This is a genomic window from Streptomyces sp. NPDC127595, from assembly GCF_042671685.1.
GTDB lineage: Bacteria > Actinomycetota > Actinomycetes > Streptomycetales > Streptomycetaceae > Streptomyces.
Window position 1 is genome coordinate 1 of record NZ_JBHXWK010000017.1, and the last position, 57,671, is coordinate 57,671.

The 57,671-nt window shown below is 69.6% G+C and carries 50 protein-coding genes (1 of these 50 running past the window's edge); 20 read left to right on the top strand and 30 right to left on the bottom strand.

The annotated features are described in order from the left end of the window. Positions 1-211: 211 nt before the first annotated feature. From ACFVKT_RS36895 to ACFVKT_RS36975, 17 genes are all read right to left on the bottom strand, one after another. Positions 212-763 (bottom strand): GNAT family N-acetyltransferase, encoded by a 552-nt coding sequence (locus ACFVKT_RS36895; RefSeq protein ID WP_385740199.1) that lies wholly within the window; start codon positions 761-763, stop codon positions 212-214. 54 nt (positions 764-817) lie between these two features. Next, positions 818-2,590: a CocE/NonD family hydrolase gene (locus tag ACFVKT_RS36900; RefSeq protein WP_385740202.1), complete on the bottom strand. Its 1,773-nt coding sequence runs from the start codon at positions 2,588-2,590 to the stop codon at positions 818-820. Between the two features lie 418 nt (positions 2,591-3,008). Beyond that, a complete protein-coding gene (locus tag ACFVKT_RS36905; RefSeq protein WP_385740205.1) occupies positions 3,009-3,935 on the bottom strand; it encodes an LD-carboxypeptidase in 927 nt (308 codons plus the stop codon). Between the two features lie 347 nt (positions 3,936-4,282). Then, positions 4,283-6,244 carry a S9 family peptidase gene (locus ACFVKT_RS36910; protein WP_385740207.1) on the bottom strand — a complete coding sequence of 654 codons (1,962 nt, stop codon included), beginning with the start codon at positions 6,242-6,244 and terminating at the stop codon, positions 4,283-4,285. A gap of 29 nt (positions 6,245-6,273) precedes the next feature. Beyond that, positions 6,274-7,578 (bottom strand): M20/M25/M40 family metallo-hydrolase, encoded by a 1,305-nt coding sequence (locus ACFVKT_RS36915; protein WP_385740210.1) that lies wholly within the window; start codon positions 7,576-7,578, stop codon positions 6,274-6,276. After that, positions 7,571-8,404, bottom strand: a complete 834-nt coding sequence (locus ACFVKT_RS36920; RefSeq protein WP_385740213.1) for a M55 family metallopeptidase — start codon at positions 8,402-8,404, stop codon at positions 7,571-7,573. The genes ACFVKT_RS36915 and ACFVKT_RS36920 overlap by 8 nt, the downstream gene beginning before the upstream one ends. An 84-nt stretch (positions 8,405-8,488) precedes the next feature. Beyond that, entirely contained in the window at positions 8,489-8,950 is a 462-nt protein-coding gene (locus ACFVKT_RS36925) for a flavin reductase family protein (protein ID WP_385740216.1), read from the bottom strand. A gap of 71 nt (positions 8,951-9,021) precedes the next feature. Continuing rightward, a complete protein-coding gene (locus tag ACFVKT_RS36930; RefSeq protein WP_385740219.1) occupies positions 9,022-9,522 on the bottom strand; it encodes an NAD(P)H-dependent oxidoreductase in 501 nt (166 codons plus the stop codon). Next, a complete protein-coding gene (locus tag ACFVKT_RS36935) occupies positions 9,522-10,928 on the bottom strand; it encodes an MFS transporter (protein WP_385740222.1) in 1,407 nt (468 codons plus the stop codon). Before ACFVKT_RS36935 ends, ACFVKT_RS36930 begins: the two co-directional genes overlap by 1 nt. 1 nt (position 10,929) lies before the next feature. Continuing rightward, positions 10,930-12,267, bottom strand: a complete 1,338-nt coding sequence (locus ACFVKT_RS36940; RefSeq protein ID WP_385740225.1) for an NtaA/DmoA family FMN-dependent monooxygenase — start codon at positions 12,265-12,267, stop codon at positions 10,930-10,932. Further along, entirely contained in the window at positions 12,264-12,923 is a 660-nt protein-coding gene (locus ACFVKT_RS36945) for a cysteine hydrolase family protein (RefSeq protein ID WP_385740227.1), read from the bottom strand. The genes ACFVKT_RS36940 and ACFVKT_RS36945 overlap by 4 nt, the downstream gene beginning before the upstream one ends. Continuing rightward, positions 12,923-13,984 (bottom strand): LLM class flavin-dependent oxidoreductase, encoded by a 1,062-nt coding sequence (locus ACFVKT_RS36950; protein WP_385740230.1) that lies wholly within the window; start codon positions 13,982-13,984, stop codon positions 12,923-12,925. Before ACFVKT_RS36950 ends, ACFVKT_RS36945 begins: the two co-directional genes overlap by 1 nt. 39 nt (positions 13,985-14,023) lie before the next feature. Next, on the bottom strand, positions 14,024-15,139 hold the full coding sequence (locus ACFVKT_RS36955; RefSeq protein WP_385740233.1) for an ABC transporter substrate-binding protein: 1,116 nt from the start codon (positions 15,137-15,139) through the stop codon (positions 14,024-14,026). Between the two features lie 110 nt (positions 15,140-15,249). Next, positions 15,250-16,104, bottom strand: coding sequence for an ABC transporter permease (locus ACFVKT_RS36960; protein WP_385740236.1), 855 nt, complete (start codon positions 16,102-16,104; stop codon positions 15,250-15,252). Positions 16,105-16,118: 14 nt separating this feature from the next. Next, positions 16,119-16,949: an ABC transporter ATP-binding protein gene (locus ACFVKT_RS36965; protein WP_385740239.1), complete on the bottom strand. Its 831-nt coding sequence runs from the start codon at positions 16,947-16,949 to the stop codon at positions 16,119-16,121. Positions 16,950-17,110: 161 nt separating this feature from the next. Further along, positions 17,111-17,536, bottom strand: coding sequence for a hypothetical protein (locus ACFVKT_RS36970; protein ID WP_385740242.1), 426 nt, complete (start codon positions 17,534-17,536; stop codon positions 17,111-17,113). A gap of 95 nt (positions 17,537-17,631) precedes the next feature. Beyond that, positions 17,632-18,729: a hydroxyneurosporene dehydrogenase gene (locus ACFVKT_RS36975; protein WP_385740245.1), complete on the bottom strand. Its 1,098-nt coding sequence runs from the start codon at positions 18,727-18,729 to the stop codon at positions 17,632-17,634. Between the two features lie 114 nt (positions 18,730-18,843). Between ACFVKT_RS36975 and ACFVKT_RS36980 the strand changes: the two genes are divergently transcribed. After that, positions 18,844-19,515, top strand: a complete 672-nt coding sequence (locus ACFVKT_RS36980) for a TetR/AcrR family transcriptional regulator (protein ID WP_385740248.1) — start codon at positions 18,844-18,846, stop codon at positions 19,513-19,515. Between the two features lie 19 nt (positions 19,516-19,534). On the opposite strand, the gene ACFVKT_RS36985 is transcribed toward ACFVKT_RS36980, so the two are convergent. Beyond that, positions 19,535-20,170 carry a TetR/AcrR family transcriptional regulator gene (locus ACFVKT_RS36985; RefSeq protein WP_385740251.1) on the bottom strand — a complete coding sequence of 212 codons (636 nt, stop codon included), beginning with the start codon at positions 20,168-20,170 and terminating at the stop codon, positions 19,535-19,537. Positions 20,171-20,348: 178 nt separating this feature from the next. On the opposite strand from ACFVKT_RS36985, the gene ACFVKT_RS36990 reads away from it, so the two are divergent. Further along, complete coding sequence (locus ACFVKT_RS36990; RefSeq protein WP_385740254.1) at positions 20,349-21,260, top strand: enoyl-CoA hydratase-related protein; 912 nt, start codon at positions 20,349-20,351, stop codon at positions 21,258-21,260. Between the two features lie 69 nt (positions 21,261-21,329). Here the strand turns inward: ACFVKT_RS36990 and ACFVKT_RS36995 are convergent, their stop codons facing one another. Next, complete coding sequence (locus tag ACFVKT_RS36995) at positions 21,330-22,883, bottom strand: long-chain-fatty-acid--CoA ligase (RefSeq protein ID WP_385740257.1); 1,554 nt, start codon at positions 22,881-22,883, stop codon at positions 21,330-21,332. A 360-nt stretch (positions 22,884-23,243) separates the two neighbouring features. Between ACFVKT_RS36995 and ACFVKT_RS37000 the strand changes: the two genes are divergently transcribed. Then, complete coding sequence (locus ACFVKT_RS37000) at positions 23,244-23,777, top strand: PaaI family thioesterase (protein WP_385740260.1); 534 nt, start codon at positions 23,244-23,246, stop codon at positions 23,775-23,777. A gap of 63 nt (positions 23,778-23,840) precedes the next feature. Here ACFVKT_RS37000 and ACFVKT_RS37005 read toward each other — a convergent pair whose 3' ends face one another. Genes ACFVKT_RS37005 through ACFVKT_RS37015 form a run of 3 tightly spaced genes read right to left on the bottom strand, consistent with a single transcriptional unit; the run spans position 23,841 to position 27,029 of the window. Further along, positions 23,841-25,013, bottom strand: a complete 1,173-nt coding sequence (locus ACFVKT_RS37005) for a thiolase family protein (RefSeq protein ID WP_385740262.1) — start codon at positions 25,011-25,013, stop codon at positions 23,841-23,843. Positions 25,014-25,067: 54 nt separating this feature from the next. Next, on the bottom strand, positions 25,068-25,826 hold the full coding sequence (locus tag ACFVKT_RS37010; protein WP_385740265.1) for a 3-hydroxyacyl-CoA dehydrogenase: 759 nt from the start codon (positions 25,824-25,826) through the stop codon (positions 25,068-25,070). 45 nt (positions 25,827-25,871) lie between these two features. Then, positions 25,872-27,029: an acyl-CoA dehydrogenase family protein gene (locus ACFVKT_RS37015; RefSeq protein WP_385740268.1), complete on the bottom strand. Its 1,158-nt coding sequence runs from the start codon at positions 27,027-27,029 to the stop codon at positions 25,872-25,874. A 185-nt stretch (positions 27,030-27,214) separates the two neighbouring features. On the opposite strand from ACFVKT_RS37015, the gene ACFVKT_RS37020 reads away from it, so the two are divergent. Continuing rightward, the gene (locus ACFVKT_RS37020; protein WP_385740271.1) at positions 27,215-28,054 is read left to right on the top strand and encodes an SDR family oxidoreductase; all 840 of its coding nucleotides are present in this window, start codon (positions 27,215-27,217) and stop codon (positions 28,052-28,054) included. Positions 28,055-28,167: 113 nt separating this feature from the next. Here ACFVKT_RS37020 and ACFVKT_RS37025 read toward each other — a convergent pair whose 3' ends face one another. Both ACFVKT_RS37025 and ACFVKT_RS37030 read right to left on the bottom strand, forming a co-directional pair. Beyond that, positions 28,168-28,935 (bottom strand): crotonase/enoyl-CoA hydratase family protein, encoded by a 768-nt coding sequence (locus ACFVKT_RS37025; protein ID WP_385740273.1) that lies wholly within the window; start codon positions 28,933-28,935, stop codon positions 28,168-28,170. Between the two features lie 193 nt (positions 28,936-29,128). Next, a complete protein-coding gene (locus tag ACFVKT_RS37030; protein ID WP_385740276.1) occupies positions 29,129-29,800 on the bottom strand; it encodes a TetR/AcrR family transcriptional regulator in 672 nt (223 codons plus the stop codon). A gap of 201 nt (positions 29,801-30,001) precedes the next feature. On the opposite strand from ACFVKT_RS37030, the gene ACFVKT_RS37035 reads away from it, so the two are divergent. From ACFVKT_RS37035 to ACFVKT_RS37060, 6 genes are all read left to right on the top strand, one after another. After that, positions 30,002-31,198 (top strand): oxygenase MpaB family protein, encoded by a 1,197-nt coding sequence (locus ACFVKT_RS37035; protein WP_385740279.1) that lies wholly within the window; start codon positions 30,002-30,004, stop codon positions 31,196-31,198. Between the two features lie 113 nt (positions 31,199-31,311). Next, the gene (locus ACFVKT_RS37040) at positions 31,312-32,733 is read left to right on the top strand and encodes an aldehyde dehydrogenase family protein (RefSeq protein WP_385740281.1); all 1,422 of its coding nucleotides are present in this window, start codon (positions 31,312-31,314) and stop codon (positions 32,731-32,733) included. Positions 32,734-32,854: 121 nt separating this feature from the next. After that, on the top strand, positions 32,855-33,445 hold the full coding sequence (locus ACFVKT_RS37045) for a carboxymuconolactone decarboxylase family protein (protein WP_385740284.1): 591 nt from the start codon (positions 32,855-32,857) through the stop codon (positions 33,443-33,445). A 28-nt stretch (positions 33,446-33,473) separates the two neighbouring features. Next, on the top strand, positions 33,474-34,334 hold the full coding sequence (locus ACFVKT_RS37050; protein ID WP_385740287.1) for a fumarylacetoacetate hydrolase family protein: 861 nt from the start codon (positions 33,474-33,476) through the stop codon (positions 34,332-34,334). Positions 34,335-34,348: 14 nt separating this feature from the next. Beyond that, entirely contained in the window at positions 34,349-35,590 is a 1,242-nt protein-coding gene (locus tag ACFVKT_RS37055) for a VOC family protein (RefSeq protein ID WP_385740290.1), read from the top strand. 16 nt (positions 35,591-35,606) lie between these two features. Beyond that, on the top strand, positions 35,607-36,236 hold the full coding sequence (locus ACFVKT_RS37060) for a malonic semialdehyde reductase (protein WP_385740293.1): 630 nt from the start codon (positions 35,607-35,609) through the stop codon (positions 36,234-36,236). A 378-nt stretch (positions 36,237-36,614) separates the two neighbouring features. Here the strand turns inward: ACFVKT_RS37060 and ACFVKT_RS37065 are convergent, their stop codons facing one another. The 5 genes from ACFVKT_RS37065 to ACFVKT_RS37085 form a co-directional block, all read right to left on the bottom strand. Continuing rightward, positions 36,615-37,361, bottom strand: coding sequence for an IclR family transcriptional regulator (locus ACFVKT_RS37065; protein WP_385740296.1), 747 nt, complete (start codon positions 37,359-37,361; stop codon positions 36,615-36,617). 248 nt (positions 37,362-37,609) lie between these two features. Beyond that, positions 37,610-38,335: a class I SAM-dependent methyltransferase gene (locus tag ACFVKT_RS37070; RefSeq protein ID WP_385740299.1), complete on the bottom strand. Its 726-nt coding sequence runs from the start codon at positions 38,333-38,335 to the stop codon at positions 37,610-37,612. A 171-nt stretch (positions 38,336-38,506) separates the two neighbouring features. Continuing rightward, a complete protein-coding gene (locus ACFVKT_RS37075) occupies positions 38,507-40,972 on the bottom strand; it encodes a SpoIIE family protein phosphatase (RefSeq protein ID WP_385740302.1) in 2,466 nt (821 codons plus the stop codon). 139 nt (positions 40,973-41,111) lie between these two features. Next, positions 41,112-43,499 (bottom strand): MFS transporter, encoded by a 2,388-nt coding sequence (locus ACFVKT_RS37080; protein WP_385740305.1) that lies wholly within the window; start codon positions 43,497-43,499, stop codon positions 41,112-41,114. A 181-nt stretch (positions 43,500-43,680) separates the two neighbouring features. After that, entirely contained in the window at positions 43,681-44,124 is a 444-nt protein-coding gene (locus tag ACFVKT_RS37085; protein ID WP_384467180.1) for an SRPBCC family protein, read from the bottom strand. A gap of 172 nt (positions 44,125-44,296) precedes the next feature. On the opposite strand from ACFVKT_RS37085, the gene ACFVKT_RS37090 reads away from it, so the two are divergent. From ACFVKT_RS37090 to ACFVKT_RS37100, 3 genes are all read left to right on the top strand, one after another. After that, positions 44,297-45,328, top strand: a complete 1,032-nt coding sequence (locus tag ACFVKT_RS37090) for an Rv2578c family radical SAM protein (RefSeq protein ID WP_385740308.1) — start codon at positions 44,297-44,299, stop codon at positions 45,326-45,328. A gap of 150 nt (positions 45,329-45,478) precedes the next feature. After that, positions 45,479-47,062, top strand: coding sequence for an alpha/beta hydrolase (locus tag ACFVKT_RS37095; protein WP_385740311.1), 1,584 nt, complete (start codon positions 45,479-45,481; stop codon positions 47,060-47,062). 147 nt (positions 47,063-47,209) lie between these two features. Next, on the top strand, positions 47,210-47,722 hold the full coding sequence (locus ACFVKT_RS37100) for a GNAT family N-acetyltransferase (protein ID WP_385740585.1): 513 nt from the start codon (positions 47,210-47,212) through the stop codon (positions 47,720-47,722). Here the strand turns inward: ACFVKT_RS37100 and ACFVKT_RS37105 are convergent. After that, complete coding sequence (locus ACFVKT_RS37105) at positions 47,719-48,291, bottom strand: adenylosuccinate lyase (protein ID WP_385740314.1); 573 nt, start codon at positions 48,289-48,291, stop codon at positions 47,719-47,721. The genes ACFVKT_RS37100 and ACFVKT_RS37105 overlap by 4 nt on opposite strands. 371 nt (positions 48,292-48,662) lie before the next feature. Between ACFVKT_RS37105 and ACFVKT_RS37110 the strand changes: the two genes are divergently transcribed. The 7 genes from ACFVKT_RS37110 to ACFVKT_RS37140 form a co-directional block, all read left to right on the top strand. Next, positions 48,663-50,468: a 3-hydroxyacyl-CoA dehydrogenase family protein gene (locus ACFVKT_RS37110; RefSeq protein WP_385740317.1), complete on the top strand. Its 1,806-nt coding sequence runs from the start codon at positions 48,663-48,665 to the stop codon at positions 50,466-50,468. A 136-nt stretch (positions 50,469-50,604) separates the two neighbouring features. Continuing rightward, positions 50,605-51,420 (top strand): TetR family transcriptional regulator, encoded by an 816-nt coding sequence (locus ACFVKT_RS37115; protein WP_385740320.1) that lies wholly within the window; start codon positions 50,605-50,607, stop codon positions 51,418-51,420. A gap of 398 nt (positions 51,421-51,818) precedes the next feature. After that, a complete protein-coding gene (gene ccrA / locus ACFVKT_RS37120) occupies positions 51,819-53,156 on the top strand; it encodes a crotonyl-CoA carboxylase/reductase (RefSeq protein ID WP_385740323.1) in 1,338 nt (445 codons plus the stop codon). A gap of 10 nt (positions 53,157-53,166) precedes the next feature. After that, a complete protein-coding gene (locus tag ACFVKT_RS37125; protein ID WP_385740326.1) occupies positions 53,167-55,194 on the top strand; it encodes a protein meaA in 2,028 nt (675 codons plus the stop codon). Then, a complete protein-coding gene (locus ACFVKT_RS37130; RefSeq protein ID WP_385740328.1) occupies positions 55,191-56,150 on the top strand; it encodes an HpcH/HpaI aldolase/citrate lyase family protein in 960 nt (319 codons plus the stop codon). The genes ACFVKT_RS37125 and ACFVKT_RS37130 overlap by 4 nt, the downstream gene beginning before the upstream one ends. Positions 56,151-56,155: 5 nt before the next feature. Next, positions 56,156-56,668 (top strand): MaoC family dehydratase, encoded by a 513-nt coding sequence (locus ACFVKT_RS37135; protein ID WP_385740331.1) that lies wholly within the window; start codon positions 56,156-56,158, stop codon positions 56,666-56,668. Positions 56,669-56,670: 2 nt separating this feature from the next. After that, positions 56,671-57,671, top strand: partial view of an acyl-CoA dehydrogenase family protein gene (locus ACFVKT_RS37140; RefSeq protein ID WP_385740334.1) — the 5' portion only. Its footprint extends 205 nt past the window's final position; only the first 1,001 of its 1,206 coding nucleotides appear in the window; the start codon lies at positions 56,671-56,673; its stop codon lies off the right edge, out of view.

A 57,671-nucleotide genomic window follows, 5' to 3' on the forward strand; every position in this document is an offset into this window, starting at 1 on the left:
ACGCCGGAGGGGCTGAATCTTTCCCCGGCCGGGGCTAGAGATCTTTTAGCCCGTCCGGCGTTTGAGGACGAGCGCGTTCAGCGCGACAGCGGGGGTCTGGGGGCGGCAGTCCCCAGGTACGGGACGGGCAGGGGCGGAGGGGGCGAAAAACCACCCCTCCGCCCTCCCCCACGCGCATGACGCACATCCCCGCCGACGGAGTCCGGCGACGTCAGCGGGACCGGGTCATCTCCGCGGTGATCGCCCAGCGCTCGTGATCCCGCCAGGCCCCGTCCAGGTAGATGAAGTCCGGCGAGAACCCTTCCAGCCGGAACCCGCAGTGCCGGGCGAGCGCGATCGAGGCGGCGTTCCCGGGCTGCACATTGATCTCGAGCCGGTGCAGCCCCATCTTCCCGAAGGCGTGCCGCACGACGAGCCCGAGCCCCTCGCTCATCAGCCCCCGCCCGGCCGCGTGTGCGAAGGCGCCGTACCCCAGCGCCCCGCACAGGAAGCCGCCCTCGACGATGTTGTTGATGTTGATGAACCCGGCGATCGCCCCGCCGTCGAGCTCGCACACCAGGAACCCGGCCTTTGTCGGATCCTCGATCAGCCGCCCCGCGTACGCCGCGTAGGCACCGGCGCCGACGGGCGGAAACAGCCACGGCTGGTGGAGATCCTTGCTCTCCCGCGCCCTGGCGGTGAACTCCGCGCCGTCCTCATAGGTGAAGGGCCGAATGCCCACGCGAGGACCGGCGGCGAGATAGTCGGGGGCGTTCTCAGGCATCCGGCCAGCCTACGCGAACCCCCGTCCGCCCCTCCTCCGTTCGAGGCCGGCACCTCAGTCCCCGATCACCGGCAGCTCCAGCACCCCGGTGTGCCCGGGCGCACTCGTGATCGTCACCGGCTTCACCCCCTTGTTCCCGAAGTACGCGTCATCGCTCGCCGCGACGACGAACTGAAGCCGGTGCCCCGCCTCGTACCGGTGCACGATCCCCGGCAGCGAGACGGTGAAGGCCCGGGTCACGTCCGGCACCCGCACCGGCGCCACCAGCCGGTGCACCAGCGTCTTCGTGCCGTCGGGTGCGATGTCGTACAGCTTGGCGAAGAGGACCAGCTTGTCGGCGGCGTCACCGGAGTTCTGCACCAGCTCGGTCGCCGGCGAGCTCACCTTCAGCGTGGCCCTGGGCGCACCGACGACATCGACGGAGCGGGTCAGGGGCGCGCTCGTCCAGCCGAGGTAGGTCCCCTCCGTGTCGTACGGCGCGGGATCGGGCAGCCCGGCCGCCGCGGCGAGGGAGTTCTCGGAGTGGCTGGTGGGCACCAGCGCGTTGCGGTACTCGCGGCTGCCGGGCACGACCTTCCTGCGGCTGTCGACGAGCTTGCCGTCTCCCGAGAGGTAGAGCTTCTCGCTGAGCGCGGGCACTCGCGAGGCCGTGGCGTAGGTGCTGTTCGGGTCGGCGATCCAGTCGCGGTAGTACGCGAGGGAGGGGCCAGTGTCGACGCCCTTGCGGTGCTGGAGGTAGCGGTCGAACCAGGCGAGGATCCGCCTGCCGACGTAACTCGTCTCCAAGTTGCCCTGGCTCAGGTTGAGTTCACCGCTGGCCGGGTCGGTACGGCCGCCGCTGTGCCCCCACGACTGCCAGATCATCTTCGTCGGAGTGCCCTGCGCCTTGAGGGTCTTGTACGTCGCTGTCGCCTCGTTGAGGTTGAAGAGGCTGTCGGCCTGCCCCTGGACCAGGAGGGTGGGTGCTTCCACCCTGTTGAGGTAGGAGACGGGCGACACGCTGTCCGCGTAGCTGCGCAGTGGTCCCATCTTGTCCGCCGGGTAGCTCCCCGTGTTCAGGGTCCGCATGGTGTCGCAGGCGTTGCTCACGAAGTGCAGGCAGGGGATGGAGTTGATCCGGGAGGGGTCGAGGTTGGGCGCGGTCACCGGCTGGTGTTCGCCGATCAGGTAGAAGGCGTTGGTCCACTGCCATTTGAAGGCACCGGGCACGGTACGGGCGCGGGCGGCGTTGTTGGGGTCCAGTGAGTACGACAGGTTGTTCCAGGTGATCATCGGGACGAGTGCGTCGATACGGTGGTCCACGGCGGCGGTGGCGAGCTGGATGGCGCCCCCGTACGAGCCGCCGATCATGCCGACGCGGGGATCGCTCCGGCCGTCGCGGGTGACGTAGTCGGCCTTCGTTCCGTCGTCGGCGGCGCGGGTGCCGGCCAGGAAGTCGACGAGGCGGGACGCCGCCGCCCCGTCGACACGCGGATCGTCGAGGGAGATCAGACAGCCCGACGCGCCGAAGCCGAGCCCCGAGTAGACGAGCGCGACGAATCCGCGGGCCGCGAACGCCTTGCCGATGGCGTCCGTGGAGCCGTCCGACTTGCTCCCGCCGAAGCCGTTCGTGGCGAGTACCGCGGGAGCGGTGTGCCGGCGGTCCACGCCCGCGGGCCGGTACAGGTCGGCGTCGATCGTGCAGGTACTGCCACCGGCCCGGACGGTGAACTTCAGGGCCGAGACGCTGTATTGACCGGTGGCCGCGGCGCCGGGCGCGGTGAACGCGAGTGGCGCCGTGAGCGCGGCGCCGACTGCCAGAGCCAGCGCCGCACGGGATCCGGACACACGAGAACGACGGGACACGAGGACCTCCACACTGAGGACAACCCGACCACGGCAGCCATTACTTACCGACCAGTAATCATGTTGGGACGCCTGCCGGGCGGGGTCAATCACCGCGTCGGGTGTTTCCTGACGGATATTCAGCGAGGGGCTGCGCCGGGGCGAGACTCGGCCCGCTGCCGAGCGAGGCGACGTCCGCCGCCGGGCAAGGCGATACCGGCCGCCAAGCGAAAGAGATCCGCCGCCGGGCGAGGGCAAGGCCCGCCCCCACGCAAGACGAGCCCCGTCCCACGCGAGCACAAGGCCCGCCACCAGGCGATCGCAAAGCCCGTCCCCACCGGAGACGAGGCCGGCGGCCAAGCGGACGCGGCCCGCCACCGAGCGAGGCGACGTCGCCACCGGGCGTGGCCAAGCCCCGCCCCTAAGCGAGCGCAGGCTCGTCCAGCGTCAACGTCCCCGCGTCCGCGTCGAGTTCGGCCCCGACGCCGAAGGGAATCGTGAGTGCGCCCTCGCAGTGCCCGAAGCCGAAGTCCTCGACGACGGGTACGCCGAGGCCGCCCAGCCGGTCGGCGAAAACGGCGCGCAGAACCTCGTACGGGCCGCAGTCCTTCCACGATCCGAGGGCGATCCCGGCGACGGAGTCGAGCCAGCCGGCCCGCAGGAGCTGGGTGAGGATCCGGTCCAGCCGGTACGCCTCCTCACCGATGTCCTCGATCAGCAGCAGGCCGCCCGCGGCGCCGGCCCGGGCGTGCGGGGTACCCAGCTCGGCGGCCAGCAGGCTCACACAGCCGCCGAGGGTCACCCCTCGGGCCCGCCCCGGCACCAGTACGCCGCGCCCGGCGGACTCGATCGTCCGCACCGACTCCGGCTCGAACAGTGTCGCCCGCAGATGCTCCTGCGCCCGCGCGTTCTTGAGGAAGTCGACGGCGGACGCCATCGGCCCGTGCAGCGTGACCAGCCCCAGTCGGTTGGCGAACGCCTCATGCAGGGCGGTGATGTCGCTGAAGCCGAGGAGCACCTTGGGGCCCGCGGCCCGCAGCGCGTCCCAGTCGAGCAGGTCGACCATGCGCTGGGTCCCGTACCCGCCGCGCGCGCAGAGCACCGCGGACACGTCCGGGTCGCACCAGGCGGCCTGGAAGTCGGCGGCCCGGTCGGCGTCCGTGCCCGCCAGATAGTCGAACTCGGCGTGCCGGTCCAGGACATGGGGTGCCACGAAGGGGTCGAGGTCCCAGCCGCGCAGGATGTCGAGGCCGGCCTGGAGCCGCTCCTCGATCACGGGCCCACTGGGCGCGACGACGGCGACGCGGGCTCCGCGTACGAGACGCGCGGGACGGGTCAAGGGCTTCATTTGGCGGACTCCGTGGTGGGGACGGTCGGTTTCACGGGGCGGACCCCCGTGGTCGGGACGGTCAGTTTCACCGGGCCGACCCCCTGGTCGGGACGGTCAGTTTCACCGGAGGACCCCCTTGATCCGGACGATCGGCTTCACTGGGCGGACCCCCTTGGCCGGGACGATCAGTTTCACTGGGCGGACCCCCCTGGTCGGGACGATCAGCTTCACCGGAGGACCCCCTTGATCCGGACGATCGGCTTCACTGGGCGGACCCCTTGGCCGGGACGATCAGTTTCGGGCGGCCCCCCCTGGTCCGGACGATCGGCTCCACCGGGCGGACCCCGTGATAGCGAACGCCGGCTTCACTTGGCGAGCTCCAATGTCGGGATACCGGGCGGGGCCAGCCCCAGGACCTGTGCGTACAGCGAGAGTTCGGCCTCCAGTACCCGCACCGTCGTCTCGGCCCGCCGAAAACCGTGCCCCTCTCCCTCGAAGGCGATGTAGGCGTGCGGGATCCGGCGCCCCGCCTCCGCCAGCCGGGCGAGGAACCGCTCGCACTGCGCGGGCGGGCAGATGGCGTCGTCGAGGCCCTGGAGCAGCAGGAAAGGCACGCCGATCTGCTCGGGGTGCTCGGAGGGCGACCGTTGCGCGTACCTGGCCGGCACCTCGGCGAGGGGCCCGACCAGGCTCTCCAGGTAGCGCGACTCGAAGTCGTGGGTCTCCCCCGAGGCCCATTCGGCGAGGTCGAGGATCGGGTAGAGGATGGTGCCGCAGGCGTACACGTCGGTGCTGGTCAGGGACGCGGCGGTCGTCCAGCCGCCCGCGCTGCCCCCGCGAATGGCGAGCCGCAGCCGGTCGGCGGTGCCCTCGTCGGCGAGGGCGAGTGCGACGGCCGCGCAGTCCTCGACGTCGACAACACCCCACTGTTCACGCAGCCGGTTGCGGTACTCCCGTCCGTGCCCGGTCGATCCCCCGTAGTTGACCTCGGCGACGCCGATGCCGCGTGAGGTGAAGTAGGCGATCTCCAGGTCGAGTACGAGGGGCGCGCGGCTGGTGGGGCCGCCGTGCGCGTGGACGACGTACGGCGGCAGTTCGTCGTCGGGTGCGGTATGGCCGGGGTGGTGCGGTGGGTAGATGTGCGCGTGGATCTCGCGTCCGGCGGGCCCGGTGAAGGTGCGGATCTGCGGTTCCGGGTAGTACGCGGGGTCCACCGGGTCGACGTGCGCGGCGCCGGTCACACGAGTCCGCCCGATGCGGGCGTCGAGTTCGACGACCTCGTACGCGCTGCGCGGACTGGCGCCGACGCCCAGGACACGGCTGCCGTGCGCGGCGAGTGTCGGGGCGAACTCGGTCCAGGGGCCCGCCGCGTCGACGACCTCGCCGGTCTCCGGGTCCAGGATGCCGAGCGCGGTGGCGCCCCGGCCGTGGACGACGGCGATCAACCCGTCCTCAAGCGGCGCGAACCAGCGATAGCCGATCTTCCACAGCGGCCCGCCGAACTCCTCCTCCCGCGGGCACACGGGCACACCGTCCCGGTACAGGTTCCACCAGCCGGTGCGGTCCCCGGCGTACAACAGCGAGCCGTCGAAGGCCCATTCGGCCTGGGCGATCGACTCGTCGGGCCCGCCGGCGACCGTGCGGGCCCCCTGGAGCGTCCCGTCGTCGGCCACCTCGGCGACGATCAGTTCCGTGCCGTCCCAGGGCATCCGCGGATGGTCCCAGGCGAGCCAGGCCGCACGCCCGCCGTCGGGCGAGAGCCGGGGCCCGGTGACGAACCGGTGCCGCCCGTCGCTGAGTTCACGTACGGCGTTCCGGTCCTGCGCGGCCGAACCGTCCAGCGGAACGGCAACCACGACCCGCCGCACATCCGTCGGCCCGCTCCCCGTGAACTCCTCCAGTACGCACCACACTTCACCTCGCTCGACACGCAACTGCGGGTCCACCCAGCGCAGTCCACCGCCGACGTCCGAGACGGGAGTCAACGGGCTCGGCTCACCGCCGACTTCGTACCGGTAGAGCCGTTGGTCGGCGAAGTCGACGAACACCACCAGCGGTCCCTCGGGGCGCATCTCCCCGGCCCAGGCCTGTCCGCCGTACTCGATGACGCGGCTGCGTACGTTCCACGGGGCGGGCAGCACCGACTCCTCCGTGCCGTCGGCCCTCCGCCGCACGAGCGTGCGCCGCCCGCCCTCGGTGGGCCGGGGTTCGGTCCACCAGGTCTCGTCGCCGACGAAGCCGACGGACTCGGGGTGCCCGTCGTGCGCGGCGGCGAGCGCCGCGTCGATGGGCGAGGGCCACGATCCGTACGCCAGGGTCTGCACCATGTCCCCCACTATCCCCACCTCCCGGTGTTCTAGGCGCTGCGCAGGAAGCGGTCGAGGACGCGGACGCCGAAGTGGAGCGCCTCGACGGGGACGCGCTCGTCGACGCCGTGGAAGAGGGCCTGGTAGTCGAACCCTTCCGGGAGCTTCAGCGGGGTGAAGCCGTAGCCGGTGATGCCGAGGCGCGAGAACTGCTTGGCGTCCGTGCCGCCGGACATGCAGTACGGCACGACATGGCCCTCGGGCGCGAACTCCTCGACGGCGGCGCGCATCTTCGCGTACGTCGCCGACTCCAGCGGCGCCTGGAGCGCCACCTCGCGATGCTGGAACTCCCACTCCACGTCCGGTCCGGTGAGCCGGTCGAGGGTCGTGCGGAACTCGTCCTCGTGGCCGTACAGATACCTGCCGTCGACGTACCCGACGGCCTCCCCCGGAATCACGTTGATCTTGTAACCGGCGCTCAGCATCGTCGGGTTGGCGCTGTTGCGCACGGTCGACTCGACGAGCGTGGCGGCGGGCCCCAGCTTGGCCAGCAGCCCGTCGACATCCTCGAGGTCTGCCTCGACGCCGTACAGGGCGGCCATTTCGGTGAGCGCCGCGCGCACGGTCGGGGTGAGCCGCAGCGGCCACTCGTGCGCCCCGATCCGCGCGATGGCCTCGGCCAGGCGCGTCACCGCGTTGTTCCGGTTGACCTTGGAGCCGTGCCCCGCCCGGCCGCGCGCGGTGAGCTTGAGCCAGCCGGTGCCGCGCTCGCCCGCCGCGATCGGATAGAGCTCGCGCCCGCTCCCGTCGTGGAAGGTGAACGCCCCGGACTCGCTGACGCCTTCGGTGCACCCCTCGAAGAGGCCCGGGTGCTGGTCGGCCAGGAACCCCGAGCCGTCCTCGGCGCTCGCCTCCTCGTCGGCGGTGAACGCGATCACGAGGTCACGCCGGGGCCGTACGCCGTTGCGCGCCCAGTCCCGTACGACCGCCAGGATCATCGCGTCCATGTTCTTCATGTCGACCGCGCCGCGCCCCCAGACGACGCCGTCGCGGATCTCCCCCGAGAACGGGTGCACGCTCCAGTCCTCGGCCTGCGCGGGTACGACGTCCAGGTGACCGTGCACGAGCAGCGCGTCGGCGGAGGGGTCGGTGCCTTCGAGGCGGGCGACGACGTTCGTACGTCCCTTGGTGCGCTCAAGGAGGGCGGGTTCCAGGCCCGCCTCGGCGAGCTGCGCGGCGGCGTACTCCGCGGCCGGGCGCTCCTGGCAGTCCCCGCCACCGCGGTTGGTGGTGTCGATGCGGATGAGGTCGGAGGTGAACCGTACGACCTCGTCCAGCGCCTGCCCGTCAGCCATACTGTTCCTCCACCGCGGCCGACACGATCGTCGTGACCGCCTTGAACGTGCGAATTCCCTCGTACATGGTGCCGCTGGTGTACGCCACCTTCCGCTCCCCGACACGCTCGACGCCCGGCACCACGGTCGCCGCCATCGACAGGTGCTCGGCGTCGAACTCCAGCGCCACGGTGAACGGGCCGCCCGCCAACGGTTCCTGACGGACCGCCAGGGGCGCCGCCTGCTTCGCCGCCGCGCGGATGTCGGCGGCGGTCCTGGACGGCGTACGGCACACCGCCGCGTACCGCGACACATGGTCCTTGACGGCGACCTTCAGCGCCTCGGGCGCGTACCCGAGCGCGTCCTCGCAGGCCAGGTCGTCCCCGGTGACGAGCACGACGGGCACCCCGTACTCGGCGACCACATGGGAGTTGAGCAGCCCCTCGCTGGCCCGTACATCGTTGACCCACACCCCGGTGATGGAGTTCGCGAGGTAGGTGTGCGCGAGGACGCCCTCCATGCCGGCGCCGGCGTGATAGCCGACGAAGGCGATCCCGTCGACGTCGCCGTGCTGCACGCCCTCCACCATGGAGAGCGACTTGTGCCGCCCGGTGAGCATCTCCGCCCGCTCGTCGAGCTGCTCAAGCAGCAGGTTCCGCATGGTCCAGTGGGCCTCGTTGATCAGCACCTCGTCGGCGCCGCCGTCGAAGAAGCCGAGCACGGCCGCGTTCACGTCCGAGGTGAACATCGCGCGGCACCGCTCCCACTGCGGTGTCCCGGGCAGCACGTCGGCGGGCCAGGTCACCCCCGTGGCGCCTTCCATGTCGGCGCTGATAAGGATCTTCATGCCGCCTCACGTTACGTGCCCGAGGGGAAACCGGCCAGGAAGGACCATCCTCAGCTCGTCCACCGTCCAGGCTCCGGCGTCACCTCAGCCGGTCAGCATCTTGAGCGTCTGACGGTGCCAGACGAGCGGACTGCGATCGTCGTCGGTCATCATGGCGAGCACGCGCAGCACGATGATGTCGTGATCGCCGGCCGGATAGCTGTGCTCGACGGTGCACTCCAGCCAGACCGGTGCGCCCTCCAGGAAGATCGCGCCGGACGCCGCCTCCAGCGTTCCTATCCCGACGAACCGGCCCTCCTTGCTCCGGGACGCGAGCTGCCGGGCCTTGTCGGAGTGGGCCTCGCCCAGGACGGAGACCCCGATCACCCCCGCGCGGGACAGCGCCGGCCAGGTCGTGGAGCCGTGCTGTGCGGCGAAGGAGACCATGGGCGGGTTGTAGGAGACCCCGACTGCGAACGACGAGACGATCATGACGGTCGATTCGCCGTTGACGCGCGCCGAGAGGGCCGCGACCCCCGACGGGAACCCGGAGAACGCTCTCCGCATCTCGCCGGGATCCGAGGTGAAGCCTGTGGGGCCTACGGAGCCTGTGGGACCCGTGAAGCCTTCCCCCGCCGTCATCCCGCGGCCCTCGTCTTCGCCGCGCCGAGCACGATCCGGCCCCATCGCCGGACCCAGCGGGCGAGTGAGTCGTCTGTCGTGTAGGTGGAGTCGAGCTGGTAGAGGCCCTGCGCGGGGCAGGTCGCGCCGAGTTCGACGAGCACCGGTTTGAGGGTGAGTTCGGGGGCGAGCGCGTGGGCGGGTCCCGCACCGAGCATGAGGGGCAGTGCCACCTGGTCCGCGAGGCCCGTCGCCGTGGGGAACCGGTCGAGGAAGATCTTGAGCAGGCCGGTGTATGTGCCCTTGTAGGTGGGGGATGCCGCGATCACGATGTCGGCGGATCGCACCCTCTCGACGGCGGCGGTGACGTCGGGGTCGCCCCAACTGAGCAAGCCGGCCCCGAGGGTGGCTACTTCGAGGACTTCGCAGTCGAGCCCGAGGGCAGCGGCGAGGCGTTCGGCGGCATCACGTGTACGTGAGGCGGTCTTGGGGTTTCCGACCACGGCGACAGCCTTCATCAGGTGACTCCTGTGGGTAGTTGGGGCGCGGCGGCGGGCACCGCGGGTGAACCGGCCCCAGGATGGTCGATGCGGAGGAACGCGGACGCGAGGAGGCACAGTAGCCCGACGGCGGCGAGACCGCCGAGGGTGACCGCGTAGCCGTATCCCGCCAGCAGGACGGCACAGACCGCGCTGCCGAGCACGGCGCCGAGTTGCTTCATGGCGTTGAAGGTTCCGGACGCGGCACCGACGGCGTCAGCGGGGACCGCGGTCACCGCCGCGATCGACAGCGGTGACCAGACGAACGAATTGGCCACTCCGTACAGCCCGAAGACGGCGGTCAGCGCGGCGACCGGCCCGTCCGTGGCGACGAGCACGGCCGACGCTCCGACGGAGACGACGAGCGCGAGAGAGCCGATGGCGGCGACCGCGCGGGGCCCGATTCCGTTGTTGAGTCGGGCCGAGACCGGTGCACCGAGCAGGCACACCACACCCATCGGTACGAGGGTGAGCGCCGCCGCGCCCGGAGCGAGCCCGCGCTCCTGCTGGAGGTAGAGCATCAGGGGGATCATCGCCGAGCCGGAGCAGAAGGCCGCGGCGGCGGCACCCCAGGCCGCGGTGACGAACCCGCGGCTGTGGAGCAGGGCGACCGGTACGAGCGCGCGCTGCCCGTCGCGGCGCTGGAGCCGGACGACGGCTGCGACGGTCAACACGCCTGCGACGATGAGCAGCTGGCGTGGCACGCCGAAGGCGTTGGCGTTCGCGGCGTCCGTGCCCTGGATGCCGAGGACGAGGGCGCCGACACCGGTCGCGTTCGCGCAGATCGCCCACACCGGGATGCCCGCCTCCTGCCGGGGTAGGGCGGGCACGAACGCGTACACCGCGAACATCGCGGCGACGCCGACCGGGACGTTGACCCAGAACACCGCGGGCCAGCCGCCGACGGCGACGAGCAGGCCGCCGAGCAGTGGCCCGGCGGCCACCGCCGCTCCGCCGACCGCGCCCCAGGTGCCGAGCGCGACGGCGAGCCTCGGCGGCTGGAACATTGCCTTGATGAGGGTGAGGCACTGCGGCGTCATCAGCGCGGCGCCGATGCCCTGGGCAACCCGCCACCCGATGAGCGCCCCGACGGTGGGGGCCAGCGCGCACAGCAGCGACCCGAGCGTGAAGACTCCGAGTCCGAGCAGGTGGACGCGTCGGTGGCCGTAGCGGTCACCGAGCCGCCCCGCGATGATCAGAGGTACGGCGTAGGCGATGAGGTAGCCGCTGTTGACCCAGATCGCGAGGGTCTCGCCGGTGTGCAGGCCGGTGATCAGCGCGGGCAGCGCGACCGAGGTGACGGTGCTGTCGAGGAGCAGCATGAAGAACCCCGCGCACAGGCTGCCGAGGGCGAGCCACTGGCGTCGCTCGCCTGCTCCGGTCATCTCACACCGCCAGGTTCTCGCGCAGTGTGGTGGCACCCGTGTACGTCGGCGCGAGCGCACCGCGGCGGCGCAGTTCGGGCAGCAGCAGTTCGCTGATCCCGGCGAAGCCGGAGGGCATGCCCAGCGGGCTGGAGAACATGAAGCCGCCGCGCGATCCGGTCTCGGCGAAGTTCTCCTCCAGCGCGTCGGCGACGGTGCCGGGGTCGCCGACGATGCCATGGTCCAGGCCCGTCGCCCTCCGGCGTCCGTGCGCGAAGAACTCCCCGCGGCTCATGGTGTGTTCCTCGCCGAACTCCGCGATGAGCGACCCGACGAGCCCCGCGGGACTCGCGTTGGCCGCCGCGATCTCGTCGTGCAGCTCGCCCAGACGGAAGGACTCGGGAAGCGTCGAGAGGTCGTAACCGGCGTTGTGCGAAAGGTAGGTGGCTACGGCTTCCTCGCTCCAGAAGTCGAGCACCGAGTCGCGGTGCGCCAGCGCCTCGGTCTTCGTCCGGCCGACGATCACCTGGGTCGCCCAGAGGATGCCCACGTGCGCCGGGTCCCGGCCCTCGGCGAGGAGTGCCTCGTCGAGCAGCTTGCGGTGGCGCTGCTGGCCGGCGAGGTTGCCGCCGAACCCGAAGACGAGATCGGCGAACCGGGCCGAAGCGGCGATGCCCCGGGGCGAGTTGCCCGCCTGGACGATGAGCGGGTGGTACTGCGGCCCGGGTACGGACGCGAGCGGGCCCTTGACGGTGAAGAAGCGCCCGCGGTGATCGATGGGGTGCACCTTCGACGGGTCGGCGAACCGGCCCGTGCTCCGGTCACGGACGATGGCGTCCGGCGCCACGGAGTCCCACAGCGCCCGGCAGACCGCGACGAACTCCTCCATCCGCTCATAGCGCAGATCGTGGTCCATCAGCTCGGCGAACCCGTAGTTCGCCGCGTCCGCGCCGCGCGTCGAGGCGACGACGTTGAACGCGATCCGGCCGCCGGTCACATGGTCGAGCGAGTTCAGCAGCCGGGCGACGTAGAAGGGGTGCATGAAGGTCGAGGAGTACGTCAGTCCGAAGCCGATCCGCTCCGTCACCGTGGACATCGCCGCGATCACCGGCGACATGTCGTGGCGCGGCCACTGAATGCCCCACTCGACTGCAGGCGCGATGCTCCCCCGCCAGGTGCTGGGTATGCCGCTGCCGTCGCCGAAGAACAGCATGCCGACGCCCGCCCGTTCGGCGGTCTGCGCCAGTTCCATGTACATGCGTACGTCCGGGAAGTCCCGCCCGACCCATGAGCCCTGGCGCGCCCAGGCGCCCTCGGTGTGGGTGAAGGAGAGGTCGTAGCCGATGTGGATGCCGGTCACCGTGCGGCCTTCTTCCAGAGCTCGACTACCTCGTCGGCTTCGCTGAGCAGGGCCACGTTGAGTCCCAGCTGGAACAGGGCGGCGGCGTTGACGTGGTGGTCGTAGGCGGCCGTCGCGTCCTGCGGTACGACGACGGGCCAGTCCAGTTGGGCGGCGTCCTGGGCGGTCGCGTACACACAGCACTCGCTCGTCAGGCCCACGACGGTGAGCCAGTCGCAGCCCGTGGCACGCAACCGGGGTTCGAGATCGGTGCCGAGGAAGCCGCTGTAGCCGCGCTTGACCACACGCAACTCGCCTTCCGCGGGCTGCATTCCGTACCACTCGGCGCCGGGGGTTGCGATGAGGCACGGCTCGTCCGGGCTGGTGGGCGCGTCGTAGTCGCCGCCTCGCAGCCAGTTGCTCGACCGCCAGGGCCGCGCCGGGTCGCTGCCCAACTCGACCCAGACGACGGGTACTTCGGCCGAGCGTGCGGCGTCGACGAGCTCACCGATTCGGGTGACCACCCGGTCGAGTACGGCCAGTGCGGCAGCCGTCAGGCCGTATCCCGCCAGGCGCTCCGGATCGGCGAAGTCCCGCTGTACGTCGACCACGACGAGCGCGGGCCTGCTGCCGGGCCGGGCGAGGTGGGCGAGTTGTCTCTCGCGGAGGTCGGACATCAGACCGCCACCTCGTCGCGGGCGCGCAGCGCGGGCAGCACGGTCTCACCGAACAGCAGCATGTCCTTGTCGTACTCCGGGAAGATCAGCATGAGTCCGTCCAGGCCGGCCTCCCGCACGATGTACTCGATGTGCTCGGTGACCGTCCGGGCCGAACCGGCGACGTACGGGGTCTGGAAGGCCGCCTCCCCGGCGGCGCCTGCGGCCCACGCACGGGCCTGGTCCTCGGGCACGCCCCAGGTGTGCCGCATATGGGCGAGGGCCTCACGGTCGATGCCCGCGCTCCACTCCTTCACCTTCTTGACGGCCAGCTCGTCGGTGTCGTCCTGCACGACGGTGAGCATCGAATACGTCTTGCAGACACGGCCGTTGGCCGTCGCCCGCGCGTGCACGTCGGCGGAGAGCGTCCGCATCTCGTCGAGACTGTCGGCGGCGAGGAAGGCGCCGTCGGCGAATCTGGCCTGGAAGCGGCGGGCGTCCTCGGACCGGCCCGCGCTGATGAGGGTCGGCCGGGTGGCCGGATGCGGGCGGGACTCGCAGTCGACGAGGTCGAAGTAGGGGGTGCGCATGGTGACCGACTGCTCGGTCCACAGCCGGGTGACCGCCTCCGTCCACAGCTCGGTCATCCGGTAGCGGTCCTGGTGACTCAACTCCGGGTCCCAGTCACCGAATTGCTCGAACTCCCCGGCGTAGGAGCCATTGACGATGTTCAGGCCGGCGCGGCCGCCGGAGATGTCCTGGAGGGTGGTGAACATCTTCGCCGCGAGGGCGGGGTTGTGGATGTTCGCGTGCAGGGTCGCCCAGATCTTGACCCGGCTGGTGGCCTCCGCGAGCGCCGCCATCATCGTCATCGATTCGAGCGAGCGCCCCCAGTGGTCGGTGCTGCCGCCGAATCCGCGCCACTTCGCCATCGACATGATGAAGTCCAGGCCGATGGTCTCCGCGTGCACGGCGGCGCGTTTGTTGAACGCGTAGGTTGCCTCGGGATGCGGTGCGGTCGTGGACAGCATCCATCCGCCGTTCCCTATGGGGAGGAAGATTCCGTATTCTTTCGCGGGCACGATGCGGGCCTTTCTGCGGCTCTGCGGTCTCTTGCGTTCTTACGGCGCGGGCCAGACGAGCTTGTCGCCGCTGTAGATGTCCTTGATGAAGGAGCTGTCGAACCACCCCTTGGCCTTGGCTGCGGTCACACTGCTCGGCACGATCTCGAACTGGTGCAGCATGTCGACGAGTTCGGCGACGTTGTCGGGGTCGAGGCCGCCCAGCGGCTGTCCGGGCGTCGGGTTGTCCTTGACGACCTGCGTCTCGGTCTTCCAGATGGTCGCGTTCAGTTTCTTGTCGTACGTCGGGCCGGACAACTGGGCCGCGTAGCCGACGCATTCGCTGATGTGCGCCTCACTGGCGGAGCAGTAGTCGTAGGCGTGCAGGGCGGCGCGCAGGATGTCCTCGACGGCTTGCGGGTGCGCCTTGGCGAACGCCGGGTTCACCGCCATCGCGCCGAGCGAGCTGGGCACGTCGTAGTCGATCGGCTTCCACACGGTGATGTCGTCACCGGCCGCCTTGAGCTGGTTGGGCTCGTTCGAGATGAATCCGGTGAGCGCTTCGAGGCCGCCCTGTTTGCGCGGCAGTACAGAGGGGTCGTAGCCCTGCTTGACCAGCTTGAGCGAGTCCCACTTGACGCCGGCCTTGACCATCATTGCCTCGACGGCGGCGGGAACGTAGCCCTTGTGGCCGACGACCTTGCCGTCGAGCTGGGTCAGGTCGGTGATGTCCTTGTTCGTCATCAGGATGTCGAGGCCGGCGTCCGAGTACGAGGAGATGCCCGTGATGTCGATCCCGTTGGCCCGGGCCTGGATGACGTCCTGTTCGGAGACCGGGCCCACGGTCGCCTTGCCGCTGGCGAGCAGCTTGGTGTTCTGTGCCGTGTCGCCCGAGCCGGGTTGCAGGGTGACGTCGAGGCAGAGGTCCTTGAAGTAGCCGAGCTTGCTCGCGGCGATGTATTCGAGGATCGACGCGGACGACTGGTACTGATAGCCCGACAGGTAGGTGATCTTGCCGGCGGCCTTGTTCTCGGCGCAGCGCTCGGCGGAGATGGCGGAACCCTCCGAGCCCGTCGAGCTGCTGTCGCCGGAGTCCGCGCCGCATCCCGCGACACCGGCCCCCAGCGCGACGGCGGCGAGGGAAGCGAGCCCGGATCTGATGAGGCGGTGCCGCATGGGTGACTCCAAACTGGCGTTGGCCGCCGGGGATGATGGGTGGGGATGAGGGCGTAGGTAGCCGAGCGCCCCGCCTTCGCGGGTCACGGGCCGAGCGAGGTGAGGGTGAGTCAGTTGTGGGCGCTGTCGTGCCAATGGAGCACGCGGCGTTCGACCAGCGTCACGACGAGCAGCAGCAGTACGCCCATGACCGCGAGGACGAGGATCGAGGCGTATACGACCGGCAACTGGTTCATCGACGAGGCCACGCTGATCGCGGTGCCGAGACCGCCGGTCGCCCCGGCCGCCGACATCTCGGCCACCACGGCGCCGACGATCGACAGCGGGAAGACGATGCGCAGCGCCGCGAACAGGAACGGCAGCGCGTGGGGAATGCGCACGTGCCACAGCAGTTCGACGCGGCCGGCGCGCATCGTCTGGTACACCTGCAGCACCTGCTGCGGCACGGACAGCAGACCGGCCGCCGTGTTGATGAGGATCGGGAAGAAGCAGATCAGGCCGGCGATGATGAGCTTGGGCAGCGGACCGAAGCCGAAGGCCACGACCAGTGCCGGAGCGATCGCCACGAGCGGGGTGACGTTGAGGACGACCGCGATCGGCATGACCGCCCGGCGTACCAGGGGGAGTTCACTGGTCAGCACCGCGAGGACGAACGCGGCGGCGAAGCCCATCGCGAGGCCGGCCGCCGCCTCGCCCAGGGTGACCATGGCGTTGTCGACGTAGTAGCCGAACTCCGTGCCGAGCGAGCTGCCGATGTCCGACAACGGCGGCAGCAGGTAGGGCAGTTCCTCGGCTCCCCACTTCCAGAGCGCGGCGAGGACCACCAGCATCACCGGCAGTGGCAGCCAGACGGACGGGCGGATCCACGCGATCCGGGATCTCGGGTGGCTGAGGCTGAAGCGCGACGGCTCGACGCGCGGCTCCAACTCCCTTTCCAGGGTGGTGCGTTCCTCGGCTACGGTCATCTCCTCGCCCCCGCTCACGCGGCTTCGGCGTGCCAGGCATGGCGCAGCCGGTCTCTGACCAGGTCCTCGTACTCGTGGAAGCGGCGCTCCCCGAAGAGGCGTTCTCCGCGTGGCCGGGGCAGGTCGATGTCGATGCTCTCCACGATGCGGCCGGGGTTCGGAGCCATGACGACCACGGTGTCGGAGAGCCGGACCGCCTCGGAGACCGAGTGCGTGACGAACAGGACCGTCGTCTTCAACTCGTCCCAGAGGTCGAGTAGTTGGTCCTGAAGGCTCTCGCGAGTGAATTCGTCGAGCGCGGAGAAGGGCTCGTCCATGACGAGTACGTCCGGCCGCAGGCCGAAGGCGCGTACGATCGCGGCGCGCTGGCGCATACCGCCGGACAACTGTGCCGGGAGCTTGTGCATGGCCTCGCCGAGACCGGCCTTGACCAGGAGTTCCCGCATGTCGGGGGCGGGCGGCGCGGTCTTCCGCTCGACGAGGTCGGCGATGCGTTCGCGGCGTCTGGCGGCACCTTTGTTGATCTTCTGCGGGAGTGTGACATTGCGGAGCACGGACAGCCAGGGCAGCAACGCCGGGCTCTGCGGCACCAGCCCGATCATCTTGGCGGCGCAGGCATCCGCCGGCGGGACGCCATGGACCCGGACCTCACCGCTGTCGGGCTGCTCAAGACCGGCGACGAGGCGCAGCAGTGTCGACTTGCCGCAGCCGCTGGGGCCGATGAGGCTGACGAAACGGCCCGGCCGCACGGTCAGGCGGACATCGTCGAGGGCATTCGTCGCGGACGACCCGAATCCGTAGACCCGGTGCACCGACCGCAGTTCAAGCGCTGGCGTACCAGACACCTTCACGCTCCCATCCATGTCGCGAGCACGTGGGCCCGATCCTGGAAGTCGGAGAGCGTGCGTGGCGAGTGCGGGGGACTGTCACGCGGAAATCCGCTTTGGTGCCTTCGACCGTAGGAGCCTTCTGTTTCGACTCACTGCCGCTGCGTGTTTCGCGGACTTTACGTTCGGCGTCGCAGAGGGGCGACCGTACGGCCGTCGAAGACGTAGATCTCGATCCCGAGATCCGCCGCCGCGAGTGCCACCCAGCCGCCGAGGGCCCGCACGATCAGCTCGGTGACCAGGAGCACCGTACGCTCGGCCGTCGGTACGGAGTCGCGCAGCCAGAGCAGCTTGAACATGTCCGCCATGACCTTGTTGCGGTAGGCGGGTTTGTAGGCGCCCTGATTGCCGACGAGTTGGACGAGCAGGCGGCCCGCGGCGTCGATCCCCTCGACCTCGACGCGGTTGCCGTCGGGCAGCATGAGCGGCCTCGGACGGATCGGCGTGCCGAGCCTTTCGCCGAGGGCGAGCAGCATCCTGCGTTCGATGGAACCCTCGGCGAACCGGCTCCACTCGGTGGAGGCGTCAAGGACTGTCAGGTGCATGTGCCGGAGTCTAGGAAGCACCCGTTTCCCGCGTGTTTCCAGCGGTTGGAGCCGGGTCCGTCGGCACCGGCCGGGTGGGTCGGCACCGGCCTCCTTCAGGGGCGGGCCTTGCCGAAGTACATGAGCTCCCACAGCGCGTCGTCGCTGTGCACGTCCACGAGCTCCTCACCCCGGAAGTGCTCGATGCGGAGCTCTCCGGTGAAGCGCAGGTACGCGCCGTCGAAGCCGACCAGTTTCGCGGCGGCCTTCTTCGGCCCCTTGAGCTGGTCGACGAACTTCTCGCCGGCGATGTCGAAGTGGCGGCTGAAGGTGACGACATAGCGTTCGTCGTCGGCTGTGTAGGTGTAGCGGGTGACGTTGTCCACCGGCTTGCCGGTCTCGGTGTCGGTGTAGCGGCCGAATTGCTCGAAGGTGACCTTGGTGGCGTCGTCGGCGATGAGCTTCCCGTCGCGGGCCAGCATGAACACCGGCAGTTCGGTGTACCCGTAGTGCTCGTGTGCCGTGATGTACGAGGCGATCACCGAGTAGGGGCCCGCCGCGCCGCGCGCCCAGTACCAGTGGTGCATGAGGTCGAGCATGGAGGCGTTGCCCCAGTTGTGGTCGTGGTAGCCGACGCCTGTGGTGGTGTGACCGTCGCCGTCGACGCTGTAGGTCGCCTCGACGTGCCCCTGGGGAACCGAGGGGAGCCAGGCGAAGTAACGCTCGTCGTCGTCGCCGAAGAGCCAGTACCCGGTCTCCGGGCGCCAGGCGGGCACCTCTCCGGTCAGCGTGACCTCGACCGAGACCTCCTCGATACGGGCCTTGATCGTGTACGTGTGCAGGTCGCCGGCGAAGCGGTTCTCACCGATGCGCACATCGCAGGACGTGGAGGACGCCGAGAAGGTCTTCGGGTCGAGTTGGGCGACCTTGGCCGTCGTGGTGCCGTCGGGCAGCGTCAGGTCGATGCGGATCTGCGGAGCCAACTGTGTGCCGAGGCCGCTGACGGCGTCCTTGGTGTAGAAGACCACCACCAGTTTCGCTCCGTCCGCGAGGTGCGCGTCGAAGTACCACCACTCGAAGGATCCGGGCAGGCCGTCGGTACGCATACCGTCCTCGAACGGCTTGACCGCGTGGGGTTCGATACCCAGGCGCGCGTAGTCCTCGGGCGTGGCGGCCAGGCGGGTGGGCTGTACGGCGGAGTTGTGACGGAACACGAGATCACCGAATCCTTGGGTGGTGAGGGTGCCACCATGGCAGGAAATTACCAGACGGACATTTACCCCTCCGAGTATGCATCCACCACCAGAATCGGACAAACGAGGCAAGCCGTGACCCAGCCGAAGCTCTCCCGAAGGCGCGGCCGCCCCCACGCCGGCGACGAACCCGACCAGTCCACGCTGCTCCAGGGCGCCCTGGAGGCCTTCGCCGAGAAGGGCTACGACGGGACCTCCGTACGCGAGCTGGCCCGGCGCCTCGACGTGAGCCACGCCCTGCTCACCGCTCGTTTCGGCGCCAAGGAGAAGCTGTGGTTCGCGGCGATGGAGCATGCGCTGGCCAACACCCGGCGCACTTTGGGCGCGATCGGCGAATCGGGTGACGTGGACGATCTGGAAGCACTGCGTCATACCGTCGTCGAACTGGTGCTGTTCTCGGCCGCGTGCCCCGAGGTGGGACGGATCATGAACCACGAGGGCGCGACCGACAGCCCGCGCGTGCGGTTCGTCGTGGAGCATTTCGTCGATCCACTGCGCCCCGGCATCGAGCGCCGGCTCGCCAGGCTCGTCGAGGCGGGACGCATCCGCCCCGTGCCCTACACCACGCTGCACTACCTGGCGGCCCAGGGCGGCGGAGCGCCCTTCACCAACCCCGTGGAGGCCGCACTGCTCGGCGCACCCGAACATCCCGACCAGGAGACCGTCCGCCGCCACGCCGAAACCGTCGCCGACATCCTCATCACCGGCTTGACGGCGGGGACGCCCGACCCGGACACCGACCGATAGAAGTGCCTTCGCGTGTCGGTCAGCCCCGCGCCGGTCGCCTCGCCGTGCGCGGGCGGTACTCGACGACGACGAGCGCCAACGACACATAGCGCTCGACGAGTTCGTCCACATCCACCGGACCGTCCGCCCGGTACCACTGGGCGATGGCATTGCACATGGCGATCACGGCACGACGGGCGTCGTCGGGGTACGGCGTGAGGAAGATGCCCTCCGCGGCCCCGCGTTCGATGACCTCCCGGAACTGCTGCGAAGCACGCTCCTCGCCGTTCTTGCGGTAGCGCTCGAGGTGCTCGGGCTCCAGGCTGCGCCCCTCGGTCAGAACGATGGTGCTCTGGACGGGATGGTCCGTACGGAACCGTACGGTCGCGGAGACGAGCGCCTCCAGACGTTCCGCCGGGTCGTCCCCGACACCCGCCAGGGCGGCGTCACAAGCCTCGAAGTAGGTGTCGAGCCCCTCGTCGAGGATGGCGACGAGCAGTTCCTGTTTGCCCTTGTAGTAGTAGTACAGAGCGGAGAGGCTCACTCCGGCCCGCTGAGCGATGTCGCGGATCGACGTCGCGCCGTACCCCCGCTCGGAGAACTCCTGGCGAGCTGCCCCGATGATGGCTCTCTGGCCTGCGGGTCGAGCGGGCACGGGTTCCCCAATCTCCGTCATGGTTCCGGCTCCAGGTAACTGACCGATCATTCGAACAGTGGCGCCGATCTCTCCGAATGTTACAGCCGCCCCTTGTAGGCTCACCTCCACTTAGCTAACGTTCGTTCAATTCCTTCCGACCCCGTCCACTCCACCCTGCGCGCCGACGGCGTGCCCCGAACACGCTGAAGGTGCCCCCGTGAGCGAACAGCACAGCGAACCGAGCACACCGGTCCCCTACGAGCAGATCACTTATGCCGTGACAGACCGCGTCGCCACGGTCACTCTCAACCGGCCCGAGGCACGCAACGGCTACACCCTGCGGATGGCCGAGGAAATCGCTGCCGCACTCTGCGCCGCCGAGGCCGACCCTGCCGTACGCGTGGTCGTGCTGACGGGAGCGGGACGGAACTTCTGCGTGGGGGCGGATCTTGCGGCCGACGGGGGCACTGGAGGCTTCTCGACAAGCGACGACGAGCAGACGCTCGCCGAGATCGCGGCGGGGACGTACCAGGAGCCCGCCGGTCTCGTGACCCGTGTGCTGTACGCGATGAACAAGCCGGTGATCGCGGCGGTGCGTGGTGCGGCCGTGGGTGTCGGCTCGACGATGCTGCTGCCCGCCGACTACCGCCTCGCTTCCGTCGACTGCAAGTTCGGCTTCCCCTTCAGCCGCCGCGGCATCGTGCCGGAGGGTGCGTCGGTGTGGTTCCTGCCGAGGCTGGTGGGCACGGGCACGGCCTTGGACTGGCTGGTGTCGGGGCGCCTCATAACTGCGGACGAGGCATTGCGGACGGGCCTCGTCAACAGCCTCCATGACCCCGACAAGGTGCTCGCCGCGGCGTACGACCTCGCCGCCGAGCTGGTCGCGCACACCGCCCCGGTGTCCGTCGCGCTCATCCGGCAGATGGTGTACCGCATGGCGTGGGCCGATTCTCCCGAGGAGACCCACCGGCTCGACTCACGGCTGGTCTTCGACACCGTGCGCGGGCCGGACGCCGTGGAGGGCGTGCAGTCGTTCTTCGAACGGAGGGAGCCCCGCTTCCCGGGGCGAGTGCCGGAGGACCTGCCGGACTACTTGCCCTGGCGAGGTGGGGAGCCTGCCCGCGGCTGAGGCAGCGCGGGCGGGGTCGACTCGGTCCGGACCGCGCCTCGCCGGCGGCCCGGGCCGAGTCGACCGTGGTCAGCGGGTGACGGAGCCCCCGGCCGTCAGGCCCTCCTTCAGCACGCGCTTGAGGACCTTGCCGCTGGGGTTGCGCGGCAGTTCCTCCACGAAGTGGATGATGCGGGGGCTCTTGTACGAGGCGATCCTGGCCCGGGTGAACTCGATGAGCTCGTCCTCGCGGATGTCAGCGGCGTCGGCGTTCAGGACGATCGCCGCGGTGACCGCTTCGCCCCACTGCTCGTGGGGCGTGCCGAAGACGGCGACGTCGCAGACGGCCGGGTGCTCGGCGAGCGCCGACTCCACCTCGATGGGGTACACGTTCTCGCCGCCGGTGATCACCATGTCCTTGATCCGGTCGGTGATGAACAGATAGCCCTCGTCGTCTAGGTATCCGGCGTCCCCGGTGCGCAGCCAGCCCTCCTGCGTGAACAGCTTCTCGTTCTCGTCGGGCCGCTGCCAGTAGCCGGGGGTGACGTGGTGGGAACGGGTCAGGATCTCCCCCACCGTGCCCGTCGGGACCGGCTTTCCCGTGATCAGGTCGGCGATGACGACCTCGGCGTCGGGGCAGGCGTTGCCGGCCGAGCGCAGGAGATGCGCGCGCGGACCGTCGGGGTCGTGGTCGGCCGGCAGCAGCCGGGTGACGGAGCCGGTCGTCTCCGTCTGCCCGTACCGCTGACAGAAGTCGCAACCGAAGATCTCCATGGAGCGACGCAGCAGCGCAGGCGTGATGGGCGAGGCGCCGTACACGATCAACCGCAGTGCGGAGAAGTCCCGTTCGCGGATGCCGGGCACCTGTATGAGCAGTTGCAGCACGGCGGGGACGAACAGGACGTGCGTGACGCGCTCGCTCTCCAGGACTTCGACGACGCGTTGGGGTACGAACTCGGGCAGCGTCACGGTATGGGCGCCGGCGCTGAGCGCGGAGGTCAGCCAGCCGGTGCCCGCGATATGGAAGACGGGCAGCACGTTCAGCGAGACGCTCTCCTCGCTCCAGCGCGCGTCGGCGGTCTCGCGCTCCCCCGCGTACACGTTCGCGAGGGTCATCTGGACGCCCTTGGGCAGACCGGTGGTCCCTGAGGTGTAGAGCTGGAGGAAGACCGTGTCCGCGTCGGCCTGGCCGCCTCGCCCCGGGTCGTCGGCGGGTGCGGCGTCCAGCCAGGACTCGTACGCGTACTCACCGGGTCCGGCTTTCCCGGTGGTGACCAGCGGCAGTTCCGGCATCGCGGCACGCGCGCCGATCTCGAACTCCTCCTGCGTGATGACCATCCGGAGGTCCGCGTCGAGCGCGACGGCGACGAGCTCGGGTTCGGCCAGGCGCCAGTTCAGCGGGGTCGCGACCAGCCCGGCCTTGGCGCAGGCAAGCAGCAGTTCCGCCGACATCCGGCCCGGGCGCACCAGGTAGCCCACCCGCGACCCGGCCTCCAGGCCGGCGCCGAGCAGGGCCTGGGCGATCTTGTTGCTGCGGGCGTCCAAGGACGCGTAGGACAGGGTCTGCCCGGCCTCGGTGACGGCCGGTGCGTCCGGGCGCAGCACCGCGTGGCGGCGAACAGAATCGGGCAGGAACGGGCCCATGAGATCCCTCCAACATCCATCTTCGGCAAAGGTCTTGAGGTGGGGAGGTTCGGGTGCGGCGCTGGATGTACGCGGCGGCAGGCACCGGGTGGCGGCTCAGGACGGACATGAGAATCGTCGGCGTGGGTCCGGCTGTCAATGGATTGAACGAACGTTCTGAATGAGTTACGTGGACTGAACTGGAACTTCGGCCCCACCGCATGCTTCCAGAGCAGGGCGGGCGATCCCCCTACCTGACCTACGCACCTGGTGAAGGGCATGCATAGAGCCTCAACGGCACCATCCAGCCCCATCATCCCGAACCCACACCCACTCTCCTACTCGAACGATCGATAAGCTATATTCGCTGGATCAAGGCGCGTGCCCTCGCCCCGGCGGGGCGCCGACCTGCGGATGCGACTGTGTGAGGAGCCGGCCATCATCAGCGATTTCACTTGGGGGACGGGCACTGGGCTCGACCGGATCCGTGCCCTCGCCGACTCGCCTTCCCTCGCTCTCCACGCTCATCTCGGCCTGCGGTTCGCCGAGGTGGAGAAGGGGCGGGTCAAGCTCGCCTGGACGCCCTCCGAAGCGGTGCGCAACCCCGCGGGAGTCGTGCACGGCGGGTACATCGCCGCCGCGTTCGACGAGGTGTGCGGTGTCACGGCCATCAGCCTCAGCAACCCGGCCACTCCGTACCTCACGATGAGCCTGAACGTGGACTATCTGCGGCCCTTGCTGGCCGGCGAGACCTACACGGCCGTCGGCTCCGTGCAGCAGAGCGGCGCCACGCGCACGCTGGTCCGGGCGGAGATCACCGATGCGACGGGCCGGCTGTGCGCACAGGCGACCTGTGCGTTCACGCCCAACCGGAAGCTCCTGGAGCACGCCGCCGAGGTGAGAGGCGCCAGGTGACCCCCATGCGGTTGTCACGGTGGGGCGGATCCGATCGGGTCCGCCCCACCGTCACGGAGTGGGTCAGAGCAGTTCGAGGATGGTGGCGTTGGCCATGCCGCCGCCCTCGCACATCGCCTGCAGGCCGTAGCGGATGCCGTTGTCCCGCATGTGGTGCACGAGGGTCGTCATCAGCCGGGCGCCGGAGGCCCCGAGCGGGTGGCCGAGGGCCATCGCACCGCCGTTGGGGTTCAGACGCTCGTAGTCGGCGCCGGTCTGCCGCTGCCAGCCGAGCGAGACCGAGGCGAACGCCTCGTTGATCTCGTACGCGCCGATGTCAGCGATGGACAGGCCCGAGCGCTCGAAGACCTTCGCCGTCGCCGGAATCGGGCCCTTGAGCATCGTGATCGGGTCGACGCCCGTGACAACTCCCGTGTGGAAGCGGGCTATTGGTGTCCAGCCGTTGCGCGCGGCGATCTCGCTGGTGGTGACGAGCAATGCGGCGGCGCCGTCGGAGATCTGCGAGGCGTTGCCCGCGGAGATGACACCGTTCTCCTTGAACGGTGTCTTCAGGCCGGCCAGGGCCTCCAGGGAGCCGCCGCGGCGGACGCCCTCGTCCGTGTCGAGGACGCGCTCGACACCGTCCGCCCCGGTGACGGTGACCGGGGTGATCTGCTCCTTGAAGCGGCCCTCGTCGATGGCGCGGGCGGCGCGGGCGTGCGAGTCGAGGGCGTGCTGGTCCAGGTCCTCGCGGCTGAGCCCGAACTCCTCGGCGATCATCTCGGCGCCGATTCCCTGGTTGAACTGGTAGTTGTCGTAGCGCTCGGCGACCAGGGGGCCGTACGGCTTGCCGAACCGGCCGTCCGCGCCGGCGGCGCCCATCGGCACCCGGGACATCATCTCGACGCCGCCGGCGACGGCGATGTCGTACTGCCCGGCGATGATGCCGGCGGCAGCCTGGTGCACGGCCTGCTGCGAGGAGCCGCACTGGCGGTCGATGGTCAGGCCGGGCACGCTCTCCGGCCAGCCCGCGGCGAGGACCGCGTACCGGCCGACGCCGGCCGCCTGCTCCCCGGCCTGGGACACACAGCCCCAGATGACGTCGTCAACGGTGACCGGGGCGAGATCGTTGCGCTCGGCGAGGGCCTTGAGGACATGGGCGGACAGGTCCACGGGATGGATGCCGGACAGGGCGCCGCCCGGCCTGCCCTTGCCGACCGGGGTGCGAACGGCGTCGACGATGACTGCGTCACGCATCAGGGGAACTCCTGCTCGTACGAAGAGAGATGGCGAAGGAGAGCACGGTGGGGCCTACTTCGGGGCCATGCGGATGGCGCCGTCCAGCCGGATGGTGTCGCCGTTCAGCATGGGGTTGGTGACGATGGCCTCGACGAGCTGCGCGTACTCGGCCGGCAGGCCGAGGCGGCTGGGATGCGGGACCTGCGCGCCCAGCGAGTCCCGGGCCGCCTGCGGCAGTTGGCCCAGGAGCGGGGTCTCGAACAGGCCCGGCGCGATGGTCATCACGCGGATGTTCGCCTTCGCGAGGTCACGGGCGATCGGCAGGGTCATGCCGACGATGGCGGCCTTGGAGGCGGAGTACGAGCACTGCCCGATCTGGCCGTCGAAGGCTGCCACGGACGCGGTGTTGACGATGACGCCACGGTCGCCGTCGAGCGGCTCGTTGCCGCTCATCTCCTGGGCGGCGAGCCTGATCACGTTGAACGTGCCGATCAGGTTCACCTCGACGATCTTGCGGAACTTGTCCAGGGGGTACGGACCGTCCTTGCCGGCGGTGCGCTGGGCGTCGCCGATGCCCGCGCAGTTGACGGTGATGCGCAGCGGCCCACGTGCGACGGCGGCGGCCACGGCGGCGGAGGCGTCGGCCTCGCTGGTGACATCACCGGGGACGAAGGTGGCGCCGAGGTCCTTGGCGACGGCCTCGCCGTCGGAGGAGGGCAGGTCGAAGATGACGACGTGCGCGCCGCTCGCCGCGAGGAGTTCGGCGGTAGCCCGGCCGAGCCCCGAGGCACCGCCGGTGATCAGGGCGGAGGAGGAGTTGTCGATCCGCATGGAATTCCCTCTCTTGGGGTCAGGGGTCAGGGAGTTGACGGCGTCTCAGAGGCCGAGCGACTTGGCGATGACGATCTTCATGACTTCGCTGGTGCCGCCGTAGATACGGGAGACGCGGGCGTCCGCGTACAGGCGGGCGATCGGGTACTCGGTGATGTAGCCATAACCGCCGTGCAGCTGAAGGCACTTGTCGATCACGCGGTCCGCGACCTCGGTGCAGAACAGCTTCGCCTTCGCGGCGTCCGCGATGGTGAGTTCGCCGGCGTCGTGGAGGTCCAGCGCGCGGTCCGCGAACAGGCGGGCCGCCTCGGTCTCGGTGGCGCACTCGGCGAGAACGAACTTGCTGTTCTGGAAAGAGGCGACCGGCCGGCCGAAGACCGTGCGGTCCTTGACGTAGGCGGTGGCATGCATGAGCGCGGCCTCGGCCGCGGCGGCGCTGCCCAGGGCGATGGCCAGGCGTTCCTGGGGGAGGTTGTGGGAGAGGTAGGAGAAGGCCTTGCCCTCCTCGCCGAGCAGGTTCTCGGCGGGCACCTTGACGTCACTGAACGAGAGTTCAGCGGTGTCGGTCGTCTTCAGCCCGATCTTGTCGAGCTTGCGACCGACCGTGAAGCCCTCCGACGCGGTCTCCACGCACAGGATGGACAGCCCCGCCCGGCGGTCCTCCGGGTTGAACGGCGTGGTGCGTACGACGACCAGGATCAGATCGGCGAGGACGCCACCGGTGATGAAGGTCTTGGCGCCGTTGAGGACGTAGTGCTTCCCGTCCTCCGAGAGCATTGCGCGGGTGCTGATGTTCGCGAGGTCGGAGCCGGTGCTCGGCTCGGTCATCGCGATGGCGGTCATGATGTCGCCGGTCACGAAACCGGGCAGCCAGCGCTTCTTCTGCTCCTCGGTGGCGTACGCCATCAGGTACGGAAGGATCAGGTTGGCGTGTACCGAGTAGCTGCCGAACGAGACGCCGGCGCGGGTCAACTCCTCTGTCACGACCGCCTGGAACTTGAAACTGGTCTCTCCCGCGCCGCCGAACTCCTGCGGCACCTCGATACCGAGCACGCCGAGTTCGCCGAGCCTGCGGTAGAAATCGCGTGGCGGATGCCCTTCCTTCTCCCACTCATGGTGGACGGGCACGACTTCCTTCTCGATGAAGTCGCGAAGCGTCGCGCGGAATGCCTCGTGATCGTCGTTGAACACCGTACGGCGCACGGCAGCCTCTTCTCGTTCTTGCCTCGATCTGCTCCGCCGGGTGTGGCCGGTGTGGCCTGCGTCGCAGAAATCTTGTCGAACGATCGTTAAGGTAATCCGCAGCGCAGGACCTGTCCACGTCCCGGACGGGTGACCTGCTTCACGCGGGCCCGCTGACGGTCCGCCGCCGAAAGGACCTCCTCCCCATGACCGGAGCACACTCCCGCCTCGCCGGGCGCACCGTGCTGATGTCGGGCGGCAGCCGCGGTATCGGGCTGGCCATCGCCCTGCGGGCCGCCCGCGACGGCGCGAACATCGCCCTGCTCGCCAAGACAGACGCACCCGACCCCAGACTGCCCGGCACCGTGCATACGGCTGCCGCGGAGATCGAGGCGGCAGGGGGCAAGGCCCTGGGGATCGTCGGCGACGTACGCAAGGCGGAGGATGTACAACGCGCCGTACAGGCCACGGCCGAACGGTTCGGCGGCATAGACGTGGTCGTCAACAACGCGTCCGCCATCGCGCTGCTCGGCATAGGAGAACTACCGCTCAAGCGCTACGACTTGATGATGGACATCAACGTCCGCGGCACCTTCCTGCTCAGCTCCCTCGCCCTGCCCCACCTGCACGAGTCCTCGCACGCGCAGATCCTCACCCTGTCGCCGCCGCTCAACCCGGACCGTCACTGGCTGCGCGACCACGCTCCGTACACCGTCAGCAAGTACGGCATGACGATGCTGACCCTGGGCCTCGCCGAACAGCACCGGGACAGCGCCTTCTCCGCCAACTGCCTGTGGCCGGCCACCACGATCGTCACCGCCGCGACCGTCAACATGGACGGCGGGGAAGAGACCGCCAGGTGCAGCCGCACGCCGGGCATCATGGCGGACGCCGCGTACGAGATCCTCACCCGTCCCGCAGGGCAGACGACCGGGCAGACCTTCGTCGACGAGGAGGTGCTGCGCGAGTCCGGGGTCACCGGGTTCGACGGATACCGGGCGAGCACGGCGAGCACGGAACCGCTGCGCAGGGACATCTTTCTCTGACAGAGGCGGGAGCCGGGCTGCTCCGCGCGAAACGCCGTAAGGGCGACCGGACCTACGAGTCCGGTCGCCCTTACGGCATGTGACGCAGGGTCAGTCGTTACACCCATCGAGCCTCAGCGGCCGGTCCAGCGTGGTGCGCGCTTCTCCGCGAAGGCACGCGGGCCCTCCTTGGCGTCCTCGGAGGCGAAGACAGGGCGCGTGATCTCCCGCATGCGCTCCCAGGCCTGGTCGGCGGGCCAGTTCGGCGCCTCGGACATGACCTGCTTGGTCGCCCGCACGGCGAGCGGTCCGTTCACGGCGATCGCCCGAGCCAGCGTCAGGGCGCCTTCAAGTGCGCCGCCCTTCTCCGTGATGCGGTTGACGAGGCCGTAGGTGTGGGCACGTTGCGCGTCGAGGAAGTCACCGGTGAGGGCCAGCTCCAGGGCCACCGCATGCGGGATGCGCTGCGGAAGCCGGAGCAGACCGCCGGCCGCCGCCACCAGGCCGCGCTTGACCTCGGGGATGCCGAATCGGGCGTCGTGAGCGGCGACGACCATGTCGCAGGCCAGCATGATCTCGCAACCGCCCGCGAGTGCGTAGCCCTCCACCGCCGCGATCATCGGCTTGCGTGGCGGGGCCTCGGTCATCCCGGCGAGGCCCCGGCCCTCGATCGACGGATCCTCGCCCGCGAGAAACGCCTTGAGGTCCATACCCGAGCAGAAGGTGCCGCCCGCGCCCGTGATGACGCCGACGACCTGTTCGTCCCTGCGGTCCAGTTCGTCGAGCGCCGCCGCGACGCCCTCGGCCACCGCACGGTTGATGGCGTTGCGTGCCTCGGGACGGTTGATGGTGATGACGGTCGTGCCGTCCTCACGGAATTCGGCGAGTACTGCGTCGGCCATGTCGGACTCCCGGCTCTGGAGGGTGTGTTGTCGATGACGTGACGGAGGCCGACCGCAAAGGTCCGCCACCCAGTCCGCGATCGAACATTCGTTAAGCTAAGAGGGGCGGTCGCCTCCTGTCCAGCCTCCGCGGTTCACAGCCGCACACTCCGGGCACCGGGGCCGCGTACGAACCCGCTCCTGATCGCGGGGTTCAGCGCTGGGGTTCGGTCCGCGATCCCGGACGGCCGAGCAGCCCGTTGAGGGCCAGGCGCGCCAAGTCCTCGGCGATGACGGTCAGTTCCGCCTCATCCGGATGCGACGGCCACCCGAGCCGCTCCACCATGGGGCGGCGGGTCAGGGCGGCGGCGGGGCCGATCACGGCCGAGTACAGCAGGTACATCGGAATGTCGGGCAGCCGGCCCGCCGCGACCATGCGCCGCACGCTGGGCTCGATACTGGCGATGAGAGGTGCGACGTACCGCTCGAAAACGTAGTCCAGGCGTTCGCTGCGGAGGTGGGACTCCTCAAGCATGAGCTGGTTGAGCTGGGGCATGCGGACGGCCACCTGGTAGAAGCGTCGGACGATCGCGGTCAGCCGCTCTTCGTCGTCGTCGCTCGAATCCAGCGCCGCCGTGAGGACATCGGTCGCCCCTTCGAGCGCGTAGTCCGCGACCGCACGCCAGAACGCCTGCTTGGAGCCGTAGCGGTCATTGATGAAGTTGTGGCTGACGCCGAGCCTGCCGGCGAGCTCACGCATGGACGCACCGTCGTAGCCGAGTTCCACGAAGGCCTCGAGCCCCTGCCGCAGGATCTGATCCCCCGAGGGTGGCGTGGGCCCGGAGGCGGAAGGGCGACCCGGCCCACGAGTCTGCCGAACCGTCATTCCGTACTCCTTCAGATGCTCGCGCGGCCCTCGTGCGACGCGTTTCAGAGTCTAGACGCAGCCCCTCCACCCCTTCTGCGCAAATACTTGACGCCCGTCAGATTATGGCTAATCTGACGGGCGTCAGATATTTCACGCCGGGCAGAAGGGCATCCTCAGATGAGGAACCAGGAAGCCGGATCCGGATCCGCGTCCAGGTCAGTGGCATGTCACGACGGCCCCCGTTGGCCCACCGAGCGCGCCGGCCGCGACGTGATCGTCGCCCAGTTCGGGCAGGGGCGCGCCGACCTGATGGGCTGGGCGCTCACCACGGGCGACCCGCTGGCCGATGCCGTCGTAGAAGAGATGCACGCGCTCGGCCGGCCGGTGCGCGCGGCGCTGCACAAGGGCCTCACCTCGGGGCTCGCCTCGTTGACCGATTCCCCGCCGGCGGTCGCCGCCCTGCTGGCGCAGTGCGAGAGCGTGCCCGGCTACGTCGATGACGAGTTGCTGGACCGCGGGTCGCTGCCGTTCTTCAGCTCGCCGGCACCCGCACACGCGATCTCACTCAGCGCAGGCGCGCTCGTCCGAATCTACGAATCACCCTCGATAGCCAAGGTCCTCGCCATCACGGGCCAGCTGCTCGACGGCGTCCCGCGCCGCCTGCAGGAGACCGGCAAGTGGGTGGTCACCGCGATGCTGCCCGGATCGCTGCGGCGGGGCGAGCCCGGCTACGTGGCCACCGTGCAGGTGCGGATGCTGCACGCGCACATACGGCGGCTGGCGCTCAGCAAGGGCTACGACCCCGAGGTGTACGGTGCGCCGATCAACCAGGTCGATCTGGCCCGCACCTGGATGGACTTCACCCTCACCTCCTACCGCGCCGAGGCGAGGATGGGCTGGGACCGGACGTCCGCCGAGACCGCCTCGCTGTACCGGTACTGGTGGTACATCGCCCACCTGCTGGGCATCGACGCGAGCCTGGTCCAGGGCATCACGTCCCACCTCGCCGCCGAACGGGTCGACGAACTGCTGCAGGCCGTCACAGGACCGGCCATCCCGGAATCGTCCCGTCTCGCCTCCGCCACGCTGGAGGCCATCGCGGGTGACCTGCAGCGACTGGCCCGCATCCCGACCCGGGTGGGGCTGCCGGTGCTGTACGCGCTCACCCGCCGTTTTCATGGCCGCCTGGCCGCGGAAGAGCTGGAGCTGCCCCGGGCCGCCGCGGCCGATGCGGCACTTGGGCCCGTCATCCGCGTCATCGGCCGGCGGCGAGTCCGGCTGCGCCGCGAGCCCGCCGCATGGCACCAACGGCAGGAACGAGCCCTGGCATCGGCCAGAGAGGCGGTCGGCGGGCCGGCCGAACCGACCGCTTACCAGGACCCGGACCAGAGCCCGCCCGCGGCGTCGGGGGCGTGACCAGGGGGCTGTCGGCAGCCCACCTTCACCGACCGGCTCCCCGCAGACGGTCTGCAAGATCCGTCCCCACGAGTCCAGCTCACGCACGTCAACACCGCCCTGGAGGGGTGACCATGCCCGACTACAGCAAGATCTTCATCGACGGACGCTGGGTGGCACCGGACGCGACCTCGTCCGCCGAGGTGGTCAACCCGGCCACCGAGGAGGTCATCGCCCACGTGCCGATGGGCAGCCGCCGTGATGTCGACCAGGCCGTCACCGCGGCCCGTGACGCAGCTGAAGGGTGGGCCCGTACTCCCGCCAAGGAACGTGCCGCGGCGATGGCTCGTATCGTCGCGGGGCTCCAGGAGCGCGCCGGGGAACTGGCCGCCCTCGCCACCGACGACGTCGGCACGCCGATCGGCCTGTCACGTCTGGCGCACGTCGGACTGCCCCTCAACAACTTCGCGTTCGTGGCACAGGCCGTCGCGGAGAGCGCCGAGGCCTTCGAACAGATCGGCAGCTCCCGCGTCGTGCGCGAGCCCTTCGGAGTGGTCGGCGCGATCTCGCCGTGGAACTACCCGCTGCACCAGAGCACGGCCAAGGTCGCACCGGCGCTGGCCGCGGGCAACACCGTCGTGCTCAAACCCAGCGAGGTCGCGCCGCTGACCATCTGGGCGCTGACCGAGGTCATCGAGGCGGCCGGGCTGCCGCCCGGCGTATTCAACCTGGTCAGCGGCGACGGACCGGTCGTCGGACAGGCGATCGCCGCGCACCCCCAGGTGGACATGGTGTCCTTCACCGGATCCACCGCCGCGGGCGTCAAGGTCAGCCAGGCCGCGGCCCCCACGATCAAGAAGGTCTCCCTGGAACTCGGCGGCAAGAGCCCGGCGATCGTCCTGCCGGGCACCGACCTGCCCACCACCCTCTCCCAGGTACTTCCGGCCGCCTTCCTCAACTCGGGGCAGACCTGCTTCGCGCTGACACGGCTGCTGGTCCACGCCGATGAGATCGACCAGGTGGAAGAGCTGCTCGCGGCCGAGGTCGCGGCCATGCGGCTCGGTGACCCGCGAGATGAGTCCACCCAGTACGGGCCGCTCGCCTCCAAGGCACAGCGCGACCGGGTTCTGGCGTACGTCTCCTCGGCCGTCGACGAGGGACAACGCCTGCTGGTGGGCGGGGCGCAGTCACCGGCCGGGCTGGAGCGCGGCTTCTACGTGCGGCCCACCGTCTTCACCCGGGTACCGCGCAACGCGCCCATCGCCAGGGAGGAGATCTTCGGGCCGGTCCTGGTGGTGCAGGTCTACCGAACCCTGGAGGAGGCCGTCGCACTGGCCAACGACACCCCGTTCGGCCTGGCCGCCGGCGTATGGGCCCCCGAACAGGCCCTCGCGCTGGCCGTCGGTGGGCGCGTCCGCGCGGGACAGGTGCAGATCAACGGCGGTGGCTTCAACCCCAACGCGCCCTTCGGCGGCTACAAGCAGTCCGGCAACGGCCGCGAGTACGGCCGGTACGGGCTGGAGGAGTTCCAGGAGATCAAGTCCTTCCAGCTGTGATCGCGACAAGTCCGCTTCTTCCAGCTGTGATCGACACAAGTCCGTTTCCCGACAGCAGGAGCCCCGGCAGCAAGGGCCGACGACTCCGCCGCACCCCGTCGACGATTTCGGAGATCGCGCCATGTCCGATCCACATCCGGCCGCGCCCCACCCCCTGGCGACCGCCGAGCCCCGGCTCGCGCCACTCGGCCCCGCCCATCACTCGGAGGAGCAGCGGCAGCTCCTCTCGGTGGTCCGGGGCGATCAGGTCCCGCATCTGTTCAGCACGCTGGTGCAGCACCCGGCGCTCTTCCGCGCCTGGCTGCCGTTGTGCATACAGCTCCTGCGGGACTCGGTCTTCCCGCCCCGCGAAAGGGAGTTGCTCATCATCAGGGTGTCCTGGCGGTGCGGGAGCGCCTACGAGCTGGAGAACCACCGTGCCATCGGCGCCAGGGCGGGACTCACCGACCACGACTTCGCCGCGCTGACCGGTGGCGGACCCGCACGGGCGTGGACGCCTCGCGAGCGGCTGCTCGTCGCCGCCGTGGACGAACTCCACGACGACCACACGATCGGGGACGCCACCTGGCGCGAGCTGAGTGCGCGCCTGACCACGGAGCAGCTGATCGAGCTTCCGATGCTGGTGGGCCACTACATCATGCTGGCCGACACGCTTCGGACGCTCCGTGTACCCCTCGACGAGGCGCTGCCCGGCCTGCGCCTCAACCAGTAGACGATCAACACGCAAGGAGAGCGCCCGCATGCGCATCGGAATCATCGACAACCGGCTGGTCCTGGTCGACGGCGAGTCGGCCGTCGACATCGAACGGGCCGGCAACGGCCGGATCCCCGCCGATCCGGCAGGTCTCTTCGACGTATGGGACACCCTCGTCGAGTGGGCGGCCACGGCGGAGCCGAGCGGGGAGCAACTCTCCCTGGACCGCCTCCAGTTCCCGGTCCCGCCACCGCGCCAGGTCTTCGCCATCGGCGCCAACTACCGTGAGCACGTGGAGGAGGCCAAAGTCGCCCTTCCCGAGGCTCCGTTGATCTTCACCAAGTTTCCGAGCTGCCTCTCGGGACCGGGCGACCCCATCCCCTTGCCCAGCCGGCACGTCGACTGGGAGGTCGAACTCGTCGTCGTGATGGGACGCCGCGCCGAGCGAGTGGCCGAGCGGGACGCGTGGCGCCACGTGGCGGGCCTCACCGTGGGGCAGGACATCTCCGAACGGGCCGTACAAATGGCGGGGCCCGCACCGCAGTTCTGCATGGGCAAGTCCTTCCCGGGGTTCGGGCCGATGGGTCCGGTCCTCGTCACGCCGGACGCGCTCGACGACCCCGACGACCTGGAGATCGGCTGCACCCTCAACGGCCGGGTGATGCAGAAGAGCCGTACCTCCACCATGGTCTACTCCGTCGCCGAACTCATCGCGCGCATCTCCGCGGTGTGCCCGCTGCTGCCCGGCGACGTCATCTTCACCGGCACGCCCGGAGGCGTCGGCGCGCTGCGGAGTCCGAGCGTCTTCCTCAAGCCCGGCGACACGCTGGTCAGTTGGGCGACAGGCATCGGTGAGCTGAGAAGCCCGGTCACGGCGGGCCCCGACTACTCCGACGAGGACAAGTAGCAAGGAGACCGGTCATGGCGACCGCAGTACACAACGAGCAGTTCGACGTCGGCGGAGTCCTGCTGCCCCGCCCCTTCAAGATCAGGCGTTTCGGCCACTTCGGTTTCAACCTGGACCGGCTCGACGAGGCGATCACCTTCTACGTCGACAAGCTCGGGTTCCGCGTCACCGACGAAGTGGACATGTTCAAGGATGCACCCCCGCAGGCACTCCCTGCCCTGCAGAAGGTCATCACCGACCCCCGGCTGATCTTCACCAGCAACTCGGCCGACCACCACGCCCTGTTGCTGGCGCACCGGACCTTCGGCACCTTCTTCGGCAACGACCTGCACGCGAAGGACAACACGCTCAGCCAGATCACCTGGCAGGTGGGCACCCTGAAGGAGGTCGTCGACGCCGAGGCGTTCCTGCGCGCCCGCGGCGTGGAGATCGGACGCGTCGGACGTGACATGCCAGGCGGCAACTGGCATGTCTACTTCCTCGATCCGGACGGGAACACGGTCGAGCTCTACTACGGCATGGAGCAGATCGGCTGGTCACGGAAGTCCCGGCCGGCCGCGATGCACTACCGGGGATTCAACACGGTGCCCTCGCTGCCGCAGATGTCGGAGGCCGCCGAGCTTCAGGAGGCGCTGGACCGCGACATCGACACCGACTCCGGCTGGAGTCCCTCCGAGGCGCATCTGAAGGAGACGTACGACGTCGGTGGCGTGCTGCTGCCGCGGCCCTTCAAGATCACCCGGCTCGGTCCGGTCTCGATGTTCACCGAGCGGATGGAGGAGATGCTCGCGTTCTACACCGAGCTGCTCGGCTTCGAGATCGCCGAAGAGGCGCAGTACCTCGGCAAGCGCGTAGTGCACCTGCGCAGTGCGAGCGAGCACCACACCTTCGTCCTGGCGGACAAGGCGCTGCGCGGCCTGCTCGGGCTGAGCGAGCACACCTCGTGTCTGAGCATCGGCATGGAAGTGGGCAGCTACAGCCAACTGCGGGCCGCCGTGCGCTACTTGGTGCAGGAGGGCTACACCCTCGTCGACGACGTCCCGGCCGAGCTGTATCTGGGCATCGACTACGCGGCCCACCTGCGCGACCCCGACGGTCACCTGGTCTGCCTCTACTCCTATATGGAGCAGATCGGGTGGGACGGGAAGCCCAGGCCGCAGAGCGAGCGCCGGACGGTCACCGACCCGTGGCCCGAGGTGCTGCCGCCGCTGTCGGACACCTACGCCGATCAGACCTTCATGGGCCCGCTGGGCTGACCTGAGAAAGCGAGCGATGATGTCCGCACCCTTGGCAGAGACCCTGCCGCAGCCCCTCTCCCGGCTCGACGAGGCCGGACTTGCCACCCTCTTCACCCGGGCACGTACGGCGAACAGCTTCGCCGGCACCCCGGTGAGCGACGAGGAGCTGCGCAGGATCTGGGAGCTGGCCCGATGGGCGCCCACGGAGACCAACAGCCAGCCCCTGCGCGTGCTTTACGTCCGCACTCCGGAGGGCCGCGCCCGGGTGCTGAAGCACTTGGCCGAGAGCAACCGGCCCAAGAGTGCCTCGGCACCCGTCATCGCGGTGCTGGCCGCGGACACCCGGTTTCACGAGCATCTCCCGGAGCTGCTGCCTTACCGGCCCGAGGCGCGGGAGATCTTCGAGACCGCCACCGAAAAGCGGGAGTCGGTCGCCGGCTACAACAGCGCCCTCCAGGCGGGCTACTTCATTCTCGCCGTGCGTGCACTCGGTCTGGCGGCCGGGCCGATGAAGGGTTTCGACTCCTCAGGGCTGGATGCGGAGTTCTTCCCCGACGGACGTCTGCGGTCGACCTTGGTGGTCAACCTCGGGCATCCCAGCGAGCGCCCTTGGTTCCAGCGCCTCCCCCGGCTGGAACACGAGCAGGTCATCTCGTGGGCCTGAGCCGGTGACCCACTGGGGGGCTTCCGGCTCCGGTTCCCCGTCCGGAGCCAGACCCACCGAGCCGTCCGGCCTGCACCTCAAAGGTCTCCGAAGCCTTGGTGAGGACGTCCTCGTAGGCCCCCCCGGGCGGCGGCACCTGCACGGACCGAACCGCCGAGGACCGGGGGTCAAGGGGAGCAGGCCGGCGCGGTGGTGAGTGTGGCCGGTGGGAATGGGAGTGTCCGGCGTCCAGGTGCCGGCCGTGGGGTCGTAGCGCTCGGCCGAGGACCGCATGGGGCCGCAGGCCGGGCGCGCCAGGTCGGCCGCCGGCGACCAGTGCCGTCGCCATGGCATCGGGTCGGCTCGGCTTCCGGTAAGTTCCCGGCACCCCCGAAACCCTCAGCGCACCCGAGGGAGCGACGCCCCCCGCGTGAGCGGCCGCGCGGCCTGACGCGGAACACGGCGCAAACCATCTTCGATCACGCGGGACGCCAGCGTCAGGGTCTCCGCCAACGTCTCCAGCTTCCGGCCGGCCGGCACCATCGACACCAGCGACGCGATCAGCTCGCCGCGCTGCCCGTGCAGCGGAACGGCCACACAGGCCACCCCCGGGACCAACTCCTCACGGTCGAAGGCCGCGCCGCGCTCCCGGATCTCCTGGGCGGTCCGCCGCCAGGACCCCGGCAACGGGTCGAGCGGCAGCCCCGCAGGCGCGTTCGCCAGCAGCACCTTGCCCGCGGCGGTCATCGCCGGCCAGGTCTCGCCCGGCCGCATGGGCGCCAGTTCGGCGACCTCACCCGGCAGTCCGGCGGCCGCCATCGTGCGCCCCTCGTGCAGCACACAGATCGCCACGGTCGCGCCGGTGGTCTCCGCCAGCCACCGTACGGTCCCGGCCGAGGCCGCCTGCAGACCTGGATACGGCTGCCAGGCGCGGCCCAGCCGGAAGATCCGCGGGCCGATCCGGTAGGCGCCCCACGAGCGCTCCACCGCGCCCAGCGCGACCAGTTGGTCAAGCAGCCGATGGGCACTGCTCTTCGGTAACCCGCTGCGGGAAGCGAGCGCGGTCAGTCTCGCCTCACCCGCCTCTTCGAGCGCGCTCAACAGAGCGAACGCGCCTTCGAGTACCCCTCGTCCGGTATTCGTCACCGGTTGGACCCCCGTCCTGGCCCGGGTGGTCAGCCACGGGACCAAGTACCAATATACGTAGCAGAGTCTGCCGTTTTCGGGTGGTTCCTACCCCACCCGAATCAGGGCCAGACGTCGCCCCGGAGCCAACCGGACGGCGCAGCGCGACAGCAGAAGAGTCTCTCGCCCGGTGGGCCCGTGCACGTCGGCGCGCGGAACCCACAGAATCCACACACGCCCGCACACGTCGGCCCGCGAAGGTGGCCTCCTCAGCCCGCACGTCCCACCACATGCCATGTCGACGGCAGTTCGATCCGTGTTCCGTCGGGCGTGTACTCCGTGGTGATGAGCGGGAGTTCACCGCTCCCGAGGACCGTCAGACCGGCCGCGCCCAGGTACACCGGCACCGCCGCGTCGGCCACCTCGCCGGGGACGATCCCGTGCGCCAGGACCGGCCGCAGCTTGGGCGGTGGCCCCTCGGCGCCCTGGGCGAGCCCCATCAGGACGGGGCGCGCGGTCTCCGACAGCTCGACCATGAAGGCCCGTCCGCGTTCGCCGATGAGTGTCGCGATGCCGTCGACCAGGTTCTGCCGGTCCTCGGCCTCGCACTGGTGGAGTACGCCCCTCATATAGATGTTGGCATCGCCCAGTTCCGCGTGGAGCACCTCGACCTCGCTCTTCTCCGCGAAGTCGACTTGCCGGTACTCGGCTGCGCCCTGCGGATCGGCGCGGCGGGCGTGGTCGAGGGCAGCGGCAGAGATGTCGGCGCCGACGACCTGGGTGAACCGTTCGGCGAAGAAGCGGGTCTGGGTGCCGTTGCCGCAGCCGAGGTCCACGAGGGGCAACTCGAAGTCCACCATGCGTGGTTCGAAGCGGGCGAGATGGATGCCGGCGGTCAGCACGGGTTCCGCGTCCCAGAAGACCGCCCCCTGTTCGTCGGGGGCCTCGCGCCAGAAGCCTTCCCAGGCCTCTCTGTACCGACTCGTCACACTCATGCCCAACTCCCCAGGTGGTGACGCCGACCGTCAAGGAGACGGGGCCAGATCGGTCTATCGCGCCCCGGTCACGGCCACAAGCGCGTGGCACATTCCTTCACGCTCACTCGACAACTGCGCGCCGCCGCACGCCCCGCGGACCGCCCCGCACGCCCCGAACCGCCCGGGCGGCTAACGGCGCCGCGGCAGGGTCAGTTCGAACCACACGGTCTTGCCCGCGGTCGTACGGCTCGTCCCCCACTCACGCGCCAGCGTGCTCACCACGCGCAGACCGCGCCCGAACTCGTCCTCGGGACCGGCGCTGAGCAGGGTCGGCAACGTGTGGTCGTCGTCGTCCACCTCGCACAGCAGGGTCTCGCCGCGCACCAGGCGCAGCGCGATATGGCGGCTGCGGGTATGCCGTACGGCATTGGTGACCAGTTCACTGACCATCAGCTCGGCGGGGTCGGTGAGCGCGGCCAGCCCCCACTCATGGAGCTGCTCGCGGACCACCGCGCGTGCCCGCCCCGCCTCGACCGGGTCGAGGGCGAGCCGCCATTCGGCGACGTCCTCGGGTTCGATGCCGTTGAGGCGGGCCATCAGCAGTGCCACGTCGTCCTTGCGGCCGCCGCGGGTGTTGAGCGCGCGGATGATGGTGTCGCAGGCGTCGTCCATGGACGCGGCCGGGTGGGCGGCGGACTCGCAGAGCGTGGCGAGGCCGACGCCGATGTCCTCGCCGCGCACCTCGACGAGTCCGTCGGTGCACATCACGAGCCGGTCGCCGGGCTCCACGCGCACGCGTACCGCCTCGAAGGGCACCCCGCCGACTCCGATGGGCGCGCCCGTCGGCAGGTCGAGCAGCTCGCTGCGGCCGTCCGCGGCGCGCACGACGACGGGTGGGATGTGGCCGGCGTTACCCATGTGCAGTTCGCCGGCGATGGGGTCGTAGACGGCGTACAGGCAGGTCGCGAGGTAGTTGTCGCCGAGCCGCTGGGCGAGGTCGTCGAGGTTGCGCAGGAGCTGGGCGGGCGGCAGGTCGAGCGCTGCCATGGTCTGCACGGCGGTGCGCAACTGGCCCATCATCGCAGCGGAGTTGAGACCGTGCCCCATCACGTCGCCGACGACCAGGGCGGTCCGCGAGCCGGGCAGCTTCACGGAGTCGAACCAGTCTCCGCCGACCCGGCCGAGGAGGGTGCCGGGCAGGTAGCGGGTGGCGATGTCACAGCCGGCCATGCGGGGCGCGATGTGCGGCAGCATGCTGTCCTGGAGGGTCTCGGCGACACTCTCCTGGTACGTGTACATGCGCGCGTTGTCGAGTACGAGCCCGGCACGGGCGGCCAGTTCGGCGCCGGTCACACGGTCCATGTCGTTGAACTCGACCCGCTCGGGGTGGCGCAGCAGGATCATGAAGCCGAGCACCACATTGCGGGCCTTCAGAGGGACGACCAGCATGGAACGGTGGGTGATGAGCGGCCTGATGTCGCGCTTCTCGAACTGCGCGGCGATCATGTGCCCCATCTGCTCGCTGATGCGCGGCACAAGGACGGGCTCGCCGGTGGTCATGCACTGGAAGAAGGGTGTGTGCGCCGGGAAGGGCATGGCCTCGCCGACCGGCACGACGTCGTCCCAGCGGCCCGGCTCGTCCGTGTGTTCCAGCGCGACGCGGTGCCACATGGTGGTCGTGTCGGGCACGCCTTCGGGGAACCCCTCACCTGCGACGACCTGTTCGCGGAGGTAGGTGCCCGCGACATCGGTGAAGCGCGGTACCACGGCACGGCTGACCTCGAGGATGGTCTGCGCCAGGTCGAGCGAGGTGCCGATGCGCCCGCTGACCTCGTTCAGGAACTCCAGGCGCTCGCGTACGGCGACGTATTCGAGGTCCTCGCCCTCGTCCTGCACCTCTCCTGGCAGGGGTTCACCGCTGGCCGCCGCCCGGGCGGCCCGCTCGCGGCGCGCCTTGCGCTCGGCGCGCCGGGGCACGCCCCAGTCGGGGGTGACGGGCACCCGGTCGTTCTGGCTGAACTCCAGTACGGGATAGCCCAGTTCGAGGACCTGCGCGACGATCCGGGCGCCCTCGCCGACGCTCATGCTGGGCAGGATCTCGGGGAGTCCGCGAGCCAGCTCCTCGGCGCCGGGGAAGTCGGTGTGCAGGGCGAAGCCGGGCGCGATGCGCTCGACGGCGGCTCCCTCGGCCTCGTGGCCCTCCTGCCGCATCGCGCCCGCGTCGGCGGCCAGCACCAGCAGTCGCTCGGGGCCGGGGCCCACCAGGGGGTACGCCCACCACAGCACGTCGACCCGGTCGCGGCCGCTCACCGTGAGCCGGGCGCGCCCGGCGGCCGGGTAGGAGAGCCGCCCGTCGAGGGAGGACTCCAGGTCGGGACCGAGTCCGTCGTACGCCGCGTACGCCCCGTAGGGCGCGATGTCCTCGTCCTCGGGGAGTGCGCCGGAGACCGGGAGCAGATCGACGGCGGGGCGGCCCACCGCGTCCTCCTTGGAGGCGCCGAACAGGCGCTTGGCGCCGGTGCTCCAGTGCGAGACCAGGCCCTCACGGTCCACGGCCACCACGGCCAGGGGGATCCGGCCCACGGCGGCGTGCTCCACCGCGCCGTCCCCAGCTCCGCGGCTGGGAGCTGCGCCCGTATCCGTGCCACGGTCCATGGCCCAGGCCCTCTCTCCCCACGGCTCCGCAAGATCTGTGCCGCCACTACTACCGTACGGCGGTGGCCCGTCGCGATGTGTGGCAATACCGGAATTGAACTCGCGAGTAAGGTCCGGCACCCCGGGGACTTCGCAATATCTAGTCCTCGTGGCCCAGTTGCAGGTCGCGTTCGGTCCTGCCGCCCCCGGCGACCTGGAGCACGGTGGCCACCGGCGGATAGCCCGCCGCGATGACGGTGTACTCACCGGAGGACAGATCGACGAACCGGAACGTTCCGTCGGCGCCAGTGGTGAGCGTGTCCACCACGTTGCCCGCGGCGTCCAGGAGCGTCACGCGCGCGTCCTCCACGGGGCGTCCGCCGCCGGCGCGCACAGTGCCACGCAGCACGGCGCCCCCGGCGAGTTCGACATCCTGGCGGGTCTCGCGGGCGGCCTGCACGCTGACCGGTAGCGCTGCCGGACGGAAGGCGGGCGCACTGGCGGCGAGGGTGTACTCGCCCGCCACCAACTCCGTGATGACATAGCCCCCTTCACGCCCGCTGCGGGTGGTGGCGACCACCTCGCCGTGGACGTTGGTGAGGGTGACGATGGCCTCGCGCACCGGGGTGCCGTCCGCGGTCAGCACACTTCCGGCGAGACGTCCCGCCCCGCCGAGCACGACGTCCAGCTCCACGGGACGCTCGCCGACGGTCACCGAGACGGCCTGCGGCTGGTGGCCTCCCGCCGCGGCGATCAGGACGTACGACCCCGATCCGGGCGTGGAGAGCGCGTACCGCCCGTCCTCGCCGCTGGCGCCCCGGCCGATCTGCTGCCCGGCGATGTCGATGAGGGTGAGCGCGGCGCGCGGTACGACGGTGCCGTCGGGGTGCTGGACCGTGCCGCAGACGGGGATCCCGGCGGCGTACGAGGTGCGGGCGTGCGGGATCTGGGTGAGCGGTGCGGACTCGGCGTCGGTGGCGGGGGCGTTGTAGGACACCAGCGGTTTCTCCTTGAGGAAGAAGGCGATCAGCAGGCCGATGACGAGCACCGGCACGAGGTAGAGGAAGATCCGCGGCATGGCTTCCGCGTACGCCCCGATGTAGGTGTCGCGCAGGGCGGCCGGCATCGTGTGGACGAGCTGCGGGGTGAGGGACTCCGCGTCCGGAACACCGGTCGCCCCGCCCGCGGGGAGGCGGTGGGCGAGTTCGTCGGCCAGCCGGTTGGCGAAGAGGGTGCCGAAGACGGCCGCGCCGACACTGCCGCCGATCTGCCGGAAGTAGTTGTTGGCGCTGGTCGCGGTGCCGAGGTCGGCCGGGCGTACGGAGTTCTGCACGGCGAGGACGAGTACCGGCATCACCATGCCGATTCCGGCGCCCAGCACCGCCATCCAGACGCTGTAGTGCAGCCGGGGTGTGTCGACTTCGAGCCGGGACAGCAGCCACATGCCGAGGACCGAGAGGGCACCGCCGAGGATCGGATAGACCTTGTAGCGCCCGGTCTTGCTGATCAGCTGCCCGGAGATGACCGACGCGCCGACGATGCCGCCCATCATGGGGAGCATCAGGAGCCCGGACTCGGTCGCCGAGGCTCCGTCGACCATCTGCAGGAACGTCGGCAGATAGCTGGCCGCGCCGAACAGGGCGACGCCGACGATCAGACCCACCAGGGCGGTGATGTTGAAGACGCCGTCCCTGAACAGCCGCAGGGGGATGAGGGGTTCGGCGGCGAAGTGCTCGGCGACCAGGAAGAGGACCGTCGTGGCGAGCGCGCCCGCGCCGAGCCCCAGGATGACCCGCGAGTCCCACGCGTACTCGGTGCCGCCCCAACTGGTCAGCAGGACGAGGCAGGTGGACGCGGCGGCGAGCAGCAAAGCGCCCAGCACGTCGAGGCGCGCTCTGGTGCGGGGCTTGGGCAGTTTCAGTACGACGGTGACGACGGCCAGGGTGAGCAGGCCGAAGGGCACGTTGATGTAGAAGCACCACCGCCAGGAGAGGTGATCGGTGAAATAGCCGCCGAGGAGCGGTCCTGCCACGGAGGCGAGGCCGAACGCGGCGCCGATCAGGCCCATGAAGCGGCCGCGTTCACGCGGCGGCACGATGTCCGCGATGATCGCCTGCACGCCGATCATCAGGCCGCCCGCACCGACGCCCTGGAGTGCGCGGAAGGCGATCAGCTCGTCCATCGTGCGCGACCAGCCGGCCAGCGCGGAGCCGATCACGAAGACGACGATCGCGAACTGGAAGACGCCCTTGCGGCCGAAGAGGTCGCCGAGCTTGCCGTAGATCGGGAGTCCGACGGTGGAGGTGAGCAGATAGGCGGTGATCGCCCAGGACATCTTGTCCAGGCCGTGCAGCTCACCGACGATCTTCGGCAGCGCGGTGGCCACGATCATCTGCTCAAGGGCCGCGAGGAGCAGCGCGAGCATGAGCCCGAGGAAGACCAACCGGATCTGGCGCGGACCCAGTTGGCCGGTCTCGGCAGCCGGTGGCGTGCGGTCCTGCGGGGGTGCGGCAGCCGGTTCGTCCTTCACCAGAGTGATCCCGCCCACGTACCGCTCCCCTCGTCGCGCCTACCCGCACAATTCCCGCTTACGCGACAACTGCTGGCAAGCGCGACGAGTTACGGCGTAACGCCCCGCGACGAAGAGATCCACTCGAACCGGTGAGGACGGCAACGCGCCCTGGAGAGCCACCCCTTGGACGACGCACTCCGTGAAGTCGCCCTGGGGGCTACTTCTCCACCTCGGTGGCGAGCTTGGCGAGCACCAGGTCGTAGATGCGGCCGAGGCCCTTGGGCGCGAAGGTCTTCTCGAAGAAGCCGCCGATGCCGCCCGCGCCGTTCCAGACGGTGGTGACGACGGCGCGCGACTTGCCCTCGCCCGCGGGGGTGACGCGCCAGGTGGTGACCATCGAGGAGTTGCGGTCCTTCTCGACGAGTTCGCCGTCGGTGGGCTCGCTCACCTCGAGCAGGCAGTCACGGATGCGCTTGCTGGTGGCCTGGAGCTTCCAGTGGACGAGGGTGCCCTCGCCGTCGCCGCCCTCGCGCACCTCGTACTCGCTGAAGTGCTCGGGCAGCAGCTTCGCGCGCGTGCCGGTGTAGTCGGCCAGAGCGTCGAACACCGCCTCCGCGTCCGCCGCGATGACCCGTTCAGTCGTGGCCTCGACCTGCGCCATTGCACTTCCTCCAGCACTTGGTTTCTCGGGGTGTGCGGCCAGCCAACCACCCCCCGGCCGGGCCGCCCAAATCGGGGTGCCCACAGGGTGCCGCCCGGGTCGCCGAATACCAGGTCGCACGATCAAGGGAACATGTGTTCTATTCTGTAGTCAGTGCTACCGAGGAGGCCTCATGCGCTGGGAGAACCTCACAGCGGACCCCACAGGGAATCCCGCCAGGGACGCCGCGCTGTTCGGCGCGGACGCGGTGACCACCCGTACCTTCGACACCCCGGAGTTCCGGGGCATCACCTTCCACGAGATCCGGGCCAAGTCGATCGTGAACCGGGTGCCGGGGGCCTCCCGCATGCCCTTCGAGTGGACGGTGAACCCCTATCGGGGCTGCACGCACGCGTGTGTCTACTGTTTCGCCCGCAAGACCCACAGTTATCTGGACCTCGACTCGGGGCTCGACTTCGACTCCCAGATCGTGGTGAAGGTCAACGCACCGGACCTGCTGCGCCGCCAGCTCGGCTCGCGCCGCTGGCACGGCGAGCACATCGCGATGGGCACCAATGTCGACTGCTACCAGCGGGCGGAGGGCCGCTACCGGCTGATGCCCGGCATCATCGCCGCCCTGCGCGACCACGCGAACCCCTTCTCGATCCTCACCAAGGGCACGCTGATCCTGCGCGACCTCGACCTCCTGAAGCAGGCCTGCGAGGTCACCGACGTCGGGATCTCCGTCTCCGTCGGCTTCACCGACCCCGAGCTGTGGCGCACCGTGGAGCCGGGCACACCCGCCCCCGAGCGCCGCCTGGACGTCGTACGCACCCTGACGGACCACGGCATCGGCTGCGGCGTCCTGATGGCCCCGGTGATCCCCTTCCTGGGCGACGACCCGGCCCAACTGCGCGCCACCGTACGGGCGATCGCGGCCTCGGGCGCCACTTCTGTGACCCCACTCGTGCTGCATCTGCGGCCGGGCGCCCGCGAGTGGTTCATGGCCTGGCTGGAGCACCACCACCCGCATCTCGTACGCCGTTACGAGCGGCTGTACGCGGAGGGCTCCTACGCTCCGAAGTGGTACCAGCGCCGGATCACCCGTCAGGTGCACGAACTGGCCGAGGAGTACGGCATCGGCCCCTCGCGCGCGGGGATGCCACGCAGGATCGCCGCGCCCGAACCGACGGCGCCGGAACCGACGCAGCTCACCCTCCTGTGAACGCGCTCCCCTGACGGCATCCGAGCGCATCCCGCGGCCCGATCGGGTCAAGTCTCGTCAGAACGGGTTCTTCCGGACCTCCTTTCCGGGACGATACGGCGAAGGCCGTGGCGTGCACGGCTCAGAATCCTCCGTCCTGGGAGGCTCCCCATGAAGAAGCGCGCAGCCGCTCTGTGCGGTGCTGCCGCTGTCTTGGCAGGGATGATCACCTCGATCCCCGCCGACGCGAGCTCCGGCTCCGCGACCGCACCACGCACCGTCCAGACCGCGAAGCTCAGCTGGAAGAAGTGCGGCACGACCACCTATCCGACGCTCCAGTGCGCGTCGTTGAAGGTGCCGCTGGACCACTCCAACCCGTACAGCGAGCGAATCACCCTGGCGCTCTCGCGCGTCCCGCACACCGCGAAGAAGTACCAGGGACCGCTGCTGGTGAACCCCGGCGGCCCCGGCGGCAGCGGGCTCACCCTCGCCGGGTACGTCGCGTCCGCGCTGCCCAAGGCGGTGGCGGCGCAGTACGACGTCATCGGCTTCGACCCGCGTGGCGTCGGCGCGAGCAAGCCCGCCCTGGACTGCAAGCCGGGGTACTTCGACCCGGTGCGCCCCGACTCGGTGCCCAGCACCCCGGCGCTGGAGAAGGCCAACCTCGCGCGCGCCGAGTCCTTCGCGAAAGCGTGCGCCACCAAGTACGCGAAGCTGCTGCCCTACATCGACACGGTGAGCGCGGTCCAGGACATGGACGCGATCCGGCACGCGCTCGGCGCCAGGCAGATCAACTACTTCGGGTACTCGTACGGCACCTACCTGGGCGCCGTCTACGCCAAGCTCTACCCGAATCGCGTACGGCGCCTGGTCCTCGACTCCATCGTCGACCCGACCGGTGTCTGGTACGCCGACAACCTCAGCCAGGACTACGCCTTCAACGACCGGCACCTGGCCTTCATGTCCTGGGTCGCCAAGTACAACAGCACGTACAAGCTCGGCACCGACCCCGCCAAGATCGAGGCCAAGTGGTACGCGATGCGCGCGGCGCTCGCCAAGAAGCCCGCGGACAAGACGGTGGGCGCCTCCGAACTGGAGGACACCTTCATCCCCGGCGGCTACTACAACGGCTACTGGCCCTATCTCGCCGAGGCGTTCGCCGCCTATGTGAACGACAAGAACGCGGACCCGCTGGTCGAGGCGTACGACAACTTCGCCGCCATCGACGCCGCGGGGGACAACGGCTACAGCGTCTACGCCTCGGTGCAGTGCCGTGACGCGGCCTGGCCGCGCGACTGGAACCAGTGGCGCAAGGACAACTGGGCGGTGTACGGGAAGGCGCCGTTCATGGCCTGGAGCAACGCCTGGTACAACGCGCCGTGCGCGTTCTGGCCGACGCACTCGCTCCATCCGGTCGACGTCGCCAACGACGCCATCCCGCCGGCGCTGCTCTTCCAGGCGACGAACGACGCGGCCACCCCGTACGAGGGCGGCGTCACCGTCCACAACCTGCTGGGCGGCTCCAGCCTGGTGGTCGAGCAGGGCGGCGGAAACCACGGCATCTCGCTGAGTGGCAACGCCTGCCTGGACAAGTACCTGACGGCGTATCTGACCGACGGCAGGGTGCCGCGCAGCGGCGGCGAGGTCGACGCGGTGTGCGAGGCACTGCCCGACCCGAAGCCGTTGAGCACCAAGGCGGCATCCACCACCTCACGCGGCTCGACCCTGCACGGCCTCCTCGGTTTCCGAGGCTGAGCACCGACCCGTCGGGGGCGTTGTCAGACCCATGGTCCACTCTGGACCCATGAGCGGACTGACCCGCGTTCCCGCCCCCGACGGGTTCGCCATGTGGACCGAGGTGTACGCGGTGGTGGCCGCGTGAGTGACCTCCTGATCCGCGAGATGACCCTCGCCGACTGCCCCCGCGTCTCCGAGATCCGCATCCGCGGCTGGCAGACCGCGTACAAGGGGCTGATACCGCAGCCGTATCTCGACGCCCTCAGCGTGGCCGAGGACACGGCACGGCGACGCGAGCGCTTCGGGCGGGGCGGCGGCCAGGTCGTGAACCTGGTCGCGGAGCAGGACGGCGAGGTGGTCGGCTGGGTCTGCCACGGGCCGTACCGGGACGGTGAAGTCCGCACCGAGGACGTCGAGTTGTACGCGATCTACGTCCATCCCGACCGCGTCGGCGGCGGGGCGGGGAGCGCGCTGCTGAGGGAGTCGACCAGGCGGTGTGCCGTCGCCGGGTACGAGCGGATGCTGCTGTGGGTGCTGAAGGAGAACACCCCGGCCCGCCGCTTCTACGAACGGGCCGGTTTCACTCCGGACGGAGCCGAGGAACCATTCGAGGCCGATGGTGCCGCGGTGCCCGAGGTCCGCTACGTACGCGCACTCACCGGTGCCGGCACCCCCTAAGTTCTCGGCAGTCGCGCCAGCGCCCGTACCGCCGCCTCCGCGAGTGCCGGATGCGCCAGGGCCTCGTTGAGGACCGGTCGCGCGCGTACGTCGCCGAGTGCGCCCAGTCCCTCCACGCAGGCGAGGGCGACCCTGCGGTAGGGGTCGTGCGGGCGCAGTCTGCGTTCCAGTGTGGTGATCAGGGCGGGCGCGGCCTCGGGTGCGCGCAGTTCGGCGAGCAGGCGTACGGGGTGCAGGGCGTAGGCGACGCGCAGTTCGTTGGTGGCGAGTGCGGCGGCCGCGCGGGCGGTGCGGGGGTCGCCGAGCCGGGCCAGGGCGTACGCGGCGGAGACGCAGCGCTCCGGTTCGCGGTGGTTGAGCAGCAGGACGAGCGCCTCGAAGGCCCGCCGGTCCCCCGCGACCCCGAGCCGGAAGGCGACCAACTCCCGCGCCCACAGCGGCTGCCCGGGCTCGGTGAGCGCGTCCGTCAGCTCGTCCACGTCCTCCGTCGCCACGAGACGGTCGTACGTCGCCGAAGCCCCGGCCTCGCTCCGTAGACGCTCCGTGAGTGATCGCAACTCTTCGTCCATGATGCCGAGCCTAGGCAAACCCCTGAGGTACGGGGACGTACATCACAAACTCGGGGGGTGGCGCGCTCGTTACTGGCGGGTTAAGCTCAGACGAGCGAGTTACCCACTCGCGTTTTTGCTCACGGCGGCCTGGTGACGCAGCCGCCGTGAAGGCAGTCGGTTCGGTACTTCAGGTATCTCAGTACGACATGGCTCCGGGACAGAGCCCGTCGGCTTCACCGTTCGCTGGGCTCATGTGCTTCGCCCAGGGACGCCACCGGGCGTGTGCGCTCGTCAGCCCGGCATCACCCGCACCAACTCCCGCACCCTGTGCGCCTGTCGGCGCCCCCGCGTGCGGTCCTCAGTCGTCACCCTCTCCCTGGAGTCCCGCGATGGCCACTCCCCTTTCCGACACCTCTCTGTGCCCGCTGAAGACCGTCGCCGTCATCGGCCTCGGCACGATGGGCACCGGCATCGCCGAGGTCCTGGCACGTGCCGGCCGCGACGTCATCGGCATCGACATCAGCGAGGCCGCCGCCGCCCAGGCGGTCACGGCGCTCGAAGCCTCCACCGCCCGCGCCGTGCGCCGCGAGCGCCTCACCGAGCAGGAGCGCGACGAGGTCCTGTCGCACTTCCGCACCTCCGGCGACCTGGCAGCCGCGGCCGACGCCGACCTGGTCATCGAGGTGACTCCGGAGTCGTACGACATCAAGCAGCAGGTCATCCGCGCGCTTGACGGCATCGTGCGTCCGGGGACGATCCTCGCCACCGGCACGAACGCCCTGTCCGTGACGCGCCTCGCCGCCGACTCGGCCCACCCCGAGCGCGTCCTTGGCCTGCACTTCTTCAACCCGGCGCCCGCGATGCGGCTCGTCGAGGTCGTCTCCTCGGTGCTGACCGCGCCGGCGGCCGTCGCCGCGGTGACCGACCTGGCCATCGAACTCGGCAAGGAGCCCGTCGCGGTCGGCGACCGCCCCGGTTTCGTCGCCGACGGACTGCTGTTCGGCTACCTCAACCAGGCCGCCGCGATGTATGAGGCGAAGTACGCCTCCCGCGAGGACATCGACGCCGCGATGAAGCTCGGCTGCGGACTGCCGATGGGCCCCCTGGCGCTGCTCGACCTGATCGGCGTCGACACCGCGCGGACGGTCCTGGAGGCCATGTACGCCGAGTCGCACGACCGGCTGCACGCGCCCGCACCCCTCCTCAAGCAGCTCAGCGAGGCGGGCCTGACCGGCCGGAAGTCGGGGCGCGGCTTCTACTCGTACGAGGCTCCCGGCAGCGCGGTCGTCGTGCGGGACGCGCTGACTCCCCTCGAAGGCCTCGCCCTCACCCCCGGCCGCACCGTCCGCTCGGTCGGTGTCGCGGGCTCCGGCACCATGGCGTCCGGCATCGCCGAGGTCTTCGCGAAGGCCGGGTACGAGGTCGTCCTCGCCGCCCGCAGCGAGGAGAAGGCGCAGGCCGCCAAGGCCCGTATCGGCAAGTCGCTTTCACGCTCCGTCGACAAGGGGCGGCTGACGGCCGAGGCGGCGGTTCAGACGCTGGACCGGATCACCCCGGCGGGCTCGTACGACGCCTTCGAGGACGTCGATCTCGCGCTGGAGGCGGTCGCCGAGGACCTGGAGATCAAGCAGCAGCTGTTCGCGACGTTCGACAAGGTCTGCAAGCCCGGCGCGATCCTCGCCACCACCACGTCCTCGCTGCCCGTCGTCGCCTGCGCCCGCGCCACCTCGCGCCCGGCGGACGTCATCGGGATGCACTTCTTCAACCCGGCCCCGGCGATGAAGCTCGTCGAGGTCGTGCGGACCGTCCTGACCGCGGACGACGTGCACGCCACCGTGCGCGAGGTCTGCGCGAAGATCCGCAAGCACCCGGTGGACTGCGGAGACCGAGCCGGTTTCATCGTCAACGCGCTGCTGTTCCCGTACCTGAACAACGCGATCAAGATGGTCCAGGAACACTACGCGACGCTCGACGACATCGACGCCGCGATGAAGCTCGGCGGCGGATACCCCATGGGCCCCTTCGAGCTCCTGGACGTGGTCGGGCTGGATGTCTCGCTGGCCATCGAGAAGGTCCTGCACCGCGAGTTCCGCGACCCGGGACTCGCCCCGGCGCCGCTCCTGGAGCATCTGGTGGCCGCGGGCTGCCTCGGCCGCAAGACGGGCCGCGGCTTCCGCGAATATGCCCGGCGCTGAGCGAGCGGGCGACCGGTTCGGCGACAGCGACCACTGGGGCGGCCTGCTCGACCCGCCCGGAAACCCCCCGCCCACGGAGGGCGGGGGGATCCCCGGACACGCGCACTCTCCTGCACATATGCAGTACGTTCGGGGCATGTCCCAGCCCGCCAAGTCCTCACGTACACCTGCCACCTCCGACGCGCCGGAGAGCGCCGCGGGCAGTCGCGCGGCGGCCCAGCGGCTCAAGATGCGCCGCGAGCTGGCGGCCGCGGCCATGGAGCTGTTCGCGACCAAGGGGTACGAGGCGACCACCGTCGACGAGATCGCGGCCCAGGCCGGGGTCGCGCGTCGCACGTTCTTCCGCCACTTCCGTTCCAAGGAAGAGGCGATCTTTCCCGACCACGACGACACCCTGATCCGGGCCGAGGCCGTGCTGAACGCGGCGCCCGCGCACGAGCACCCGCTCGACACGGTGTGCCGCGGCATCAAGGAAGTCATGAAGATGTACGCGGCCCAGCCCGAGATCTCCGTCTCGCGCTACAAGCTCACCCGCGAGGTGCCGACGCTGCGCGAGGCCGAGATCGCCTCCGTGGCCCGCTACGAGCGGCTGTTCACCCGCTACCTGCTGGGCCACTTCGACGAGCACGCGCACGACGACGACGCCAACGACGACCCGCTGCTCGCGGAGGTCGCCGCGTCCGCGGTCGTCACGGCCCACAACCACGTGCTGCGGCGCTGGCTCCGGGCGGGGGCCCAGGGTGACGTCGAGTCCCAGCTCGACCACGCCTTCTCGATCGTGCGGAAGACCTTCGGGACCGGGATCGGCGCGGGGCGCGAGCTCGCCCCCCAGCCGGCACCGGCGTCCTCCTTCACGGAGGGGGACGTCCTGGTGACCGTCGCCCGGGTCGACGCTCCGCTGGACCAGGTCATGCGGACTATCGAGCAGGCTCTCCGGGAGCGGTCGAAGTAGGGCACTCACTGATTCGCCGGACGCGTCCGATTTGGACACGTCCGGCTTTTTTATGCCCCCATCCGACCCTCACCTGATCGATCATCGCTCAAGTGTTACGTAAAGATTTCACCTGAGCGCAACTTCTGGCACTCCGTGCCTTGTCAGGTGACACGGGGTGCCATACCTTGAAGGAGTCCGGGCGGCCGGCGTGCAGAGACCTTTCGTACGTCGGCTGTCCCCGCAAGCCAATGGCGAGCGCGCCCGGACGCCTGCGTCACAGGCAACTTCCTGCGCCGACCAAGCGCTGCCACAGCACCACCTCCGCCGAACCGACGGCACACCCCTCGCACCCAGCAGCAGCACCGACGTAACCCTCAGCGTCTTCCCTCAAAACGCCAGTCGCCGGAGGCAACACCGTGAAGGAAATCCTGGACGCGATTCAGTCGCAGACGGCCACGTCCGCCGACTTCGCCGCTCTGCCACTCCCCGAGTCATACCGCGCGATCACCGTGCACAAGGACGAGACGGAGATGTTCGCCGGGCTCGAAACCCGCGACAAGGACCCCCGCAAGTCGATCCACCTGGACGACGTGCCGGTGCCCGAACTCGGCCCCGGCGAGGCCCTGGTGGCCGTGATGGCCTCCTCCGTCAACTACAACTCGGTGTGGACCTCGATCTTCGAGCCGATGGCGACCTTCGGGTTCCTGGAGCGCTACGGCAGGCTCAGCGAGCTCACCAAGCGGCACGATCTGCCGTACCACATCATCGGTTCCGACCTCGCGGGCGTCGTCCTGCGCACCGGCCCCGGCGTGAACGCCTGGCGGCCCGGCGACGAGGTCGTCGCGCACTGTCTCTCCGTCGAGCTGGAATCGTCGGACGGCCACAACGACACGATGCTCGACCCCGAGCAGCGCATCTGGGGCTTCGAGACCAACTTCGGCGGGCTCGCCGAGATAGCCCTCGTCAAGTCCAACCAGCTCATGCCCAAGCCGGACCACCTCAGCTGGGAGGAGGCCGCCGCTCCGGGCCTGGTGAACTCCACCGCGTACCGCCAGCTGGTCTCCCGCAACGGCGCCGGCATGAAGCAGGGCGACAACGTCCTGATCTGGGGCGCGAGCGGCGGACTCGGCTCGTACGCCACGCAGTTCGCGCTGGCCGGCGGCGCCAACCCGATCTGTGTCGTGAGCAGCCCGCAGAAGGCGGACATCTGCCGGGCGATGGGCGCCGAGGCGATCATCGACCGCAACGCCGAGGACTACCGGTTCTGGAAGGACGAGCACCACCAGGACCCCAAGGAGTGGAAGCGCTTCGGCAAGCGGATCCGCGAGCTGACCGGCGGCGAGGACGTCGACATCGTCTTCGAGCACCCGGGCCGCGAGACCTTCGGCGCGAGCGTGTACGTCACCCGCAAGGGCGGCACCATCGTGACCTGCGCCTCAACCTCCGGGTACAACCACGAGTACGACAACCGCTACCTGTGGATGTCCCTGAAGAAGATCGTCGGCTCGCACTTCGCGAACTACCGCGAGGCCTGGGAGGCCAACCGGCTCGTCGCCAAGGGCAAGATCCACCCGACGCTCTCCCGGGTGTACTCCCTGGAGGAGACCGGCCAGGCGGCCTACGACGTGCACCGCAACCTCCATCAGGGCAAGGTCGGAGTCCTGGCGCTCGCACCCCGCGAGGGCCTGGGCGTCCGGGACACGGAGAAGCGCGCCCAGCACATCGACGCCATCAACCGCTTCCGGAACGTCTGAGGTCACATAGATGACTGAGCGACAGAAGGACCGGCCTTGGCTCATGCGGACCTATGCCGGTCACTCCACGGCAGAGGCGTCCAACGAGCTGTACCGGCGCAACCTCGCCAAGGGGCAGACAGGTCTCTCGGTGGCCTTCGACCTGCCGACGCAGACCGGGTACGACCCCGACCACATCCTCGCCCGCGGCGAGGTCGGCCGGGTCGGCGTGCCGGTCTCGCACCTCGGCGACATGCGCCGGCTGTTCCAGGACATCCCGCTGGAGCAGATGAACACCTCGATGACCATCAACGCCACCGCCATGTGGCTGCTTGCGCTCTACCAGGTCGTCGCCGAGGAGCAGGGCGCGGACATCACCCAGCTCCAGGGGACGACGCAGAACGACATCGTGAAGGAGTACCTGTCGCGGGGGACGCACGTCTTCCCGCCGGTGCCCTCGCTGCGGCTGACGACGGACATGATCACCTACACGGTGAACCACATCCCCAAGTGGAACCCGATCAACATCTGCAGCTACCACCTCCAGGAGGCGGGAGCCACCCCGGTCCAGGAGATCGCGTACGCGATGTCCACCGCGATCGCCGTACTGGACGCGGTGTTCGCGTCCGGGCAGATCGCCGAGGACCGCAGGGGCGATGTCGTCGCGCGTATCTCCTTCTTCGTGAACGCGGGCGTCCGCTTCATCGAGGAGATGTGCAAGATGCGCGCGTTCGGCCGGATCTGGGACAAGATCACGCGCGAGCGGTACGGCATCGAGGACCCCAAGCAGCGGCGCTTCCGGTACGGCGTCCAGGTCAACTCCCTCGGCCTGACCGAGGCCCAGCCGGAGAACAACATCCAGCGGATCGTCCTTGAGATGCTGGCCGTGACGCTCTCGAAGGACGCACGCGCGCGTGCCGTGCAACTGCCCGCCTGGAACGAGGCGTTGGGCCTGCCCAGGCCCTGGGACCAGCAGTGGTCGCTGCGCATGCAGCAGGTGCTGGCCTACGAGAGTGACCTGCTGGAGTACGCGGACATCTTCGAGGGCTCGCACGTCATCGAGGCCAAGGTGGCCTTCCTGGTGGAGGAGTCGCTCGCCGAGATGGACCGCATCGAGGAGATGGGCGGCGCGATGGCCGCCGTCGAGTCGGGCTATCTGAAGTCGCAGCTCGTCTCCTCGCACGCCGAGCGCCGGGCCCGTATCGAGGGCGGCACCGACAAGATCGTCGGCGTCAACATCTTCGAGACGACCGAGCCGAACCCGCTCACGGCCGACCTGGACGGGGCGATCCACACAGTCGACCCGGCGGTCGAGGCCCGGGTGGTCGCCGCCCTCCAGAACTGGCGTGACACCCGCTACCAGCCCCCCTTCAACCACCCGCGCCCCTGCAAGGCGCTGGAGCGGCTGAAGGCGGCCGCCAAGGGCACCGAGAACCTCATGGAGGCCACCCTGGAGTGCGCCCGCGCCGGCGTCACGACCGGCGAGTGGTCCGGGGCCCTGCGCGAGGTGTTCGGCGAGTTCCGCGCCCCCACCGGTGTCTCCTCCGCGCCCGTCGCGGTCACCGCCGAGGAGGGCACCGCGATGGCGCTGGTACGCCGCAAGGTGGCGGTGACCGCCCGCGACCTCGGGGTCGGCAAGCTCCGCTTCCTGGTGGGCAAGCCGGGCCTGGACGGGCACTCCAACGGCGCCGAGCAGATCGCCGTGCGGGCCCGCGACGCCGGGTTCGAGGTGGTCTACCAAGGCATCCGGCTCACCCCCGAGGAGATCGTGGCCGCCGCCGTCGCCGAGGACGTGCACGGCGTCGGTCTGTCCATCCTGTCCGGCTCGCACGCGCAGTTGGTGCCGGACGTGCTGGAGCGGCTGCGCGAGGCCGGCGCCGGCGACATCCCGGTGATCGCCGGCGGGATCATCCCGAACGCCGACGCCGAACTGCTGCGGGCCGCCGGAGTGGCCGCGGTCTTCACCCCGAAGGACTTCGACATCACCGGAATCATCGGCCGTATCGTCGACGAGATCCGCAAAGCGAACAAGCTCGACCCCCTGGAGGTCCCCGCATGACCGTCAACCGTCTGCGCCCCCGCCGCTCCTGTCTCGCGGTGCCGGGAAGCAACCCCCGCTTCCTGGAGAAGGCCCAGAGCCTCCCTGCCGACCAGGTCTTCCTGGACCTCGAGGACGCGTGCGCGCCGCTCGCCAAGCCCGAGGCGCGGCACACCATCGTCAAGTTCCTCAACGAGGGCGACTGGACCGGCAAGACGAGGGTCGTGCGCGTCAACGACTGGACGACCGAGTGGACGTACCGCGATGTCGTCACGGTCGTCGAGGGTGCGGGGCCGAACCTCGACTGCATCATGCTGCCGAAGGTGCAGGACGCCCAGCAGGTGGTCGCGCTCGACCTCCTGCTGACGCAGATCGAGAAGACGATGGGCTTCGAGGTCGGGCGGATCGGTATCGAGGCGCAGATCGAGAACGCCAAGGGTCTGGTCAACGTGAACGAGATCGCGGCCGCCTCGCCGCGCACCGAGACCATCATCTTCGGCCCGGCCGACTTCATGGCGTCGATCAACATGAAGACCCTGGTGGTGGGCGAACAGCCGCCCGGCTACGGCGCGGACGCCTACCACTACATCCTGATGAAGATCCTGATGGCGGCCCGTACGTACGACCTCCAGGCGATCGACGGCCCCTATCTGCAGATCCGCAACGTGGACGGCTACCGCGAGGTCGCGCAGCGCGCCGCCGCCCTCGGCTTCGACGGCAAGTGGGTGCTGCACCCGGGCCAGGTCGAGGCGTCGAACGAGATCTTCTCGCCCTCCCAGGAGGACTTCGACCACGCCGAACTGATCCTGGACGCCTACGAGTACTGCACGTCCGAGGCGGGCGGCAAGAAGGGCTCCGCGATGCTCGGCGACGAGATGATCGACGAGGCCAGCCGCAAGATGGCGCTCGTCATCTCCGGCAAGGGCCGGGCGGCCGGTATGCAGCGCACGTCCAAGTTCGAAGCCCCGGAGGCCTGAGCGCCATGCAGTTCGGACGCACCTACGAGGAGTTCGAGGTCGGCGCGGTCTACAAGCACTGGCCAGGAAAGACCGTCACGGAGTACGACGACCACCTCTTCTGTCTGCTGACCATGAACCACCACCCGCTCCACATGGACGCCAACTACGCCGAGAACACCACGGACTTCGGCAAGAACGTGGTGGTCGGGAACTACATCTACTCGCTCCTTCTCGGCATGTCGGTGCCGGACGTGTCCGGCAAGGCGATCGCCAACCTGGAGGTCGAGTCGCTGAAGCACGTGGCGCCGACGTTCCACGGCGACACGATCTACGGCGAGACGACGGTCCTGGACAAGACGCCCTCGAAGTCGAAGAGCGACCGCGGAATCGTCCACGTCGAGACCAAGGGCTACAAGCAGGACGGCACGCTGGTCTGCGTGTTCCGCCGCAAGGTGATGGTGCCCACCGAGACGTACATCAAGGAGCGCGGCGGCGAGCAGCCCGGCCGCCCCCAGCTCAAGGAGCAGGAGAAGTAGCCATGGCGCGACTCGCCCAGACCGCCGGTCTCACCGACATCCAGCAGGAAATCCTCTCCACCGTCCGGGACTTCGTGGACAAGGAGATCATCCCGGTCGCGACCGGTCTTGAGCACCGCGACGAGTACCCGCAGCAGATCGTCGACGGCCTCAAGGAGTTGGGCCTCTTCGGGCTGATGATCCCCGAGGAGTACGGCGGTCTGGGCGAGTCCCTCCTGACGTACGCGCTGTGCGTCGAGGAGATCGCCCGCGGCTGGATGTCGGTCTCCGGCATCATCAACACCCACTTCATCGTGGCGTACATGCTCAAGCAGCACGGCACGCAGGAGCAGAAGGACCACTTCCTGCCGCGCATGGCGCTCGGCGACGTGCGCGGCGCGTTCTCCATGTCGGAGCCGGCGCTTGGCTCGGACGTGTCGGCCATCACGTCGAAAGCGGTCAAGGACGGCGACGACTACGTCCTGAACGGTCAGAAGATGTGGCTGACGAACGGCGGTACGTCGAACCTGGTGGCCGTCCTCGTGAAGAGTGACGAAGGACACCCCGAGGGCACTCCGGCCCACAAGTCGATGACGACCTTCCTGGTCGAGAAGGAGCCCGGCTTCGGAGAGGTCCGCCCCGGCCTCACCATCCCCGGGAAGATCGACAAGATGGGTTACAAGGGTGTCGACACCACCGAACTCATCATGGACGGACTGCGGATTCCGGCCAATCGCGTGCTCGGCGGGACCACCGGCCGGGGGTTTTACCAAATGATGGACGGCGTCGAGGTGGGGCGCGTGAATGTGGCCGCGCGTGGCTGTGGCGTCGCACAACGTGCGTTCGAGCTGGGTGTCTCCTATGCCCAGCAGCGTCACACTTTCGGCAAGCCGATCGCCCAGCACCAGGCGATCCAGTTCAAGCTGGCCGAGATGGCTACCAAGGTCGAGGCCGCCCATGCGATGATGGTCAATGCAGCACGCAAAAAGGACTCGGGCGAACGAAACGACCTCGAAGCAGGGAT

What these genes read in the sequence shown, in the direction of transcription:
- ACFVKT_RS37050 (WP_385740287.1), top strand. Translation starts at nt 33,474, where the DNA reads ATGCGCATCGGAATCATCGACAACCGGCTGGTCCTGGTCGACGGCGAG.
- ACFVKT_RS37045 (WP_385740284.1), top strand. Translation starts at nt 32,855, where the DNA reads ATGTCCGATCCACATCCGGCCGCGCCCCACCCCCTGGCGACCGCCGAG.
- ACFVKT_RS37090 (WP_385740308.1), top strand. Translation starts at nt 44,297, where the DNA reads ATGCGCTGGGAGAACCTCACAGCGGACCCCACAGGGAATCCCGCCAGG.
- ACFVKT_RS36945 (WP_385740227.1), bottom strand. Translation starts at nt 12,923, where the DNA reads ATGTCCGACCTCCGCGAGAGACAACTCGCCCACCTCGCCCGGCCCGGC.
- ACFVKT_RS37135 (WP_385740331.1), top strand. Translation starts at nt 56,156, where the DNA reads ATGCAGTTCGGACGCACCTACGAGGAGTTCGAGGTCGGCGCGGTCTAC.
- ACFVKT_RS37060 (WP_385740293.1), top strand. Translation starts at nt 35,607, where the DNA reads ATGATGTCCGCACCCTTGGCAGAGACCCTGCCGCAGCCCCTCTCCCGG.
- ACFVKT_RS36995 (WP_385740257.1), bottom strand. Translation starts at nt 22,883, where the DNA reads ATGGGCCCGTTCCTGCCCGATTCTGTTCGCCGCCACGCGGTGCTGCGC.
- ACFVKT_RS37025 (WP_385740273.1), bottom strand. Translation starts at nt 28,935, where the DNA reads ATGGCCGACGCAGTACTCGCCGAATTCCGTGAGGACGGCACGACCGTC.
- ACFVKT_RS37055 (WP_385740290.1), top strand. Translation starts at nt 34,349, where the DNA reads ATGGCGACCGCAGTACACAACGAGCAGTTCGACGTCGGCGGAGTCCTG.
- ACFVKT_RS37105 (WP_385740314.1), bottom strand. Translation starts at nt 48,291, where the DNA reads ATGGACGAAGAGTTGCGATCACTCACGGAGCGTCTACGGAGCGAGGCC.
- ACFVKT_RS37075 (WP_385740302.1), bottom strand. Translation starts at nt 40,972, where the DNA reads ATGGACCGTGGCACGGATACGGGCGCAGCTCCCAGCCGCGGAGCTGGG.
- ACFVKT_RS36970 (WP_385740242.1), bottom strand. Translation starts at nt 17,536, where the DNA reads ATGCACCTGACAGTCCTTGACGCCTCCACCGAGTGGAGCCGGTTCGCC.
- ACFVKT_RS36905 (WP_385740205.1), bottom strand. Translation starts at nt 3,935, where the DNA reads ATGAAGCCCTTGACCCGTCCCGCGCGTCTCGTACGCGGAGCCCGCGTC.
- ACFVKT_RS36955 (WP_385740233.1), bottom strand. Translation starts at nt 15,139, where the DNA reads ATGCGGCACCGCCTCATCAGATCCGGGCTCGCTTCCCTCGCCGCCGTC.
- ACFVKT_RS37020 (WP_385740271.1), top strand. Translation starts at nt 27,215, where the DNA reads ATGACCGGAGCACACTCCCGCCTCGCCGGGCGCACCGTGCTGATGTCG.
- ACFVKT_RS37030 (WP_385740276.1), bottom strand. Translation starts at nt 29,800, where the DNA reads ATGACGGTTCGGCAGACTCGTGGGCCGGGTCGCCCTTCCGCCTCCGGG.
- ACFVKT_RS37110 (WP_385740317.1), top strand. Translation starts at nt 48,663, where the DNA reads ATGGCCACTCCCCTTTCCGACACCTCTCTGTGCCCGCTGAAGACCGTC.
- ACFVKT_RS37040 (WP_385740281.1), top strand. Translation starts at nt 31,312, where the DNA reads ATGCCCGACTACAGCAAGATCTTCATCGACGGACGCTGGGTGGCACCG.
- ACFVKT_RS36920 (WP_385740213.1), bottom strand. Translation starts at nt 8,404, where the DNA reads ATGAAGATCCTTATCAGCGCCGACATGGAAGGCGCCACGGGGGTGACC.
- ACFVKT_RS37115 (WP_385740320.1), top strand. Translation starts at nt 50,605, where the DNA reads ATGTCCCAGCCCGCCAAGTCCTCACGTACACCTGCCACCTCCGACGCG.
- ACFVKT_RS37100 (WP_385740585.1), top strand. Translation starts at nt 47,210, where the DNA reads ATGACCCTCGCCGACTGCCCCCGCGTCTCCGAGATCCGCATCCGCGGC.
- ACFVKT_RS36915 (WP_385740210.1), bottom strand. Translation starts at nt 7,578, where the DNA reads ATGGCTGACGGGCAGGCGCTGGACGAGGTCGTACGGTTCACCTCCGAC.
- ACFVKT_RS37070 (WP_385740299.1), bottom strand. Translation starts at nt 38,335, where the DNA reads ATGAGTGTGACGAGTCGGTACAGAGAGGCCTGGGAAGGCTTCTGGCGC.
- ACFVKT_RS37095 (WP_385740311.1), top strand. Translation starts at nt 45,479, where the DNA reads ATGAAGAAGCGCGCAGCCGCTCTGTGCGGTGCTGCCGCTGTCTTGGCA.
- ACFVKT_RS37005 (WP_385740262.1), bottom strand. Translation starts at nt 25,013, where the DNA reads ATGCGTGACGCAGTCATCGTCGACGCCGTTCGCACCCCGGTCGGCAAG.
- ACFVKT_RS36910 (WP_385740207.1), bottom strand. Translation starts at nt 6,244, where the DNA reads ATGGTGCAGACCCTGGCGTACGGATCGTGGCCCTCGCCCATCGACGCG.
- ACFVKT_RS36935 (WP_385740222.1), bottom strand. Translation starts at nt 10,928, where the DNA reads ATGACCGGAGCAGGCGAGCGACGCCAGTGGCTCGCCCTCGGCAGCCTG.
- ACFVKT_RS37130 (WP_385740328.1), top strand. Translation starts at nt 55,191, where the DNA reads ATGACCGTCAACCGTCTGCGCCCCCGCCGCTCCTGTCTCGCGGTGCCG.
- ACFVKT_RS36960 (WP_385740236.1), bottom strand. Translation starts at nt 16,104, where the DNA reads ATGACCGTAGCCGAGGAACGCACCACCCTGGAAAGGGAGTTGGAGCCG.
- ACFVKT_RS36985 (WP_385740251.1), bottom strand. Translation starts at nt 20,170, where the DNA reads ATGACGGAGATTGGGGAACCCGTGCCCGCTCGACCCGCAGGCCAGAGA.
- ACFVKT_RS37010 (WP_385740265.1), bottom strand. Translation starts at nt 25,826, where the DNA reads ATGCGGATCGACAACTCCTCCTCCGCCCTGATCACCGGCGGTGCCTCG.
- ACFVKT_RS36925 (WP_385740216.1), bottom strand. Translation starts at nt 8,950, where the DNA reads ATGCGGAGAGCGTTCTCCGGGTTCCCGTCGGGGGTCGCGGCCCTCTCG.
- ACFVKT_RS37125 (WP_385740326.1), top strand. Translation starts at nt 53,167, where the DNA reads ATGACTGAGCGACAGAAGGACCGGCCTTGGCTCATGCGGACCTATGCC.
- ACFVKT_RS36930 (WP_385740219.1), bottom strand. Translation starts at nt 9,522, where the DNA reads ATGAAGGCTGTCGCCGTGGTCGGAAACCCCAAGACCGCCTCACGTACA.
- ACFVKT_RS37085 (WP_384467180.1), bottom strand. Translation starts at nt 44,124, where the DNA reads ATGGCGCAGGTCGAGGCCACGACTGAACGGGTCATCGCGGCGGACGCG.
- ACFVKT_RS36895 (WP_385740199.1), bottom strand. Translation starts at nt 763, where the DNA reads ATGCCTGAGAACGCCCCCGACTATCTCGCCGCCGGTCCTCGCGTGGGC.